The organism is Acinetobacter sp. YH16038 (genome assembly GCF_013417275.1).
Lineage (GTDB): Bacteria > Pseudomonadota > Gammaproteobacteria > Pseudomonadales > Moraxellaceae > Acinetobacter.
Genome location: NZ_VPEG01000026.1, coordinates 1 through 50783 on the forward strand (window position 1 = coordinate 1; position 50783 = coordinate 50783).

At 41.8% G+C, this 50783-nt stretch carries 41 protein-coding genes; 22 read left to right on the forward strand and 19 right to left on the reverse strand.

Annotation, left to right across the window (positions count from 1 at the left end):
• Positions 1–139, reverse strand: a 139-nt coding sequence (locus tag FTV34_RS12000; protein WP_145755836.1) for a transposase, incomplete at its 3' end; no start/stop codon positions are given.
• A gap of 177 nt (positions 140–316) precedes the next feature.
• Between FTV34_RS12000 and FTV34_RS12005 the strand changes: the two genes are divergently transcribed.
• The 3 genes from FTV34_RS12005 (at position 317) to FTV34_RS12015 (ending at position 3721) form a co-directional block, all read left to right on the forward strand.
• Positions 317–1558 (forward strand): MFS transporter, encoded by a 1242-nt coding sequence (locus tag FTV34_RS12005; protein WP_180070352.1) that lies wholly within the window; start codon positions 317–319, stop codon positions 1556–1558.
• Between the two features lie 136 nt (positions 1559–1694).
• Positions 1695–2882: a porin gene (locus FTV34_RS12010; RefSeq protein WP_180070313.1), complete on the forward strand. Its 1188-nt coding sequence runs from the start codon at positions 1695–1697 to the stop codon at positions 2880–2882.
• 137 nt (positions 2883–3019) lie between these two features.
• Positions 3020–3721 carry an HAD family hydrolase gene (locus FTV34_RS12015; RefSeq protein ID WP_180070315.1) on the forward strand — a complete coding sequence of 234 codons (702 nt, stop codon included), beginning with the start codon at positions 3020–3022 and terminating at the stop codon, positions 3719–3721.
• Here FTV34_RS12015 and FTV34_RS12020 read toward each other — a convergent pair.
• Positions 3718–4395, reverse strand: a complete 678-nt coding sequence (locus FTV34_RS12020; RefSeq protein WP_180070317.1) for a DUF421 domain-containing protein — start codon at positions 4393–4395, stop codon at positions 3718–3720. The genes FTV34_RS12015 and FTV34_RS12020 overlap by 4 nt on opposite strands.
• Positions 4396–4874: 479 nt before the next feature.
• Between FTV34_RS12020 and FTV34_RS12025 the strand changes: the two genes are divergently transcribed.
• The 5 genes from FTV34_RS12025 to FTV34_RS12045 all read left to right on the forward strand — a co-directional run bounded on the left by FTV34_RS12025 (position 4875) and on the right by FTV34_RS12045 (position 9321).
• Positions 4875–5561: a carbonic anhydrase gene (locus FTV34_RS12025; protein ID WP_180070354.1), complete on the forward strand. Its 687-nt coding sequence runs from the start codon at positions 4875–4877 to the stop codon at positions 5559–5561.
• A gap of 143 nt (positions 5562–5704) precedes the next feature.
• On the forward strand, positions 5705–6748 hold the full coding sequence (locus FTV34_RS12030; protein WP_180070356.1) for a molecular chaperone DnaJ: 1044 nt from the start codon (positions 5705–5707) through the stop codon (positions 6746–6748).
• A 224-nt stretch (positions 6749–6972) separates the two neighbouring features.
• Positions 6973–8154: a toll/interleukin-1 receptor domain-containing protein gene (locus FTV34_RS12035; protein WP_180070319.1), complete on the forward strand. Its 1182-nt coding sequence runs from the start codon at positions 6973–6975 to the stop codon at positions 8152–8154.
• Positions 8139–8720 carry a hypothetical protein gene (locus FTV34_RS12040; protein WP_180070321.1) on the forward strand — a complete coding sequence of 194 codons (582 nt, stop codon included), beginning with the start codon at positions 8139–8141 and terminating at the stop codon, positions 8718–8720. The genes FTV34_RS12035 and FTV34_RS12040 overlap by 16 nt, the downstream gene beginning before the upstream one ends.
• Positions 8710–9321: a TIR domain-containing protein gene (locus FTV34_RS12045; protein ID WP_180070323.1), complete on the forward strand. Its 612-nt coding sequence runs from the start codon at positions 8710–8712 to the stop codon at positions 9319–9321. Before FTV34_RS12040 ends, FTV34_RS12045 begins: the two co-directional genes overlap by 11 nt.
• A gap of 28 nt (positions 9322–9349) precedes the next feature.
• Here FTV34_RS12045 and FTV34_RS12050 read toward each other — a convergent pair whose 3' ends face one another.
• Together FTV34_RS12050 and FTV34_RS12055 are read right to left on the reverse strand one after the other, a co-directional pair.
• Positions 9350–9916 carry a toll/interleukin-1 receptor domain-containing protein gene (locus FTV34_RS12050; RefSeq protein ID WP_180070325.1) on the reverse strand — a complete coding sequence of 189 codons (567 nt, stop codon included), beginning with the start codon at positions 9914–9916 and terminating at the stop codon, positions 9350–9352.
• 59 nt (positions 9917–9975) lie between these two features.
• Positions 9976–12870 carry a valine--tRNA ligase gene (locus FTV34_RS12055; RefSeq protein ID WP_180070327.1) on the reverse strand — a complete coding sequence of 965 codons (2895 nt, stop codon included), beginning with the start codon at positions 12868–12870 and terminating at the stop codon, positions 9976–9978.
• A 174-nt stretch (positions 12871–13044) separates the two neighbouring features.
• Here FTV34_RS12055 and FTV34_RS12060 point away from each other — a divergent pair, with 174 nt between their 5' ends.
• From FTV34_RS12060 to FTV34_RS12070, 3 genes are all read left to right on the forward strand, one after another.
• Positions 13045–13740, forward strand: coding sequence for a hypothetical protein (locus FTV34_RS12060; RefSeq protein WP_159122836.1), 696 nt, complete (start codon positions 13045–13047; stop codon positions 13738–13740).
• Positions 13740–14546 (forward strand): SDR family oxidoreductase, encoded by an 807-nt coding sequence (locus tag FTV34_RS12065; protein ID WP_159122835.1) that lies wholly within the window; start codon positions 13740–13742, stop codon positions 14544–14546. Before FTV34_RS12060 ends, FTV34_RS12065 begins: the two co-directional genes overlap by 1 nt.
• A 266-nt stretch (positions 14547–14812) precedes the next feature.
• On the forward strand, positions 14813–16087 hold the full coding sequence (locus FTV34_RS12070) for a glutaminase (RefSeq protein WP_180070329.1): 1275 nt from the start codon (positions 14813–14815) through the stop codon (positions 16085–16087).
• Between the two features lie 219 nt (positions 16088–16306).
• Here FTV34_RS12070 and FTV34_RS12075 read toward each other — a convergent pair whose 3' ends face one another.
• Together FTV34_RS12075 and metH are read right to left on the reverse strand one after the other, a co-directional pair.
• A complete protein-coding gene (locus tag FTV34_RS12075) occupies positions 16307–17278 on the reverse strand; it encodes an IS481 family transposase (protein ID WP_159122833.1) in 972 nt (323 codons plus the stop codon).
• A 167-nt stretch (positions 17279–17445) separates the two neighbouring features.
• Positions 17446–21132, reverse strand: coding sequence for a methionine synthase (gene metH / locus FTV34_RS12080; RefSeq protein WP_180070331.1), 3687 nt, complete (start codon positions 21130–21132; stop codon positions 17446–17448).
• Positions 21133–21648: 516 nt separating this feature from the next.
• Here metH and FTV34_RS12085 point away from each other — a divergent pair.
• Complete coding sequence (locus tag FTV34_RS12085) at positions 21649–23268, forward strand: inorganic phosphate transporter (protein ID WP_180070333.1); 1620 nt, start codon at positions 21649–21651, stop codon at positions 23266–23268.
• A 525-nt stretch (positions 23269–23793) separates the two neighbouring features.
• On the opposite strand, the gene FTV34_RS12090 is transcribed toward FTV34_RS12085, so the two are convergent.
• The 3 genes from FTV34_RS12090 to FTV34_RS12100 all read right to left on the reverse strand — a co-directional run bounded on the left by FTV34_RS12090 (position 23794) and on the right by FTV34_RS12100 (position 27177).
• Complete coding sequence (locus FTV34_RS12090) at positions 23794–25338, reverse strand: hypothetical protein (protein ID WP_180070335.1); 1545 nt, start codon at positions 25336–25338, stop codon at positions 23794–23796.
• 167 nt (positions 25339–25505) lie between these two features.
• Positions 25506–26450 (reverse strand): ABC transporter substrate-binding protein, encoded by a 945-nt coding sequence (locus FTV34_RS12095; protein ID WP_180070337.1) that lies wholly within the window; start codon positions 26448–26450, stop codon positions 25506–25508.
• A gap of 109 nt (positions 26451–26559) precedes the next feature.
• Positions 26560–27177 (reverse strand): rhomboid family intramembrane serine protease, encoded by a 618-nt coding sequence (locus tag FTV34_RS12100; protein WP_004783040.1) that lies wholly within the window; start codon positions 27175–27177, stop codon positions 26560–26562.
• 158 nt (positions 27178–27335) lie between these two features.
• Here FTV34_RS12100 and nfuA point away from each other — a divergent pair, with 158 nt between their 5' ends.
• Both nfuA and FTV34_RS12110 read left to right on the forward strand, forming a co-directional pair.
• Entirely contained in the window at positions 27336–27974 is a 639-nt protein-coding gene (nfuA, locus tag FTV34_RS12105) for a Fe-S biogenesis protein NfuA (RefSeq protein ID WP_004783039.1), read from the forward strand.
• Between the two features lie 176 nt (positions 27975–28150).
• Entirely contained in the window at positions 28151–30220 is a 2070-nt protein-coding gene (locus FTV34_RS12110; protein WP_180070339.1) for a TonB-dependent receptor, read from the forward strand.
• A gap of 38 nt (positions 30221–30258) precedes the next feature.
• On the opposite strand, the gene FTV34_RS12115 is transcribed toward FTV34_RS12110, so the two are convergent.
• Positions 30259–31266: a hypothetical protein gene (locus FTV34_RS12115; protein WP_180070340.1), complete on the reverse strand. Its 1008-nt coding sequence runs from the start codon at positions 31264–31266 to the stop codon at positions 30259–30261.
• A 14-nt stretch (positions 31267–31280) separates the two neighbouring features.
• Entirely contained in the window at positions 31281–32318 is a 1038-nt protein-coding gene (locus tag FTV34_RS12120; protein ID WP_180033964.1) for an alpha/beta fold hydrolase, read from the reverse strand.
• A 308-nt stretch (positions 32319–32626) separates the two neighbouring features.
• Here FTV34_RS12120 and FTV34_RS12125 point away from each other — a divergent pair, with 308 nt between their 5' ends.
• The gene (locus FTV34_RS12125; RefSeq protein ID WP_004783034.1) at positions 32627–33241 is read left to right on the forward strand and encodes a carbonic anhydrase; all 615 of its coding nucleotides are present in this window, start codon (positions 32627–32629) and stop codon (positions 33239–33241) included.
• Between the two features lie 34 nt (positions 33242–33275).
• Here the strand turns inward: FTV34_RS12125 and FTV34_RS12130 are convergent, their stop codons facing one another.
• Complete coding sequence (locus tag FTV34_RS12130) at positions 33276–33905, reverse strand: arylesterase (RefSeq protein WP_179992124.1); 630 nt, start codon at positions 33903–33905, stop codon at positions 33276–33278.
• An 11-nt stretch (positions 33906–33916) separates the two neighbouring features.
• Between FTV34_RS12130 and FTV34_RS12135 the strand changes: the two genes are divergently transcribed.
• Together FTV34_RS12135 and FTV34_RS12140 are read left to right on the forward strand one after the other, a co-directional pair.
• A complete protein-coding gene (locus FTV34_RS12135) occupies positions 33917–34642 on the forward strand; it encodes an ABC transporter ATP-binding protein (protein ID WP_180070342.1) in 726 nt (241 codons plus the stop codon).
• Position 34643: 1 nt separating this feature from the next.
• Complete coding sequence (locus tag FTV34_RS12140) at positions 34644–37139, forward strand: ABC transporter permease (protein ID WP_180070344.1); 2496 nt, start codon at positions 34644–34646, stop codon at positions 37137–37139.
• 3 nt (positions 37140–37142) lie between these two features.
• On the opposite strand, the gene FTV34_RS12145 is transcribed toward FTV34_RS12140, so the two are convergent.
• A complete protein-coding gene (locus FTV34_RS12145; protein ID WP_180053149.1) occupies positions 37143–37973 on the reverse strand; it encodes a rhomboid family intramembrane serine protease in 831 nt (276 codons plus the stop codon).
• Positions 37974–38050: 77 nt separating this feature from the next.
• On the opposite strand from FTV34_RS12145, the gene mtgA reads away from it, so the two are divergent.
• Both mtgA and ppk1 read left to right on the forward strand, forming a co-directional pair.
• Positions 38051–38725: a monofunctional biosynthetic peptidoglycan transglycosylase gene (gene mtgA, locus FTV34_RS12150; RefSeq protein ID WP_180016784.1), complete on the forward strand. Its 675-nt coding sequence runs from the start codon at positions 38051–38053 to the stop codon at positions 38723–38725.
• A gap of 111 nt (positions 38726–38836) precedes the next feature.
• Entirely contained in the window at positions 38837–40918 is a 2082-nt protein-coding gene (gene ppk1 / locus FTV34_RS12155) for a polyphosphate kinase 1 (protein WP_125279201.1), read from the forward strand.
• 48 nt (positions 40919–40966) lie between these two features.
• On the opposite strand, the gene FTV34_RS12160 is transcribed toward ppk1, so the two are convergent.
• The 5 genes from FTV34_RS12160 to rubA form a co-directional block, all read right to left on the reverse strand.
• Positions 40967–41563 (reverse strand): response regulator transcription factor, encoded by a 597-nt coding sequence (locus FTV34_RS12160; RefSeq protein ID WP_180070346.1) that lies wholly within the window; start codon positions 41561–41563, stop codon positions 40967–40969.
• 230 nt (positions 41564–41793) lie between these two features.
• Positions 41794–42702, reverse strand: a complete 909-nt coding sequence (gene oxyR / locus FTV34_RS12165) for a LysR family transcriptional regulator OxyR (protein ID WP_180010752.1) — start codon at positions 42700–42702, stop codon at positions 41794–41796.
• Between the two features lie 13 nt (positions 42703–42715).
• Positions 42716–43654 carry an esterase EstB gene (gene estB, locus FTV34_RS12170; protein ID WP_218945715.1) on the reverse strand — a complete coding sequence of 313 codons (939 nt, stop codon included), beginning with the start codon at positions 43652–43654 and terminating at the stop codon, positions 42716–42718.
• 57 nt (positions 43655–43711) lie between these two features.
• Positions 43712–44890, reverse strand: a complete 1179-nt coding sequence (gene rubB / locus FTV34_RS12175) for a rubredoxin reductase RubB (protein WP_175967056.1) — start codon at positions 44888–44890, stop codon at positions 43712–43714.
• An 88-nt stretch (positions 44891–44978) separates the two neighbouring features.
• Positions 44979–45143 (reverse strand): rubredoxin RubA, encoded by a 165-nt coding sequence (rubA, locus tag FTV34_RS12180; protein WP_004783011.1) that lies wholly within the window; start codon positions 45141–45143, stop codon positions 44979–44981.
• A gap of 478 nt (positions 45144–45621) precedes the next feature.
• Here rubA and FTV34_RS12185 point away from each other — a divergent pair, with 478 nt between their 5' ends.
• Positions 45622–46164, forward strand: coding sequence for an adenine phosphoribosyltransferase (locus tag FTV34_RS12185; protein WP_004783009.1), 543 nt, complete (start codon positions 45622–45624; stop codon positions 46162–46164).
• 39 nt (positions 46165–46203) lie between these two features.
• Here FTV34_RS12185 and FTV34_RS12190 read toward each other — a convergent pair whose 3' ends face one another.
• The gene (locus FTV34_RS12190; protein WP_034704192.1) at positions 46204–46698 is read right to left on the reverse strand and encodes a YqiA/YcfP family alpha/beta fold hydrolase; all 495 of its coding nucleotides are present in this window, start codon (positions 46696–46698) and stop codon (positions 46204–46206) included.
• 387 nt (positions 46699–47085) lie between these two features.
• Between FTV34_RS12190 and lysS the strand changes: the two genes are divergently transcribed.
• Positions 47086–48612, forward strand: a complete 1527-nt coding sequence (lysS, locus tag FTV34_RS12195) for a lysine--tRNA ligase (RefSeq protein WP_180070348.1) — start codon at positions 47086–47088, stop codon at positions 48610–48612.
• Between the two features lie 271 nt (positions 48613–48883).
• A complete protein-coding gene (locus FTV34_RS12200; protein ID WP_180070350.1) occupies positions 48884–50335 on the forward strand; it encodes a capsule assembly Wzi family protein in 1452 nt (483 codons plus the stop codon).
• Positions 50336–50783: the final 448 nt, after the last annotated feature.

Genomic DNA, 50783 nt, shown 5'->3' on the forward strand with positions numbered 1-50783 from the left:
GCCACGGACAGCCTGTTCTAATTCTATAGAGAATAGCTTCAATAAAATTGCGTAAATTTGAGTTGTGGTGAATGGATAAATTACGCAGAATAACTTTCAACTTTTGCCAGTGTTGATCTGTCAGCATGGTACGAGGCATAGCGAATAGTAAAATTGGGTTTGGCGATTTGATTTTACTACTTCGCTATTTTTTTAAGCTAAAAGTGTCAACACACCCTATATTATTCCTTCGTGGTAATTTTTTCACTGGCAAAATATCCATGCCAGATAATGTTTTCTGGAATGTTTGATCAGCCAAGGACTTTTAATGCCGGCCATGCGCAACCTCTATGTTTTGCTATTTTCCTTATACTGGGCGCAAGGTTTACCGGTGGGGTTTATGACGCATGCACTTCCAGTAATTTTGCGTGCTCAAGGTGTATCTTTGACGCATATTGGTGGATTTGGCCTGCTGATGCTGCCATGGTCGATTAAAATCTTCTGGGCACCTTTAGTTGATCGCCATGGATCAAAAGCTAGAGGTCATTATCGAAGCTGGATTATCCCTTTGCAATGGCTTTCTGTTGCTGTACTGATTGGACTGTCTTACTTGCCGATCCAAGCCTTAAATCAGCCGCTGTATCTGCTGATCTTTTTTATCACGTTGTTAGTGATGAATGGGATTGGCGCTACGCAGGATATTGCTACAGATGGACTGGCAGTCAATATTCTAAAAAATGAACAACAGCACTGGGGTAATACCTTTCAGGTGATTGGTTCCCGCTTGGGCTTTATTGTTGGAGGCGGGGCAATCCTGTGGTTACTCGACTTTTTGCATTGGCAGATGACCTTTTTACTGCTGGCAGTTCTGGTCTTTCTGAATACTTTACCGGTGTTATGGTTTAAAGAACCAGATCATCAAAAGATGATTTCTTCATCATCCGAGAAATTACCTGCTCGGACTAGAATCAAAGCTTATTTTCAATATTTTTTAGCTGATTCTACCTTGGCGACATGGCTGCTGGTTTTACTGACCTTTAAAGTGGCAGATGGTCTGTCTGGGCCTTTATTAAAACCTTTGATGGTCGATTTGGGACTGAGTTTTAGCCAGATTGGTATTTATGTCACCATGCTCGGCGCTTTTGCAGCGTTGATTGGCGCAGGGCTAGCAGGCTGGTGTTTGAAATACTGGTCGCGCAGCTGGAGTTTAATGATTTTCTCTATTCTGAAAATACTCAGTCTAATCGCTTATGCCTGGCTGGCTGCACAGTATGAAGCCCGAAACAAAGTGGCAAACTGGATCATTTATCTTATTAATGCTGTTGAAGATATGGTATCGGCCATGCTCCTAGTGGTTATGCTGACCTTGGTGATGCAATACAGTCGCAAGCATCTGGCAGGGACTGATTTCACCTTTCAGGTCGCCTTGATGGCTACTATAAGCGGGGGACTTTATAGCCTGAGCGGGCTATTAGGGGACGCTTTGGGTTACCAAAACTATCTAAATTTGATCGTAATTATTGCGATTTTTTGCCTAATTCCTATTTTCCGATGGATGAAAATAGCGAGAAATATTTAAAATCCCTTATGAATAAATAGGTTAATTAACTCCCCACCTAAAGTATTAAAAAGAATATGTAAATATTTTTTTAATAATTTTGTAATATAGGCGTCGTGTGTATTATTTGTAACAAAATAAGTTAAAGGATTTTTTAATGAAAACTAAGTTAGCAACAGCAATCGCACTCAGCCTTTTAGCGGGGACTACATTTGCAGCACCAACTTTCTATGGTGAAATCGATCTTTCTCTAGATCATGTACAAGCAGATAATAAAAATGGCGTAGAAGATCGTCATATTACTGACTTGAACTCTAATAACTCATTCTTGGGTTTAAAAGGGGATGAAAAATTAACTGACCGTTTAAGCGCGTTATACCAAGCTGAATTCACATTCTATAGTGATGAAGGTTCAAACAGCAGCAATGACGTATTCGTACCGCGTAATATTCTCATTGGTTTAAAAGATGAGAAATTAGGTGCGTTAAAAGTCGGTAAGATTGATACGCCTGTAAAGCAACTTTCATCTGTAGTAGATACCTTCAATAACTATGTAGCTAACAATGCCGATGTCGCAGGTATCATGGCTGGTGAAAACCGTATTGATAATGTACTTGTTTATGAAACACCAGCTTTCCAAGTAGGTGAAGGCAAGATCGAAGCTAAACTTCAATTAGCGACCGGTGAAGGTAATGACACTATTAAAGCAACTAAAGGTGGTTCAACTGTTGCTGGTCGTGGCCTAGGTGATTCCTGGTCTTCTTCTGTAGTCTATTCAGACAAAACTTTTGTTGCTGGTTTAGGTTATGACAAAGCAATTCCATCTCGTTTATTGGCACGTGGTTTCCTGAACGCTGACTCAAGAGATGTAGGTGTGCGTTCTAATTTTACAACTGAGTTAAATACGCTTCGTGCTATTGGTCGTGTAAATTTAGATAATGGTTTGTCAATCCGTGGTTTGTACCAAGTTTCTGAAGTTGAAAATGCAAATGCAAGTACACCTATTAACGTAGTATTAGATGCAGATACACCGGATGAAAGAACTGTAAATGTTGCCCCTGCCTTTGCTCGTAATATTGACGATGCGCAAGCTTGGTTGGTAGGTGCGGAATATAACTTTCCAAATGCTAAAAATTGGACAGTGAAGGGGCAGTATAGCTATAGCGATGTAACGTTTGATGATGCTACTTCTGACTTTGAAGCTAAGCAAATCCTTGCTGGTGTTGACTATGCTTTCTCTAAACAAGTCAAAGTGTACGGTACAGCAGGCTACCTGACGATTGAACAAGGTTCCGATGAAGATAATCAGTTCCTTTTAGGTACAGGTTTCGAATACAAGTTCTAATTTTAGAACAAAATAAAAGCGATGCTTCGGCATCGCTTTTTTTATTCCTGAAACAACAAAACTTAGCAATTTTAGGTCTAATCCTGAAAGTTCCCAGCTGTTACCATGACAGAAAACCTTCTATTCCTTTTTTAATTATGACCATTCAAGCAGTTCTATTCGATCTCGACAATACCTTGACGCACCGTGACCTGACGACACAGGCCTATAGCCGTTATCTGGCAGAATATTATACTTCGGCACTAGCACAGGTTGAACTTGAGAAAATTATCGAGATTGTACGACGCATTGATAATGGCGGTTATCCGAAAAAGGAATTGCTCACCCATGGCAGTATTGGCGCTTCAGCTGCATATGCATTGTTGCAGGAATTATCCTGGTTAACTCCACCAGATCTAGACGAGCTGGCGCAATTCTGGTTTAGTCAGTTTGGACGTTTCGCCGTAGAGATGCCGCAAGCAGGGCAAGTATTAAAACAGCTTAAAACTGAAGGTTATCGCTTGGCCATTGTATCCAATGGCGGACATGAGACCCGATTAAATACCATTCGCGGTTTAGGTATTGCAGAGTATTTTGATGAGATTGTCAGTTCAGGATTGGTCGGCTTTAATAAACCGCAACCGGAAATTTTCCAGATTACCGCAGAGCGTTTAGGCGTGCAGCCAGAGAAGTGTCTATATATTGGTGATCATCCTGTCAATGATATTCAAGGCGCAACAGCCGTAGGTATGCATGCTTTGTGGATGCAAGGTTTCCATCCGGATGCCGGACATATTCAATATAAGATTCAGCAATTACCAGAAATCTTTGATCATTTGCAGCGGCTTAAGCAGCTTTAAGTAATCCGGTGGCTATCCATGGCTTTTGCCCATTGGTGAGAATGACAGCGTGGACAAGTCTGTTCCGCTTCTTTTAAATGCTGGACTTGACCGCAATAAATACAGGCATAAAGCTCTTCTGGTCTGACTTCTTTGACAATGCAGCAGGATTTAGGGAAAAGCGGGAGCCCATGCCGAACATCATCTGGATGGAAATACAAAATGCTGAATTTACCGTCAGTTTCCAGTAAACCCAAGCGCACCTGACCCAAGTGTTCAATGCCTTGCTGACGCATCTCCGCAAAGAATTCATCATGCGACATTTTACCTTTTTTAATTTCTTCAACGACCAGTACGCCATCTTCCACGATATAAATCGGTTTACCTTCCAGCAGGTCTTCGAACCATTGATATTTCATCATGAGCCAAGTAGTTAGGCGATACATGACAATAATGACCGACATCACCAAAACTGCCTGAATCAGGGGAATATCTTCAGTAAACATCGGATCGCCGGCAATAGAACCTAAGGCAAGAATGATGGTGACTTCAAAGATCGAAAGTTGTCGTACCCCACGTTTACCTGTCAGCCGCAGAAACAGGATAATCATCGCGTACATGACTACGCAGCGTAGCAAAATCTCTGTGGCAAATTCCCAGGTCGTATCATTTATAAATATGGTGGCCCAGTCCATTGTTATTATTTCCAGAACACTCTTTGTTTCGAGTCTAGCAATCTCAGCTGTTAATTTGCTGCTGTAATTGTGTAAGTTTTTGAATAAAAATAAATTATGTTTTTTGAATATGATCGCTGTGAATAAAAGATATAGCGATTTTGAGAAAATAAGATAGATATTTCATGTAAATATTGATTGATTATTCAACAGATTAAATTTGAACCAGTTCATATTTTACTCTGTATGACTTTTAATCAGTATAAATAATATCCTGCTGAAATATATCAAGATAAAATCTGAGTAATTTCCTAGGAATAATGAGAACTATTTAATGATTTGTAATCAAATAACGTGATACTTATAAATTTCTGTATGTTGTGGCCTGAAAAATATAGCGATTAGGTCAAGCTAAAATTCTGTTTTTTAAATTAAAAATATTGATTTTGACTTCCAAGAAAGGATGTATTGTGAAAAAGATATTCACGCTTTTAACGGTTATGGGCTTAAGTACAGCGGTATTTGCAGATGCAGACTGGAACTATGATCAGCCTGAACAATGGTCGACTCTAAACCAGAAATATTCAGCCTGTAATGGATTGAACCAGTCACCAATCAATATCGAGCGAACAGTCAAAGCCGAACTGGAACCGCTCAAGTTTAGCTATAACACTATGATTCACACAATTGAAAATAAAGGTCATACCGTTCAGGTAGACTTTGCTCAAGGCGGAGAATTACAGCTGGATGGTGAAACTTTTATGCTGAAACAGTTTCATCTGCATAGCCCAAGTGAAAACCTGATTAAAGGCAAGAGCTATCCTCTAGAGATTCATTTTGTCCATGCCAATGCTCAAGGGGAACTTGCTGTAGTGGCGATGATGTTTGAGCAGGGTACAGAAAATCCGATGCTTAAACGTATGTGGAATCGCTTGCCGAAAAAGCAAGGTGAAAAAGTCGTCTTGAAGAAACCGCAACCTGTAAATGAGATGTTGCCTAAGAATCTGGATTATTACCGCTTTAGTGGTTCGCTGACCACACCACCATGTTCCGAAGGTGTGCGCTGGTTAATTCTGAAAGAGATCCAGCAGGCCTCAAAGCAACAGATTTCAGAATTTTCCAAGTTAATGGGTCATCCAAATAACCGTCCGGTACAGCCCTTAAATGGCCGTGTGGTACTGGAATAATAAACAGCAGCATGGAAAAAGCAGACACAGTTCTGCTTTTTTTAATTCTGATACAAATTTCAATAGCCTAAGGTGAAAAGAACTTTGTGGCGAATGCTGAAAGAATTAATATAGATAAGATTTCCTTGGGTCTTTCTGCTGCCATGCTCTTTGACTTAAAAACCATGATCCAGCCATTCACAGCGCTTTCGCCACAGCAGAAGAAGCTGGATCGTCTGATTGATAAAATCGAACAGCAGAAGCTGGAGTTAAAACAATGGCAACAGGCTGAAGAAGACCTACAGCAATATACGCATAAAACTTTCATGCCGGTCTATCATGAATTACATGGTGTGCTGTTTGAGCAGCTCGAACAGCTCTGGAAGCACTTGCAGGAAACAGATTTTACCAAGGTCGAGTTGGTAGTACTGGATGAAAAGATTCAATACCTGGCAGATTATCTGCAAGATTCTCAGGCGATGTCAGCGCAAGAAGCCAATAAGGTCAATGAAATCTTCATCTATTATCAGCAACGCGCTGAACATGCTCAATTCAGAAAAAGCCAAAAAAAGACCAATGAACTGGAAAGGTTTTTTAAGAATGAAAATGTCCCAGATCCGGCTGATGCTGAGGGATTTGAAGAATGGGCTTCTGATCATTTTCAGCAAATCCGCGAGCAGGCCAAACTAAAACGCCAGCAGGAAAAGCAGAAACAGGCAGCCGCAATGGCAGAGCAGTCAGTGAAATCTGTATATTTAAAGATTGCTGCAGCGATTCATCCGGATCGTGAAGCGAATGATGTAAAAAAGATTAAAAAAACTGAATTGTTGCAGCGTGCCAATGAGGCCTATGCAGAACAAGATTTGTTTGCCTTACTAAAAATGCAGCTTCAGATTGAGCAAGATCGAGATCCTTCGCAAAAGAGTTTAAGTGCAGAGCAAGTCAAGCTGTATCAACTGGCTTTGGATGCGCAGAGCCAGAAGTTACAAGAGCAGATTGATGCATTGATCAATCGATTGGTCTGGTCATCAAAAACCAGAATTGCAGTCAAAAAGGCAAAAGGTAAGGTTCAAATTGCTGATCTGTATAAACAGATTGATGAAGATACTTCCACTATCAAGCAGCAGATTAAAGTCGAAAAAGAACGCCTGATGTATATCAAAAAGGTGAAAGGATTAGAGATGTTTTTAAGGCATGGGATGCTTTAAGGTTTTTCTTCCTCTCCCTATGCGAGAGGGCTAGGGTGAGGGTTTTAAGCAACAGCTGAAAGCAGAAAAGCAACGACTGAGCTTTATGGGGAAAGAGAGTGGGTTGGAGATGCTGTTGGAGCATGGAGTTTTATAAAAAAATTAAAAATAATAGATATTTAGCCTTGAATTATAACTTTTTGAACAGATATATTTGATCAAATATTAAAAATCAAGAGGCTGCTTTGAAGCACTATTATCAACTAATATTTATGGGGGCAATTGATCATCAATTATTCCCAAAAGTTAAAGATGTTTTTTTTGAAAGAATTGATGAATTAGGAATTGATAAGTCATTCTTTAAAATTCTTGATAGATATAATTTTGAAGAATATACAGATGCAAATCCCGCTTTTTGTATTTATATGGGACAAAGAACTGACACCGGCTTTTTAGATGAAGCCATTGTTAATAAATTGGTAAAGGATGCAACTTTATTACTGCCATTGATTGATGAGGATTTATCTGAATTTAATAATTTAGTACCTAAATCAATTCAAAAATATAATGGATTGAGTATTTTAAGATTGACAACGGATTTGGCTATTGTAAAAGTTGTGAGTAATGCTTTAGAGGCTTTTAATCTACTTAAAGCAAAGCGCCGTGCATTTGTAAGTTATAAGCGTAGTGATTCATCAGGTGTTGCGATTCAGCTATATGAATATCTTGAACAACATAACTTCGATGTATTCTTAGATACTCATTCGATTCGTAAATCTGAGTCATTCCAAGAAGAATTATTGCAGAGAATGATTGATAGCGATGTGGTTGTATTACTAAGTACAGAAAATTACTTAGAAAGTGAATGGACACAGAAAGAGTTAAGTGAAGCAAATCTTGCATCTATTGGTTTAGTTCAAATTGTATGGCCCGAGTATACTGTAATACAGGGAGCGCAACTCTCAGAAATATTCAAATTAGAAGCATCAGACTTCATAAACAATGATTTTCGTGATGTTAATGCGAAGTTAAATGAAGATAGTCTTTTAAAAATTGTCCAATTTACTGAAGCCTTGAGAGCCCGTACTTTGGCTTCACGTCAAGATAAGCTTATTTCTACATTCATGCATTATGCTGAAAAATCAAAGGTAACAGCAACGCTTTCAAGCCATAAGTTCATTGAGCTTGAAAAAGATGGTGAAAAATCGGTAGTCGTTCCTGCTATTGGTATACCAAATGCACTTAATTATGAACAATCACAAACTTTGATTAAGTCTATTTATGAAGAAGGTTTAGATAAAATTTATATTCTATATGATGAAATTCATATTCGAGATATTTGGGTGCGACATTTAAGTTGGTTAAATGAGCATTTGCCAGTAAAAACCAAAGAAATTGGTAAGGTGTCAGAATGGCTAGCAATTTAAAAAAAATATTTTTATCGGCAAGTATTCCCTTAGCTGATAGAGACCTTAAGTATTTTGATACTGCGGATAACACAGCAATACGTGATGCCGTGATTGCTCTAGCTAGAATTGCTTTACCGAAAGCCGAGTTGGTGTGGGGAGGTCATCCCTCTATAACTCCATTGATTAAATTGGTTTTAGAAAAGCAAAAGCTGAAAGTTGAAGACCATGTTACGCTTTATCAATCTAATTTTTTTCCACCTGAAAATGAATACGTAGGAAAAATTATTCGTACAGAGGCCTTACAGGATAAAGCTTCTAGTCTGCAATTAATGCGTGAAGAAATGATTATTAAAAATAATTTCTGTGCAGCTATTTTTATAGGCGGAATGGAAGGGGTTGAAGATGAGTATAAATTATTCAAAGAAGCTCACCCTGACGTACCAGTATTTCCGATTGCATCAACAGGTGCAGCTTCACGCATTTTATATTTTCAAAATAAATTTGAAAATGAAAGATTATTAACAGATTTTTGTTATTTACCATTATTTGATGAATTATTTGAGGGGATTTTAGATGGGAAATAAAATTTTTATTTCGTATAAGTATGCTGATTCAAGTGTCCAAACTTTAAACTCAACACCATATTGGGAACAAACAACACCACGTCATTATGTTGATATTATTCAGCAGAAGCTTCTTCCTAAATATGGTCATATTAATAAGGGTGAAAATGACAATGAGTCGCTAGAAACATTCAAAGAATCTACAATATATTCAAAATTAGCAGATAAGATTTTTGATAGTTCTATTACAATTATTCTTATTTCTCCAAATATGAAAACCTTTAATCCTGCTGAAAAAGATCAATGGATTCCATGGGAAATTTCCTATTCGTTAAGAACTAAGTGTAGAAATGGAAATTATAGTAAGCCTAATGCATTATTAGCGGTAGTTTTGCCTGATACATGGGGAAATTATAGTTATGCTGATAATTATAACTTCGGATTTGATATTATTCGCTTAAATAAAAATAATATTAAACCAAGCTATTTATGGGGAAATGATTCTAGCTATATTGTTACATGTACTTGGACACAATTTTTAAGCCAATTCGATACTTGGATTGAGAAAGCACTTAACAACCGAAGTAATGTAGATAAATATAATTTAAGAGTTAATGTCTAATTAAAAAATACTATATGGGTAGTATCAATTACCCATATAGCATATGAACATTTTCTTTAAAATAATTTTGAAAAAATTCATTTGATATTCGAGAATTTTTCCAATCATTAAAGGTGTAAGCCTTTTCAATAACAGGATATAATCCTAAATATTCTTGACCAATATAAGTATCTTCAGTTTTATTTTTAATAGGCAAAATTCCGATTTTTTTCGGTTTAAAACCATCAAAATAACCTAGTTCCCACGGCATCCATTTTGAAGTTGTCGCATTATTTGAATCCACATATACTAAAAATTTTGATTGTCTCATTCGAGTGCGTAGCACATCAGCAGTTTTAGTATTGACATTAGCTCGATCAAGCTGCGGATCATCTACCCAATCGATATATACGCTATAGCCACTTTCCTCTATGAATTTTTTAATACCTAAAATTAATGTTTGATCTTTAGACGAATGTGAGAGAAAAATATCAAAATTATTTTGTTTATTTTGTTGTTTGATAGACTCATTAAAATAGCTTTCCATACTTATATTAAAACGAGATGTCTCATTTTCAGCATAGGCTTTCATTTCACTAAATGTAAAAAAACGCATAAAAAATCCCCTCAATAATGAAGGGATTTTAGCTTATTTTTTAAACATTTGGCAATAAATTAAAGCGCTGCAATTTGCTCCATATTCGCTTTAATCTTCGCTAATTGGTCAGCAAACTCAGCAAGTTTTACTTTCTCGCCTTCAACCACAGCGGCAGGTGCTTTTGCCACAAAACCTTCATTCGAAAGTTTAGTTGCAATTTGGTCATGCTGTTTTTGCACCTTGTCTAAGTCTTTTTGTAGACGACCCAATTCCGCTTTCGGGTCAATTAAGCCCTTCATTGGAACAAATACAGACACATGACCGACTACAGATGAAGAAGACAATGGTGGTTGTTCAACATCCGCGAGGAAAGTAATGCTTTCAACTTTAGCCAAGGCTTTAAACAATGGTTCAATACGAGCAATCTGCGCTTTTTCTGCATCAGTGGTGTTTTGAAGAAGAACAGGCAACAAACGCGCATTCCCTAGGCCCATTTCACCACGGATGTTACGTACCGCACCAATCAAACCTTGCAGCCATTGCATATCTGCTTCAGCTTGTTCATTCACTAATGCTTGGTCAGCAACAGGGTACTGTGCGAGCATAATCGTTTCGCCAGAAATGTTGAGTTTCGGCGCGAGTGTTTGCCAGATTTCTTCTGTTAAGTAAGGCATCAACGGATGTGCCAAACGTAAAGAGGCTTCCATTACAGAAAGAAGCACACGACGCACTTCAGCTTTACGTTCAACCGATACGTTTTCGTCATTCAGAACCGGTTTCGTCAGCTCGACATACCAGTCACAGTATTCATTCCAAATGAACTCGTAAATCGCTTGTGCAGCCAAGTCTAAACGATAGGTCGCAAAGGCTTGTTGAACCGCAGCTTCCGCTTTTTGTAGACGGCTGACAATCCACTGCTCAGGCAATTCCCAAAGGTCTTGACGAACGTCTTGACCAATCACTTGCTCTTCGCAGTTCATCATCACGAAACGGGTTGCGTTCCAGATTTTGTTGGCGAAGTTACGGTAACCTTCAACACGTTTCATGTCGAACTTAATGTCACGACCTGTGTTGGCAAGCGCACAGAAGGTGAAACGAACTGCATCTGTACCGTAAGATTGAATCCCTTCAGGGAATTCTTTACGGGTCGATTTTTCAATCTTCGCTGCTTGTTTCGGGTTCATCAAACCTGTGGTACGTTTTTGTACTAAAGTTTCAAGATCAACACCGTCAATCAAATCTAATGGGTCAAGCACGTTACCCTTAGATTTAGACATCTTCTGACCTTCGCCATCACGTACTAGACCATGTACATACACAGTTTTGAATGGTACTTGTGGTGTGCCATCTTCATTTTTCATGAAGTGCATCGTAAGCATGATCATACGGGCAACCCAGAAGAAAATGATGTCGAAACCAGTGACAAGAACATCAGTCGGGTGGAAAGTATTCAAGAAATAGTTTTCTTTATCTTTCGCTTCGTCGCCAGTCCAGCCTAAAGTTGAGAATGTCCACAAACCAGAAGAGAACCAGGTATCCAGTACATCTTCGTCCTGTTTCAATTCAACTTCAGGTGCAATACCGTGTTTCGCACGAACTTCTTCTTCGTTACGACCGACAAATACATTGCCTTCAGCATCGTACCAGGCCGGAATACGGTGACCCCACCATAATTGACGTGAAATACACCAGTCCTGAATGTTATTCATCCATGACATGTACATGTTGCTGTACTGCTCAGGAACGAACTTGATACGGCCATCTTTAACCGCTTCAATTGCAGGTTCAGCCAGTGGCGCAATTTTTACATACCATTGGTCTGTCAGTAATGGCTCAACGATCACACCTGAGCGGTCACCGCGAGGTGGTTTTAGTGTGTAAGGTTGGATTTGGTCTAACCAGCCTTCAGCTTCTGCTTGCTCAACCAGTTTTTTACGTGCTTCAAAACGCTCTAAACCAATGTAGTCTGCAGGCGCAGGGATGGTTTTAGAAATCTGTTCGCCCGCTTTCGCGATGTATTCAAACTCAGCCAGAACTTCGGCATTTTTGTTGAAGATGTTGATCAGTGCCAGACCACAGCGTTTACCCACTTCATAGTCATTGAAGTCGTGCGCAGGGGTGATTTTCACGCATCCTGTACCGAATTCTTTGTCTACATATTCGTCTTTAACGATTGGAACAGCACGGCCTGTGATTGGCAGGATAATGTTCTTGCCAACAAGCGCTGCATAGCGTTCATCATCAAGCGCAACCGCAACAGCGGTATCGCCAAGCAATGTTTCAGGACGTGTTGTCGCCACAACAATGTGATCTTTGCCGTCATGGGTACGAAGTGACTTATCTTCAAAGAAATATTTGAAGTGCCAAAGTGAACCTGCTTCTTCTTTATCAGACTCAACTTCTAAGTCAGAAAGGGCAGTTTGTAGTTTAGGGTCCCAGTTTACAAGGCGTTTACCACGGTAAATTAAGCCTTCTTCATGCAGTTTCACGAATACTTCTTTAACCGCGTTGGATAAACCTTCATCCATGGTGAAGCGTTCACGTGACCAGTCTACTGAAGAACCCAAACGACGGATTTGACGGGTAATGTTACCGCCAGACTGTTCTTTCCATTCCCAGACTTTTTCGATGAACTTTTCACGGCCCAGATCATGACGACTTACGCCTTGAGCACCTAACTGACGCTCAACAACCATCTGAGTTGCGATCCCCGCATGGTCAGTACCTGGCTGCCATAAGGTATTTTTGCCTGACATACGATTATAACGAGTCAAGGCATCCATGATGGCATTGTTAAAACCATGACCCATGTGCAAGCTACCAGTGACGTTTGGCGGCGGAATCATGATACAGAATGATTCACCTTTTTGAGACGGCTTGAAGTAACCGCGCTCTTCCCAGGTTTGGTACCATTTTTTCTCGATCTCGGTCGGATCGTAGGTCGTAGCAATATTTTGCGCTGAATCAGTCATAGTCTAAACAGATCAAAAGTGGATAAAAAATTGCATCTATTGTAGCAAAAAAATCAAGGTATGCGGCAGCTTAACCAAAAGCAAACTTTCGCCAATTGGCAGTTGCCTGAACTCAACGTATGATAGATTGATAAAACGCGACTCATCGCAGACGATTAAAAAAAGGATAACAAGATGAGCTATAGCATTTCTCTCAAGATTCACCCCGATACCCATCAACGCTTTAAAGACCTGCATTCCCGATTTAATGCTGGCGAACAGGAAAGTCTGGCCAAATTGCTCGGTGAAAATCTGGCCGATATTGCCTGTGAAATTATTGACCAGATTTTTGGTCGTGTGGTGCAGCTCTCTAGCTCCCCAGATCAGGAATCCGAAAAAGTCATTCAACAGATTTTAGAAACGACTCGCAAATATATGCCATGGTCGGTTTCTTTCTTTGGTAATGATCGGCTGATTCCTATGGTGAACTATCTGTACAAGATGACCCATGAAAATGAAGATGGATACTTTGTTCGCTATCCGGTAGAGCGCATGCTGATCATGGAACTGCTGGGCTGCGTGGAGCAGATGAAAAGTGGCAATAACCAGTATGTCTCACCGGCATTGAAAGCTTTTATTCAGGTGGTGGATCAGGGTGTGACGCATCTGGTGCGTGAACCAAAAAAGATGCTGAAATTTAATGTGGTGGTGGATAAAACATTGAATGGTGTGATTCACCTGACCACACAACTGGGTTATAAACGTTTTGATAAACTCGGTAGCCTCTATGATGCGGATACCATGAGTTATTATTTTGAGCAGTTGCTGGCATTTCTGGAAGATGAAATGCCGCCAGGAACACATTCATATAAAGAGGGTGACAGGATTTAATGGCAAAACTAGAAAATTTACAGGGAAAAGTAGTCTGGATTACCGGAGCATCTTCAGGAATTGGTAAGGCACTGGCTGAAGAATGTGCTGCCCAAGGTGCACAGATAGTATTGACTGCACGACGTTTGGAAGAACTGGAAAAAGTCCGTTCAGGACTGGTGAATCCTGATCAACACATCTCAGTCGTGGCCGATATTACTGATGAAAGTCAGGTACGCACGGCTTATGAACAGGTGCTAAGTGAGAAAGGCCGCATTGACTGGCTGATCAATAATGCCGGACTCAGTCAGCGTGCCCTGATTCAGGAAACCACCATGCAGACTGAACGCGCCATTATGGAAGTCGATTATTTCTCTCAGGTGTTTTTCACCAAAACAGTTTTACCGACATTTTTAAAACAGAAATCTGGCCGGATTGCTTTTATTTCCAGTGTGGCCGGCCTGCTTGGAACTCAATATCGGGCGTCTTATTCAGCAGCCAAAGGCGCGATTCATATGTGGGCGAATAGCCTGCGCGCTGAAATGGCAGATCAGGGTATTCAGGTATCCGTGATTTTTCCAGGCTTTATTAAAACTAATGTGTCTTTTAATGCCTTAAATGGGGAAGGCAAACCTCAGGCCAAGCAGGATGAAGCGATTGAAAATGGCCTGGAACCGGCTGATTTTGCCCGTCAGACTGTAGAAGCGTTGAAACGTGGTGAAGAATATATCGTGGTGGGGGGCTCTAAAGAAAAACTGGGTGTTCTAGTGTCACGTCTATCGCCAAAAGTATTGTATAAGATGATTCGCAAAACTAAGGTGAAATAATCTGTTTGCAAGATCAAGCTGGTTGTCATCGGTTACAGGTTTATTGCTTGATAGAAATAGACCTGTAATCTGAAAATCATATGCTCATCTTTATGATTTATCTATTTTAAGATTTCTTATCTTGTTCAATTAAGTCATCTATTTTCTTTATCTCTTTTACCCATATCCCATTTTCACAACATAAAACTGCATAAAAGTAGCAAAACCGCCTTCAGTATTCAGTTTTAATAAAAATGATATAAAAGATTGAGATGGGAGCATTTGCCATGAAAACGCCAGTACCGGATTATTTGAATCATGTGCTTTCTGCTTGCCATGATAATAAAAAAGGCGCACTGGCGGATTATATTCCTGAACTCGCGTCGGTTAATCCTGACAAGCTCGGACTTGCACTATCGACCGTAGATGGAACCCTCTATTCTGCCGGGGATGATGACGTTGAATTTACCATGCAGTCTCTTTCCAAGCCTTTTGCCTATGCGCTGGCAATCAAGGAGCTAGGACTAAAACAGGTACTGGAAAAAGTGGGTGTGGAACCTTCGGGAGAGGCCTTTAACCAGATTTCGTTGGAAAAAGAACGCAATATTCCCAAAAACCCGATGATTAATTCTGGCGCGATTACCACACATTCTCTGATTCCTGCCAAGAAAACGGTATCACGTGCTGAACAGTTACGCCGTTTTCTTAGTGGACTGGCAGGACGGGAATTGTCCTTTGATGAGCAAGTTTATAATTCGGAAATTAAAACAGCTTTTCGGAATATGTCGATTGGCTACATGTTACGTACTGTTGGGGTGCTGGACGAAGATCCTAAAGAAATCGTGCATGGCTATATCAAGCAGTGTGCGATTAAGGTCACCGTCAAAGATCTAGCCGTGATCACCAGTATATTGGCCAATGGTGGTGTGCATCCTAAGACGGGTAAGCGCATGCTGGATCGGGCCTTAGTCCGACAATTACTCAGTGTCATGCTGACCTGCGGTATGTACGATGCTGCTGGAGACTGGCTGACCACAGTCGGTATTCCGGCCAAAAGTGGCGTGGCAGGTGGCATTATTGGAGTGCTGCCAGGGCAAGTGGGAATTGCGGTATTTTCCCCAAAAATTGATGAGCATGGTAATAGTGTGCGTGGTGTCAGAATCTTTGAAAATCTGTCACACGATATGGGATTGCATCTCATGGAAGGTACGCCGTCAGCACAAACCATTCTGCAAAGCCGTTATACGGTGGGCAAAAAGAATAACGTCGTGGTTTATGAATTGCGTGGCGTGTTGCAATTTACCGAGTCTGAAATGCTGCTACGCATCTTGCAGGATGAACCTGAAGGTAAAAGTACCATTATCCTCGATTTGACTAATCTCACTTTGATGCATGATGTCGGTGCCCGAATGCTGTTTGAAGGTGTAGATCGTTTAAAACAGGATGGACATAAAGTACTAGTCGTAGATTCAGAAGGTTTGCTGGATAAGGACCAGTTGAAGGGTAGAAAAAGGGTGGTGGTGACGGAGGAGTTGGAGAAGTTTTTGGAAAAGTATAAATAACCTCTCCCTTGCGTAGCAGTGCTGCTCATCTCCTAAAAGGAGAGGGAATATCTATTCTTAACTTGCTGAAGCAAATAAACATATGTTACTCCTTATCCCTGAGCGAGTTTAAAGCACTGCTTTAAAGGAAGCGCAAGAGAGGATTGGAGTAAGAATATAAATAAAAAGCCCCGAACAATTTCGAGGCTTTTTTACATCATATAATCTTATTTGTGTGATTCATAGAGATCGTTTCAATTTAGCGATCTCTAAATCCATCTTGTAATTGGCATGTTGAATCCGTTCATTTGAGGGGCTGTATTGCTTCTGGACTTCATCTGAGAAAGGAGTTTCTTCACATAATTCAAAGTACCTTTCCATCGGTGTTTTACCTTTCAAAGCTGAATGTGGTCTCATCCAGTTATAGTAATGCTGCCATTCTGCCAGTTTGTTCTGGATATCCTCTGAATCGATATCTACAGTAGCGTAGAACTCAGATTTATCAGTCTTTTGTGAGCGCTCTACCTTGCCATTCAGATGAGGTGAACCTGGTTTATTTGGCCTAAATTTGATTCCATGCTGCATCATTTTTTTCTGTACTTTTTCAGCAAAGAATTCTCGTCCACGATCGGTCTGTATTCGCTGTATGGGAAAAGGCATTTCTTCAATTACGCAGTCTAAAAAGTCGAGAGTATTCGCTGCTATTCGGCGTTTATATATCCTTAAAACGCGATATCGTGTGCAGTCATCGATAGATGTGTACTGATATAGTCCAGGACCCAGTTTACAGGTATCCATTTGAATTCTATCGCCTGGTAATGGGCGTTCATAACGAATGAAATCTACTTTACGACGGAATTTTTTAATCGGTTTGACTTGATGGGTGGATAGTACTTTATGGATAGTCGCTAAGGACAACGAGACTCCGTGCAGCCTCATTAATTCTGTTTGCAAACGTCGAGCACCAAGATTTCTAGCCGAGCGCATTTCTAATATTAAAGCTTCTAGCTCAGCATTGATTTTAGTATTTGGCGATTTTAAGGGACGTTTACTCTGACTACTTAATCCATCAATACCTTGTTCAGAATATCGTTTCCACCACTTGCGTAACGTTGGTCTAGAAATGCCACATCTCCGACAAACCAGGCCAGCATTATTGGTCTCTTCAAATAATTTAACCCATACGAGTATTTGTTGAATTTCTCTGTTCATAGACACCCATTATATTGAAATGATGTCTATGAATCACACAGATGATGCTCAGGCATGGCTCAATCATGGAAAAAATCTTTTTTGGTTGGCTTCCGGAATGAAAAAAGGTCGAATATAAAAAATCCCCTCAATTGAGGGGATTTTTTCTACTCAAAACTAGAAGTTTCTTAAACTACTGAATCATCCAAATTCGGAGCTAACCAACGTTTCGCTTCATCCAGTGTCCATCCTTTACGCTTCGCATAATCTTCCAGTTGATCACCAGAGATTTTGCCCACGTTAAAGTATTCAGTTTGCGGGTTTGCATAATAGAAACCGCTCACTGATGAAGGTGGCCACATTGCAAAGCTAGAAGTTAGGTAAGTACCCATCTTCTCAGTCGTACCTAACCAGTCAAAGAGTGGCGCTTTTTCAGAATGTTCAGGACAAGCAGGGTAGCCCGGCGCAGGACGGATGCCGACATACTTCTCTTTGATCAATTCATCATTGTCTAGAGTTTCGTCAGCCTGATAGCCCCAGAACTCTTTACGGATGCGCTGGTGCAGATGCTCTGCAAAGGCTTCCGCAAAACGGTCACCCAAGGCTTGAACCATAATCGCATTATAGTCATCACCTTTGGCTTTATATTCCTGAGACAGCTCTTCCGCACCGAAGATTGAAACGGTAAAGCCACCCAGATAATCCTGAGCCACATCTTTAGGCGCAATAAAGTCAGCCAATGAGTAGTTCGCTTTACCGGTCACTTTGTCAGACTGCTGACGCAAGTGCTCGAAAGTATGCGTTACATTGCCAGCTTCATCAGTCACTGCAACCGTATCTGAACCGGTACGATTTGCAGGGTAGATGCTGAACGTTGCACGCGCATCGAAACGTTTATTTTCGATGATGTCTTTTAACATCGCTTGTGCTTGTGCATACAGGTCACGTGCTGCTTCACCGACCACTTCATCTTCAAGGATTTTCGGGAATTTGCCCGCAAGACTCCAAGAAATGAAGAACGGCGTCCAGTCAAAGTATTCCACCAGGGTTTCTAAAGGATAGTTGGTGAAAGTTTGTGAACCGATGAAGTTTGGTTTAAATGGTGCATTCTTGTCGAAGTCAATTTTGAAACCATTTTCAACCGATTCAGCATAAGACAGCTTCGCAGCTTTTGGCTGTTTGTTGGCAAGACGGGTACGGATTTTTTCATAATCCGCTGCATAGTCTGCTGCCAGTTTTGGCTTCATTTCCGCAGATAGCAATTGAGTCGCTACACCGACGGCACGAGAGGCATCAGCTGTGTAGTACACGCCATCATTCTGGTATTGCGGGGCAATTTTCACCGCAGTATGCGCTTTAGAAGTCGTTGCACCACCAATCATCAATGGAATATTAAAGCCTTTACGCTGCATTTCTTTGGCAACGAAAACCATTTCATCTAGAGACGGTGTGATCAGACCAGATAGGCCGATGATATCAACTTTTTCGTCAATCGCAGTTTGCAGAATCTTTTCACATGGCACCATGACACCAAGATCGACCACGTCATAACCGTTACAGCCCAGTACTACGCCTACGATATTCTTACCGATGTCATGTACGTCGCCTTTTACGGTCGCCATCAGGATTTTACCTTTGGCTTCACCTTGGGTTTTTTCCGCTTCAATGTACGGGTTCAGCCATGCCACAGCTTGTTTCATCACACGTGCAGATTTCACCACCTGTGGCAGGAACATCTTACCGGCACCGAACAGGTCACCGACTACGTTCATACCGGCCATTAATGGGCCTTCGATTACGTCGAGTGGACGAACAGCTTTCAGGCGAGCTTCTTCAGTATCCTGGTCGATGTAAGTGGTAATACCTTTAACCAGTGCATATTCAAGACGCTTTTCAACGCTTTCATTACGCCATTCAAGGTTTTCTTCCGCTTTTTGTGCACCACCTTGACCACGGTATTTTTCAGCTATTTCCAGCAATTTTTCAGTTGCTTCATTACCGCTTTCACCCTGATTACGGTTCAGAATTACATCTTCAACCGCATCTTTCAGGTCTTTGTCGATGTCATCGTAAATTGCTAGCTGACCAGCATTCACAATACCCATGGTTAAACCTTGCTGAATACCGTAGTACAGGAATACCGCATGGATCGCTTCACGTACCGGCTCATTACCACGGAATGAGAACGATACGTTGGAGATACCACCAGAAATCATCGCATTTGGCAGGTTCTGTTTAATCCAGCCAGTGGCTTCGATGAAATCTACAGCATAATTGTTGTGTTCTTCGATACCGGTTGCAACAGCGAATACGTTCGGGTCAAAGATAATGTCTTCAGACGGGAAGCCAACTTCATTCACCAGCACGTCATAAGAACGCTTACAGATTTGTTTTTTACGTTCAGCTGTATCTGCCTGACCATTCTCATCGAATGCCATCACAATCACCGCTGCACCGTACTGACGGCAGAGGCGGGCACGTTCTACAAACTCGTCATAACCTTCTTTCAGGGAAATCGAGTTAACAACCGCTTTACCTTGCACGCATTTCAGACCAGCTTCAATGATTTCCCATTTTGATGAGTCAATCATGATTGGCACACGAGAAATATCAGGTTCAGATGCCACCAGATTCAGGAAGTGTACCATCGCACCTTCTGAATCGAGCATGCCTTCATCCATGTTGATGTCGATGATCTGTGCACCGGCTTCAACCTGTTGACGGGCAACATCTAGTGCTTCAGCGAAGTTTTCTTCTTTGATCAGACGCAGGAATTTTTTCGAACCGGTGACGTTGGTACGTTCACCGACGTTCACGAACAATGAATCTTTGGTGATGTTAAATGGCTCTAAACCACTGAGGCGACATGCTGGTTCAATTTCAGGGACCTGACGCGGAGCAATACCCTCAACTGCTTGAGCAATCGCGCGGATGTGATCGGGAGTGGTACCACAACAACCACCGGTGATGTTGATTAGACCACTTTCAGCAAATTCTTTAATGAAAGCTGCAGTTTCTTCCGGCGTTTCATCATAACCACCGAAGGCATTTGGCAAGCCGGCATTAGGATGCGCAGACACAAAAGTATCCGCCACATCAGACACAGTTTTTACGTGTGGACGCATTGCATCTGCACCCAGTGCACAGTTGAAACCAATCGAGATTGGTTCTGCATGACGCATTGAGTTCCAGAACGCTTCCGCAGTTTGACCAGTCAAGGTACGGCCAGACGCATCAGTAATCGTACCTGAGATCATGATTGGCAATTCAGTGCCCAGTTCTTTAAACACTTCTTTCACTGCAAAGATGGCAGCTTTGGCGTTTAAAGTATCGAATACGGTTTCGATCAGGATGATATCAACACCACCTTCAATCAAGGCCTTGGTTGATTCGATGTAATTCACTTTCAATTCGTCAAAAGTGATATTACGGAAAGCAGGGTCATTTACATTTGGTGAAATCGACGTAGTACGTGATGTCGGCCCAATCACACCTGCCACAAAACGTGGTTTTTCAGGCGTTGAGTATTTTGCACAGGCTTCTTTGGCAAGACGCGCCGCTTCACGGTTGATCTCAGGAACCAGATCTTCCATGTGATAGTCAGACATTGAAACACGGGTGCCGTTAAAGGTATTGGTTTCAATAATATCGGCACCGGCTTCAAGATACGCTTCGTGAATGCCTTGAATAATCTGTGGCTGAGTCAGCACAAGTAAGTCGTTATTGCCTTTAAGGTCGTATGCCCAATCAGCAAAACGCTCACCACGATAATCGGCTTCTTCCAATTTATGGCGTTGGATCATGGTACCCATCGCACCATCGATAATTAAAATTCTCTTGGCAAGAAGTTCTTTTAGGGTGGCAAGTGTGGACATTCAAACTTTCTCAGTAAGCATCAAAAACGGCAATAATCTTAACAGATTAGTGCGCAGTTTTCTGTAGTGCTTATACAGAATGCTGGATATGCTTGATATGAAAATTTGATAAAGAAACTCAAGCCGGTATAGGAAGCTGAAAACAGATGGAAATCTGGAAATTAAAGTTTCTGATAAAAGTGTACGACTGGAAAATAAAATGTAAGCAGCTTTCATCAGAGTGTCATATTACAAAGCTAATCTTTAGCCAAATATGACAGGCTCGGAAATATGACAGCCGGGTAGGAATGATCAGATATATTGCAAAACATGAATAAAGCCGGGTGATTCAAACGTTTTATTTTTAATAAATATTTGATTATATTTATATATTTTTAAAATTTAGAGCATGTGGTTACAGGATAAACGGCAACGAGAAAGTCTAAAAAACTGGTTTATATGACAGCACTTTGTCATATAATTGTCACAATTTAACTGAACAATATGGGGATTCTTGAATCCTCTATTCCTGCTTGCATGAATTCTAATCAAACTCCCTTAGGTTCAGCACAACAGTCGCCTTCTGATAAGCCGGCCAATGTTCATGTGCCCACACCGAAATTTTTTATGCCGGTGTTTCTGACTCTAATTATCTCCACGCTGATCTATATCGGCTTCCAATTGACTTCAGATTTAGCTCATGTCCCACCGATCGGTCTGTATTCAATGATTCTTTTAGGCACGGCGTTATTCATTGCGCTGGGCTTTGAATTCGTCAACGGTTTCCACGACACGGCCAATGCGGTTGCGACCGTGATTTATACCAATGCATTGTCTGCACCGGTTGCAGTCATGTGGGCAGGTTTTTGTAATTTCCTTGGGGTAATGGTGGCCAGTGGTGCTGTTGCATACGGAATCATTGCATTATTGCCTGTCGAGCTGATTATGAATGTCGGCACAGGTGCCGGTTTCGCTATGGTTTTTGCCATGCTGATTGCCGCGATTCTCTGGAATTTGGGTACCTGGTTCCTTGGCATTCCCGCTTCCAGTTCACATACCCTGATCGGTTCGATTCTGGGGGTAGGTATCATGAACTACCTGTTGAATTCAGGTGGTGGTGCTTCTGGTGTGGATATGGAACAGGTGCTGAAAGTTGGTAAAGCATTGCTGTTTTCACCTTTGATCGGTTTTGCTTTTGCTGGAGTGCTATTCCTGCTGGTGAAAAAGATCTTCAGAAAGCAACTTGAACTGTTTAAGCCACCTGAAGGCAATAAGCCACCACCACCGCTGATTCGTGCCATTCTGATCTTTACCTGTACAGGTGTGAGCTTCGCGCATGGTTCAAATGACGGTCAAAAAGGTATGGGTCTGATCATGCTGATCCTGATCGGTTGTGTACCTTTGGCATATTCATTAAACAAAAATCTGGATGCAGCACATATCCAGTCTTTTGGTCAGTTGTCTGCGCAAACGGCTGATGCGATTTATCCGCAGCATGAAGATATTCCGGACGAAAAAGCACGTGCCATCATCACGACCTACATTCAAACCAAAGAATTGAATGCTGAGGTTGTTCCTGCACTGGCAAGCCTGACAGATCATTTGGGTGATAAAGTCGGTAGCTACAGCAATATTAAAGATGTCCCAGAAACACAAGTTTCAGAATTCCGTAACGACATGTACCTGAGCACCACAGCATTTAAACGTCTGGACAAAGCAGAAGCTTTACCGGCAATGAGCGAGGCTCAGGAAAAAACCGTTGATGAGTATCGAGACAACTTGGATTCATTCCTGCAATACATTCCGACCTGGGTGAAAGTGGCAACAGCCTTGGCATTGGGTTTAGGTACCATGGTGGGTTGGAAACGAATTGTCGTAACTGTCGGTGAGCGGATCGGTAAAGAGCACATGACTTATGGTCAGGGGATGTCTGCCGAACTGGTAGCCATGTCTACGATCGCTGCTGCTGATGGCTTTGGTATGCCAGTATCTACCACTCATGTCCTGAACTCTGCAGTTGCAGGTACCATGGTGGCGAACAAGTCGGGCCTAAACTTTAAAATGGTCAAATCAATTCTGTCTGCCTGGGTATTTACACTGCCAGCAACGATCTGTTTATCAGGTGGTTTGTACTGGATTCTTCTGAAAGTTTTCTAAGAAGATTCGATGTAAAAAACGCTGCTTAGGCAGCGTTTTTTTATGGGTGATTTTTATATTTCCTTGTGGAAGATAGGAGTACTCCTCTTCTGCAAGAGATGAGGGATTTAAATAAAAGATGACCCCTCCCTAACCCTCACTTGCGCTGCGCTTTAAAAGCAGTGCTTTAAAGCTTGCTCAGGAGAGGGAATTTCCATTTGGAAGTTATAGATAAATCACATGATAATCCCTCTCCCTATGGGACGAGTAGCGCCACTGCGCAAGGGGGAATTATTGAAACATCTCTCTAACCCTCACTTGCGCTGTACTTTTAAAGCAATGCTTTAAAGCTTGCTCAGGAGAGGGAATCTTCTTGAAGATCCAAAAGAAGTATTAATTTCACAAAGAAAACACCCTCTCCCTACGGGATGAGTAACATTGCTACGCAAGGGGGTGAGGGTAAAGTAAAAATACTTTTTCACTAACCCATATTTGAGTATTACCTTAAAACTTGCTCTGGAGAGAGATCTATCTATTTAAGAAGAATTACTTCTTCAACTTCTTACCCAATAATCCCTTTGGTAATTTATCCGTTGCAAAACCATACAGCGCAGCAAAAGGCAGAGCAGTACGTGCCAGATAAGCCACACGCCATAAACCGCCATGATTTGCGCCTGACATCATCAACTCAAGTGGATGGTTGAGTTGTATATCAGGATTGGCCACAGATTCAGGATTACGTAGGTCGTGAATCCACAATGCCGCCATAATCGCATTGGTGGTTTCAGGAGCGAATGCTTCTACATCAAATAGGCTGGCACCGTTAAATGCAGCTTTCAGCAGTGGATTCTTGGTCACAGAATAAGTCGTTGTTGAAGGAGCGATATTGATGCTCACTTGCTGCCCGTTAGCACGTGCCAATGTTGCACGCCATTGCTGGATGCGTTTAGCCAGTGCATAGTTCGGACCTTGCTCAATGACCAGACAGTCACAAACACCATAAGACTTATCGCCAACCTTAAACAGATCCTGCTTATTTTTCTGGAAAAAATGCTTGCGTGAAATCAGTGAAATGCCTTTGGTTAAAGTACTTTCCAATTTCGACAACTGCTGGTATTTGCTTTGTGAAGCCTGAACGACTTCTTCTGGAACTGCATATACATCCGTCGGGGTGCACATATACATCAGGCTGGTATTGGCTTTCTGCTTGCTGACATATTTCATAATGGCATCCATCGCCATGGAAACACGTACGTGCTTTTCACCGTCCAGATAAGCAATCGCCGCGAGATCCAGATCCTGTTTGAACTGAATCAGCCATTGGGCAATTTCAGGAATCTGAGTGAGCAGGTTAGCCCCCAGTTTTTCTTTTAAAATGTCCAGTGAAGTATCAGCAGGAAGCGCTTCAACTGATGGTGCATATAAAGTGGCGTTGCCTTGACTTACTGTATCTAAAATCTTGCCCCAGACACGAGTATTCGGCAGGTCAATCGCGACAATATTGGCTTTCCATTTCGACAACCAGGTTAGTGGACCTGCTTCAGAAGCGGCACCAAATAGAACAGTGGTACGATCGGATAGGTCAAACCATTCCGGATGAGCAATACATTCACGTAGCGCATTGGCATGACTTGGCTCGACAATACCACGCTCTTCCCATGATTGGATCTGATCCAGTAATGCTTGTCCTTGCAGTTTTTTGCCATGATAAGGCACATACCATTCTGGGGCTTTTTCAGACTGGCCTTTCAGTTGAAAAGTATTCAGGTTCTGCGCAGGCAAGGACATCACATCTTTTAGTAGATGCTTCTGGCCATCACGGTAAAACTCAAAACTGGCATGTGCAGTTTCTAGACCTTGCTTGGCAATACTTAGTGCTGCACCTGCGGAGCGTAATCCATCTTCAACCAGATGTTTAAAGTGTACTGGATATTGCTTACGCCAGTTCTTTTCCTGCTGTGCTGCAGTAGCATGTACAGGATCAACTGCGCCTAAGGCTTCAGAAATAATATTACGGCCGATTTTCGATGTGCTTGGTTTTTGTTGTGAAGCAGAAATGGGAAATTGAAGACCGTCTAGGGAAGTGGACATGCAAAATATCTCGCAACTTACAGCAATTAATATACAGATGTATACATTATCGCTGCTAAGTTGCTTCCTGGGTTGGCATTAAATTCCAGTCTTGGGTCTTAATTTATTACGAGATGTTTCAAATAAAAAGGAAGCTTGAAGCTTCCTTTTTAGTAATGGGTTAAAAATTAATTCGCTGTACCTTTAATGAGTTCTTCCAGCATGAAAGCGGTATTGTCCAAACCCGCACCAGTGATGTACCAGGCATCAGCATTCACATAGATCACTTTTTTCTCTGCCAAGGCTTTGGCATTTTTTAGGGCAGGGTGTTTCTGAATATTATCCTGAGCGGTATATTTCTGGGTATTCACCGCACCACGATCCAGGACAATGATGTAATCCGGATTCTTCTCAACGGCTGCTGTAATACGCTGAACATTTTTCTCCGCTGCTTTCAATGCTTCCGGAGAGCCGGCTTCTGGACGGGGTGCATTAGACTGTTCAGATGGATCCAAGACTGGTTTAAAACCTGCTAATTCATAAACAAAGCCAAAACGGTCATTTTCTGCATGTGGCATAAAGTTTTCACCAACCGCAAACAACATCAGTGCAGTTTTGTCTTCAGTTTGCTTTTTAAGCTGTTGCTGCAGCGTTGCAATTTTACCGAGCTTTTCAGTAGCAATTTTCTCTTTACCAAATGCACGAGCCAAGACATGGGTACGTTCCGTCAGATCGACAATATATTGGCTAGTATCTGGAGAAAGGTCTAAAGTCGGAGCAATACCTTTAACAGCCTCGGCTTTAGAAGCCGAACGGCCACCGACAATAATCAGGTCGGGTTTAGCAGCTTTTAGTACATTGAGATCCGGTTCAAACAGAGAACCAGCTTTGGTGAATTTGTCCTGCTGGTATTTGCTTAAGTTGCCTGCAAAGCTTGCAGAAGGCACCAGCTGAGCTTCAAGCCCTAGTGTATTCAAGATATCCAGTGCCGAAAGGTCATATACTGCGATCTTTTTCGGGTTTTTTTTGAGTTGAATATTTTGGTCTTTATAGTCGAAAGTGACCTGTGCAGAAACTGTAAAGGAAGTCGTCAGTCCTAATATTGTGGCAAATGCTAAAGTCTTAAATTTCATGTTTATTCCTCTAAATTCGCGACAAGATTAGCATAATTGGTAGAAATGAAAATCATTTTCATATGTGAATGATTAAGGGATATTTGCTATCCCTTAATCATTCAAAACTTTAGAAGGGGATTTGAGTCAATTTATTCAGGAAATGCGGAATAAGTCGTGGCTCCAGAATAATCGTCATCACCACACCATAAGCTGCACCCCAAAGATGGGCACTGTGATTAATATTGCTGTTGCCACGTTTGCCCGACCAAATGCTATACGCTACATATAAAACAGCAAAAATAATCGCAGGTACGGGAATAAAGAACACGAAAATCAGTTTCCATGGCTCAAACAGAATGTAAGCGAACAGAACGGCTGATACTGCACCCGAAGCACCCAGACTGGCCCAGCGTGCATCATTTTTATGTTTCAGATAACTTGGCAGAATCGCTGCAACCAGACCACCGAGATAAAACAGGATAAAGCCCAGATCATATAAATACTGCCGATAAAAACTTTCAATAATGCTGCCGAAAAAGAACAGCGTGATCATATTGAACAGTAAATGCGTGCCATCTGCATGAATAAAACCATGGGTAATGAAACGGTCATATTGACCACGTTGCATGGCAGGCGGCCAGAAAATCAGACGATTCATTACCGTTTCTTTTGAAAAAGCAATAAAAGAAACAATACAGGTGATCAGAATAATAGTGACAGTATGATTAAAAGGTAAATCAAGCATATAAGTAATTCTGGTTCTATCTATTTGACAATGATCATGCCATTAAAACAAATCTAAAGTGCGACTTTTATAATAAATCCGACAATTTTGGTTGATTTTTTATAATTACCCCGCATCTTCAGTTAAAATAGCAGCTTCAGCTTGAGGAAATTATTGTTATGTCGACTGAGAACAGCAACACTCCGGTTGCAGAAGAAATTCCAAATCTTTTGATTACACCGACAGCACAAGAGTATTTAAAGGATCTATTGGACAAACAGAATACACCAGGTATTGGCGTACGTGTGTTTGTAGAAAATCCGGGTACACCGCGCGCTGAATGTTGCATGGCTTATAGTGCACCTGATGAGGTTGTACCTACAGACTATAAGCAGGAATATCCAGATTTTCCGGCCTATATTGACTCTCCGTCAATTCCATACTTGCTAGATGCAGTTATTGACTACAATAAAGACCGTTTTGGTGGTCAGCTGACTTTCCGTGCACCAAACTCTAAAGTGCCACGCGTCGGTCCTGATGCCTCTGTAGAAGAGCGTATTACCTATGTGCTTCAGTCAGAAATTAACCCGGGTCTGGCAGGTCACGGTGGTAACTGTGCACTGGTTGAAGTGGTTGAAGATCCTGAGCATGGCTTAACTGCAGTTCTTAAGTTTGGTGGTGGTTGCCAGGGCTGTTCAGCAATTGATGTGACTTTAAAACAAGGCGTTGAAACAACCTTGAAACAGCATATTCCTGAATTGGCACGTGTGGTTGACCAAACTGACCATACCCAAGCTGAAGGTGCTTATTTCAAATAAGTCTCTAATAAAATTAGCTTGTAAGAAATACCTCGAATGCTCGGGGTATTTTTTTATCTAGATTTAATAATGATAATAATTATCAATACTAATTGTATTTATAGTTACATTTGATACAATGCGTCACAATTCCAGCAATATTTCTTCATAAATCAACTTTTGGGGCACCTTCGAATATGAGTAAGCCGTTTATGAAATCGACTTTGGCCTTTGCAGTGCTTTCAGCATTAGCTGTTTCAGTACAAGCACAAGACCAGGTAACTGAAGAACAAAAAGCAACATTACAGACTGAAACTACTAAATTGCAGACCATTGTGGTAACCACAGCGGGCGGTTTTGAACAAAATATTGCAGATGCACCCGCTTCTATTTCAGTCATTACCGCGGAAGAATTACAAAAAAAATCATATACAGATGTAATTGATGCTGTAAAAAATATGCCAGGCGTCTCTGTGCAAGGTGGCGGCAATAATAAAGAGATTACAATCCGAGGTATGGGTGCAACCTATACGAAATACCTTGTTGATGGCAGACCAATTAGCGCCGGTAGGGCAGTGAATGGTAATGGTACAGACGGTGGGAAAATTGGTGCATATTTACCACCAATTAACATGATTGAACGTATCGAAGTCGTACGTGGTCCAATGTCATCACTTTATGGTTCAGATGCTATGGGTGGTGTAATTAATATTATTACTAAAAAAGCGTCTGCTAGTAATTGGTATGGAAGTATTTCTCCTGAATATACGAAGTCTGATAATGATTATGCAAATGATAGTTATGGCGTCAGCATGTATGTCACAGGCCCATTAATTCAAGATAAATTATCTTTAAGTATAGATGGTAACTTCCAGGGGAATGACGAAAGTGACTTTGTCGGTGGAGAAGGGCAAAAATCTGGTTCAAGTGAGTCTGAGAAGAAAGTGAGAAAGCTCGGTACTGAACTGGTTTGGAATGTCGATGAACATAACGATATTGGTTTGAGATATGATTTTACAGGGCAGCAGTACACTACAACACTGGGTAAAAGTGTGGATGTTGCCACTCAAGCCTCTATCAATGAAAATGAGAAAAATCTATATACCTTAACGCATAAAGCACGTTACGATAATTTTACCCTTGATTCATACTATCAAGATGAAACAACTAAAAAAGTTTATAGTGGTGTCGTTGCTGACGAAAAAAATGAAGAATTAAAAGTCTTTAATACACAAGGCTCATTCTTTTTGGGTAACCATGCATTAACAGTGGGTGGTCAATATCAAAAAGAAAAAATTACTGATACCACAAATGGTCTAGCCGATATTACTGGGGTCACTTCACTCGACCGTTGGTTATTTGCTTTATATGCAGAAAATGAGTGGAGCATTACCGATGATTTCGCTTTAACTGTGGGCGCCCGCTACAATAAAGATGAATACTTTGGTGGTGAAATTACACCGCGTGTCTATGGTGTTTATCATTTAACTGATGCTTTAACTTTGAAAGGTGGTGTAAGTACAGGCTATAAACAACCAACGATTAGCCAAATTTCAGAAGGTTTTGGTAGCAGAACAGGAAAAGGCAGTGCTGTCATCATTGGTAACCCTGATTTGTCTCCAGAAAAAAGTACGAGCTATGAATTCGGATTTAACTATTCGGCTCCTGAACTTGGTTTAACAAGCAGTTTAATGGTCTTTAAATCTGATTTTAAAGATAAAATTGTTGAAGATCGTTTATGTGACACGCCAGGAACAACAAATAGTTCTCCTGTAGAAGAATGGAAATGTTCGGCAAATGGCAAGCCATATCGATTTGTTAGCCAAATGAAAAACGTTTCCGATGCAGAAATGAAAGGTGCTGAATTCACATTAGACTATGATGTACTGGATAATCTTCACGCGAGTACAAGTTATACTTATACAAAAACTGAGCAAAAAAGTGGCGAATTTAAAGGCCAGCCTTTAAATAAAATGCCAAAACATATGCTGAATGTCGGTCTGGATTATGATGTTTCAGATACCTGGACGACCTGGATGGACTATAATTACCGTGGCAAAACCAGTGATTATTTAAGCCGTACTTCTATGGATAATGGGACACCGGGATATGGTACTTTTGATGCCGGTGCAGTCTTTAAAGCGACAGATAACTTAAGGTTGACCGCTGGTATTTATAACATTGCAAATAAAGAAATTACCAATGGCGATTATGACATTGTACTTGATGGTCGTAGATACACCGTGGGTATGAATATCAAATTCTAATTCATAGATATGAAAAAGCCGCTTTTTAGCGGCTTTTTTTAGTCTTCAATCTTTAAAATTTTTAAGGTATTTTCAGTATAATAGAATTTTGCCAGATAGGCACGGGCACGTTCACGCAAATAGCCCTGATGAATCATCTGCTGAATTATCGGTGTCAGCAATTCATTCAATTCATGTTGAATCAATGCTTCATCAATATTTAGATCACGCAATAACTGGTCAAAGGTATGTTCCTGATTGCGTACATACCAGGTATAAATCCCGTCATGCAGTTGCTGCTGCATATATTCTGTCTGGCGCATATGATCCCAGATCTCGTGCCCTAAACTCACCGTCTGGTTCAGATCCTGGGTTTCAATATAGTTCTTGAGTACGGAAAGCGGCATGTCTTTAATCTTATGCCAAAGATTGGCCTGAAAATGGTACAGCTTGTCATCATCAAAGTGCTGGTTCAGGACATGTTCACTCATCTGGCTAAGTTTTAAAATATTTTTTTGCAAATAACGGGCGACCGTGTTGTCCAGACTGGTATCAGTGACATTTTCCAGAACAGATTTTCCCATTTTCATAAAACGGGAAACGCCCGGCACACTCTTGGCTATTACAGAATTGTCCAGATAATCCTGAATTGAATGTTGGATCAGTTGCGTAATCATGGCTGAAAAAGCAGGATTATTCACCACCGCTTTGATCAGGCGCTGACGATGACCACTTTTGCTGGCCACATATTGTGCAATTTTATCTATGGTCAGTACCGGAATGACATCTGCAATTTTGGTTGTATCATTGGCTGGATGAACCAATGCGAACCGGATATGTTCGGCAATCTGCTCAATCAGAAAAGAACTGGCAGCAGTATCCAGAATCTGCTTTTGTAGTAGCTGATTGATCAGTTCACAGCTCCACAGATCTTTAAGCGACTGCTTGCGCAACCAGAGATAAAACTCATGAAACTCGCTTTGAATGGTTTCAGATTGAGAAAATACCTGATCAAGAAAATCAAGTTGAGCATCAATCAACTGCTCAATCATCGGGTGTTTCTGCATAACTTCTCTGAAACTTAATTGAAAGGAATGAGTTTATCAGCTAGTGGATTTTTTAGGGTCTGTGTCTTGGCCAGGAAAGGCAAATAATGTTGGGCAACCTGTTTTTCTGCTTCCAGAATCGGCATATGACCAACATTATTTAAAATCACCGGAGTTTCAGCACGTTTCAATAAAGAATATAGCTCTTTCACCACTTCGACATTAATAATTCGATCCTGTTTTCCCCATAAAATTAAAGTCGGGGCTTCCACTGTACGGGTCAGACGGGCAAAGGTATCAGGCGTATACAGCCGGTTGAGCATTACCACCTGATCAATCGATTTGCTGGTTTGTTCCGAACGGGCAATCAACAGTTTTTCCTGCGCATGTCTTAACTGGTAAGGCATCGCTGGTGGATTCTGCATCAGCTGTTTGGAGACATCTTCCAGATCGCCCGGTTTACTGACAATCAGATCTTTGAGCGCATGTGGGTCTTTGGTATAAGGCGTATTGCCCATTTTATAGATGCCGGCACTATTTACTAGAAACAGGCTTTGGGTATCGAAAGGGTATTGGGATGCATAAACTGTCGCAATTGAGCCGCCCAAAGAATGACCGGCCACATGCAGATTCTTTTCAATCTTCAGGGTTTCGACAAAAGCACGTAATTGCGAAGTGACATTGGGTACAGACAAGTCAAAATCTGCTGGAATCCGGGTATCGCCATTGCTCGGCAAATCCGGAATGATGACATGATAATACGGAGTCAAAAACTGGGCGACACGATTCCAATTGTCGCGTGTGCCTGCTAGGCCATGAATCAGGATAATCGAGGGTTTGTTTTTTGCACCGCCTTCGCTATAACTCCAAGTCACATCCCCGACTTTCAAGGTTTTGGATTGTAGACCCGCCTGGATGCGTTGCTGGCTCAGGTAAAGCTGTAAAACTTCGGCAGATTTGGCTTTCGGTGGCGTAAACAGATATTGGCTATGGCTCAGGCTAGATAGGCTAAGACCCAGAGCGACTAAAGTGGAATAGATAATTTTTGAGCGCAATTTTATTATTTTCTTCATTAGCACTGTCCCCTGAAAAAACTGAGCAAAAACGCTCAAAATACTTCCGTGTTATCGATTTGCAATTTATAGATGAATCAAATCGTAATCTTTCACTTATTTTAAAGCATTCCTTAATATTGTACATCTGTTAATTATTAGCTTGAGCAGAAAAACTGCTCAAAAAACGTGATGAATTTCACAGAAAAATTCCCAGAACAAGAAATCATCAAAGCGCTAAAAATTTTACAGCTAATTTTTTTTGCAAGTGACATTCAAAAAATCTAGCAGTAAGATATTCCCACTAAAAACATCGATGGTAAAAAAGAATGCTCACAGCTCAGGAAGCTATAGATCGTCTTAAAAAGGGTAACCAGCGCTTTGTCAATGGTGAAACGCAGCATTTAAAATTATTATCGCATCAGCAACGTGCTGAAATGGCAGAAAGTCAGGAACCATTTGCTATTGTTTTAGGATGTTCAGATTCACGTGTACCTGCAGAAATGGTCTTTGACCAGGGTCTGGGTGATCTGTTTGTCATTCGGGTAGCAGGTAATATTGTTGCACCGTCTCAGGTCGGCAGTGTCGAGTTCGCAGCAGAAAGCTTTGGCTGTCCGATTGTGATTGTCTTGGGTCATACGCATTGTGGCGCTATTCATTCAACAATTGAAGCATTAACCAATCCGGCAACACCGCCATCTGCAAATCTAATGTCAATCGTGAACCGTGTACGTCCATCAGTTGAAATTCTAATGCAGACTGAACTGAAAGATGACCTGAATAAACTATCTAAACATGCAGTCCGTTCCAATGTATTTGCTTCAGTAAATCAATTACGTCATGGTTCTGCAGTTCTAGAAAGCCTGATTGCTAAAGGTAAGTTACAGGTGATTGGTGCAGAATATTCACTTGAAACCGGTGAAGTAACTTTCTTTGACTTCTAAGAAAATTTTAAGATTTAATTCAGTTAAAGGCGCCTTAGAGGGCGCCTTTAATATAAGGATAAGCATTATTTAATAAAATAGTCTGGGCTTTGGTGTTGGGATGAATCTGATCCTGTTGCATCAGACTTTTATTACCAGCGACGCCTTGCATAAAAAAGGGTAGTAGTTTGACCTTATACTGCTGACTGACCACCTTATAGTTATTTTCAAAAGCCTTACTATATGCCTGGCCATAATTTGGTGGCATTTTCATTCCAAAAACAACCACATTCGCCTTGGCTTTCTGACTTTGTTGTACCAGAGCTGCTAAATTTTTTTGAATCATTTGGGGTGGCTGTCCACGCAGGCCATCATTCCCGCCAAGCTCAATCACCACAATATCTGGACGGTGAGTCTGTAGCAGTTTCGGCAGCCTTGCCAAGGCACCGCTAGTGGTTTCACCGCTCACACTTGCATTGACCACTTTATGCTGTTTCGGATAGTGTTGGTCCAAACGCTTTTGTAATAAATGTACCCAACCTTGCTGTGGTTGCATGCCATAACCAGCACTTATACTGTCACCCACAATCATAATGGTCTTTGCCGACAGACTAAAAGGAATCAGGCATAGTCCAAAGAATACCAGGCAAGGCAATACACGATTTTTCTGATTTAGATCTTTCATATAGGACACGTATGATTCAAAGCAGCAACGATTCGACCATCATGCCACAAGCGATTATTTCTGCCCAGAAATTGACACAAAAGATACAACTTTCACAAAAACAACTGACTATTTTTGAAGATCTTTCGCTGGAAATTTTGACTGGAGAACAGGTCGCCATTACCGGGCGTTCCGGTTCAGGAAAGTCGACTTTATTGGGCATTTTGGCCACTTTGGATCAGGCCAGTTCCGGGCAGTTAACGGTTTGTGGGGAGCTGGTATCGAGCTTGAATGAAGAGCAACGTGCTTTAGTCCGGCTAAAAAATATTGGCTTTGTATTTCAGTCTTTCCAGCTTTTGCCTCATCTTACGGCACTTGAAAATGTCATGCTGCCTTTACGTTTACAGCCAGATTTTAAATATAGCCATGCCGAACAAAAGGCGCTGGCATTGCTACAAAAAGTCGGATTAGAGCGTCAGGCTCAGCAAACACCAAAAGTACTGTCGGGTGGGGAGCAGCAACGTGTCGCCATTGCCCGCGCATTGGTCAGTGAACCCAAAATCATTTTTGCTGATGAACCGACAGGTAATCTGGATGGGGAAACCGCTCAGGAAATTGAACAGCTGCTCTTTCAGTTAAATCGCGAATTAGGCACCACGCTGGTTCTGGTTACCCATGATCCTGATCTGGCCCGACAATGCCAGCGTCATTTTGAACTGGTCAATGGTCAGCTGATTGAACATGCGAGTGGAGGCTGATATGCAGCATCTGTTTCGTCCTTTACTCAGACAAAGTTTTAATACGACAGGGATTTATCTGTTGATTATTGCTTTGACCTTAGCCATTAGCGCCACAACGGCGCTCAAGTTCAGTAATGAACAGATTCAGAACGCCGTTGCTTTACAGGCAGCTGAAATGCTGGCGGGAGATTTGGTACTTTCTGATAATGAGCCGCTAGCTCAGGAATGGCGTGATCAGGCCAGGCAGCTCGATTTACAGCAATCTGAAGTCACATTTTTCAGTACGATGGCTTATACCAATGATCAGTTTGTCATGGTCAATGTTAAGGCTATTGATCAGGCTTTTCCTTTACGAGGAGAGCTACGGGTTCAGCCTGCAGCAGATAAAATCCAAGCGGGGGAAATCTGGCTGAGTTCACGGGCCATGGATCTGCTCAAGGTCAAACTGGGTGATGAACTGAATATCGCCGATGCCAAATTTAAGGTTACTGCAAAAATTGAGCAGGATTCTAATCAGGAGCTGGGTTTTTCTGGCTTTTCGCCGACTGTGATTATTGCTCAGTCAGAAGTGGCGCGCACCAATGCGATTCAGGTCGGTAGCCGGATTGATTACCGCTTACTAATGGCGGGTCATCCAGCCGATACCCGGCAATATGAAACCTGGTTCAAGCAGAAGATAAAATCTGAAAATGGGACTTCAGATGAAGCAGATGCTGAGGTTGAGGGACAAGAACTGGAACAGCAGGGCAGTCTACGCTTGCGTAATGCCAGCGAAGGCAATACCCGTTTAATGAAACCAATTGCCAATCTGGATACTTTTCTGCAACTGGCGAATATTCTCACCATTTTATTATGCGGGATTGCCATTGCTTTAACCGCACAACGTTATGTACAGCAGAACCAGGATCATATTGCCCTGATGCGTTGTATTGGCGCGACCAAAAATCAGATTCTGGCCGCTTATCTGGCTTTGCTGGGTTTAGTGCTTTTAATCGCCATGTTGATTGGTAGCGTGATAGGTGTTGCATTGGGTTATGGCTTGCTGCAGCTCATGCTACAGCTGATTCCAAACTTGCAGCTTGAGTTCTCTGCTACGGCGATGCTGCTGGGGCCCTTGCCAATTGCCATGCTGACCAGTGCAGTGGTGTTACTGGGCTTTGTCATGCCCAGTCTGTTTCAACTCTTAAATACTCCTCCGATTCGGGTCATTCGTCAGCAGGAAAAATCCGTCCATTCGATGTTGTGGATGTTACTGACCGGAACCTTAAGTCTGATTATTTTCAGTGTGATTTTAACGGAAAATATCGTGCTGACAGCTTGGGTGATTGGGGCCATTATTCTGCTTTGTGCTGTTCTGTATTTTACGGTCTGGAGTATTTTAAAACTGCTGCGTAATCTGAAATTCAATCTGTCTGCCTATGTACGGACACCGTATCAGACCGCTTTACAGATTACTGCCTTAGCTTTAGGACTCAGTTTGATTAGTGTGCTGGCTGTACTGCGTACAGATTTACTTGATCGATGGCAGCAACAGTTGCCGGAAGGGACACCCAACCAGTTTGTTTATGGTCTGCCGCCTTTTGATATGCCTGACTTAAAAGCTCAGTTAGAACAGAATGGCTGGAAAAGCACGCCGCTTTATCCCAATATTCGCGGGCGTCTGGTAGCGAAAAATGATCATCCTTTTGCTGCTGAACTGGTCAAAAAGAGTAATACCTTAAGACGTGAACTGAATCTGACCCAGTCGGATCGCTATCCTCAGGATAATGTGATTGTTCAGGGGGAGGCAGGATTGAAACAGCCGGGTGAGGTTTCGGTCGAAGCCAATACTGCACAAGAGCTGGGCATCAAACTGGGAGATAAGCTCAACTTTAGCCTGCCTGAAGGCATACTCGAAGCCAAAGTGGTGAATCTCAGAACGGTAGAGTGGGAGAGTTTTAGTCCAAACTTCTTCTTTATCTTTGCACCAAATACTATGGATGCCAATGCGGGCAGTTATCTGGGCAGCTTCTATGTACCGGAAACAGACAAAGATAAACTGGTGAATCTGGTTCAGCGTTTTTCGAATACGGTATTTATTGATGTCAGCCTGATTCTGGAAGAAATCAAACGAATTGTGAATGTGCTGGTACAGATCATTACCATTCTGGCTGTGCTGGTCAGTGTATCCGGTTTTCTGGTACTGATGGCCTGTCTAAACCTGCTCATGGATGAACGTAAACGTGAAGTGGCTTTGCTCCGGTCTTTTGGTAGTTCCAAACAGAAGCTGAAAACCATGATGAGTCTGGAAATCGGTTTTATCGGACTATTCGCCGGTATTGTTTCATGTCTGTTTGCAGAAGTGATCAGCGCCATTGCCAGCTATAAGATGGATCTGATCATCCAGCCTCATTGGGAAATCTGGATTATCCTGCCTGTGTTTATGACTGTATTATGTACCCTGATCGGGCGTTATCGTCTGAGTTATCTTTCCGAAATTCCACCTTTACAAAGCCTGCGTGAGATGAATCAATAAGATTCATTTCGCAGGTTGATCGGCCAACTGCTGTTGTAGCATTTGTAAAATCTCTTGCCAGAGTGGGCGGATCGGTTCAAGCAAAGCCAGATTATATTGATACAGCACGATACAGGCAGCGACGCCGAGCAGTAAGGCAACCAGACTGACCAAACGGCCACGCTGCATTTTCTGACCAAGATACCAGAGCGCTGTTAGTCCGGCCCCCATGATCATGCCGCCAATATGTGCGGCATTGTTAATTCCGCTGATCATAAAGCCCATCGCCAGGTTAAGGCCCATGATCATTACGAGCGTTTTTTTATCCAGAATAAAAGGCTGACGGGGCAACATTGGCAGTAAAGATAGAACAGTCAGGGAGGCACCGAGACCCATGACTGCACCCGAAGCACCCGCACTAACACCCGGCAATAAGCCAGGATTGGCTACACCGCCTTCGATTAAGGCATAACTGTCCTGGATACTCATATAGCCACTGAGCAAACTACCCATCAGGCCGGCACAAATATAAAGACCTGTAAAATAGATCCGGCCAAAAATTTGTTCAGCGACACTACCAAAAATATACAGTGCCCACATATTCAACATCAGGTGAATTAAGCCAAAATGAAAAAACATGCTACTAAACAGGCGTATGGGTTCCGCTAAATACGTTAAAGGTGCATAATCTGCTCCCCAGCGAATGGCATCTGGAGAACTTGGCTGTGTGATGTCCATTCCATTCAGAACCTGCCAGCCAAACAGGCCGACATTGATACAGATCAGGAGTGCGGTCATCCACCAGAGCTGCATTTCCAGTTTGCGATGTGTTGTTGGGGGAGAATATTCAGGCATGCTATTTTTTTGCTGTGATTGTATATTTCGAATAAGCTTAACACGAAAAATTGAATTTTCAGGAGTAACGCACTGACATGAAAGCCTTTCTGACTCGCACCCTTCTCGTGATTGTCAGTGTGATTCTACTTGTTCAACTGTGGATTTTTGCAAGTTTAGCCTGGTGGCGAACCAATCCGGTGAATACCACCATGATGATGCGGATCGATTATTGGACTGAACCCTCCAAGCCCATTCAACATCAGTGGCGCCCTTATGATGAAATCAGTACCAATCTCAAGCAGGCGGTAGTGACGGCAGAAGATGGAAAATTCATGCACCATCATGGCTTTGACTGGGATGGTATTCAGACTGCACTCAGCCGTAACAAGAATGAAGGCCGTGTTGTGGCAGGAGGGTCAACCATTTCCCAGCAGCTGGCTAAAAACCTGTTCCTCGTCAACAAGCGTTCATTCCTGCGTAAAGGTCAGGAAGCTGTCGCGACCTGGATGATGGAACGCATGTGGTCTAAAGAGCGTATTCTGGAAGTGTATTTAAATTCGATTGAGTTTGGAGACAATATCTATGGAGCAGAAGCGGCAGCCAAACATTATTTTGGTAAGACTGCAGAGCGCCTGACTCGTGATCAGGCCATCTTCCTGGCAGCGATTCTCACCAATCCAAAATATTTTGAAGATCATCGTAATGCATCAGCCCTAAAAGCACGTAAACGTATGATTCAGCGTTATATGCGCTATGCTGAAATCCCTTAAATAAAAATATCAAGATAAAGCCCAAATATTTGGGCTTTTTTTATGAAAATGTCATTAATTTGAAGCATACTAAAAGCAATAAGCAAGACTTGAAAATAGCGTAGGTTTGATATGAATACGGCAGCCAGTACGACTTCGGCACCAACCGAATATACTTATAATGATCGTTACATTAATCGTGAACTGTCTATTCTGGATTTCCATTTGCGAGTGCTGGAACAGGCGGTTGATCCTCTGCATCCTTTGCTGGAACGCATGAATTTTCTACTGATCTTTTCACGTAATTTAGATGAGTTTTTTGAAATTCGTGTGGCTGGCGTCATGGAACAACTGGATTTGGGCAATGAAAGCCGCAGTCCAGATGGTTTGACGCCAAAACAAGTATTAGAGCAGATTGCCGAAACTGCACATGCCGCCATTGAACGTCAGTACCGTATTTTAAATGAAGAGATTTTGCCTAAACTGCGTGAGGAAGATATCTGCTTCTTGCGCCGTGGAGAGCTAACACCGGCACAATCGGCCTGGGTGAAAAAATATTTTCAGGAACAGGTTGCTCCAGTTCTTACGCCTATTAGCCTTGATCCGGCACATCCATTCCCACGTCTGGTGAATAAATCCCTGAATTTTATTGTGACGCTCGAAGGGAAAGATGCCTTTGGCCGTCAGATTGATCTTGCGGTTGTTCCTGCGCCACGTTCATTGCCACGTGTTGTGCGTTTACCGGATGAACTGACTGATGGTAAAGAACATCATGTGATGTTATCCGCCATCATTCATGAACATGTGTCTGACCTGTTCCCGGGCATGACCGCGACTGGCTGCTATCAGTTCCGTGTTACCCGGAATGCCGATCTGGCCTTAAATGAAGATGTTGAAGACCTGGCCAAAGCCTTAAAAGGCGAGCTAAGTTCGCGCCGTTTTGGTCGTGCAGTCCGTCTGGAAGTGACTGAAAATTGTCCGCAGCATATTTATGAATATCTGCTGGAAGAATTTGATCTGGATGAAGAACAGCTCTATAAAGTGGCAGGACCGGTTAATCTGGCGCGGTTACTGTCCAACTTCAAACGTCCACATCTACGTTATGATTCACATACGCCAATTCTGCCTAAAGTACTGAAGAAATCTGAAAATGTTTTCAGTGCCATGCAGAAGCAGGATATTTTGCTACATCATCCATTTGAATCTTTTGCACCAGTGATTACGCTGTTACGTGAAGCAGCACGTGACCCTCAGGTACTGGCAATCAAGCAGACATTGTATCGTAGTGGTCCAGATTCCGAGATCGTGCAGGTGCTGGCAGAGGCGGCCCGTAATGGTAAGGAAGTTACTGCGGTCATTGAGCTGCGTGCTCGTTTTGATGAGGAATCCAATATTGCAGTTGCTAATGTATTGCAAGAGGCGGGGGCTGTCGTGGTCTATGGCATTGTCGGCTATAAAACTCATGCCAAAATGATTCTGGTGGTACGCCGAGAAAATAACAAGCTGGTGCGTTATGTACATCTGGGAACCGGGAACTATCATGCCGGCAATGCGCGAATTTATACCGACTATGGTCTCTTAACCACGGACAAAGATCTATGTGAAGATGTGCATCGTATCTTCCAGGAATTGACTGGAATGGGGAAAATGGCCAAGCTGAAAAAGCTGCTCCATGCGCCATTTACCTTGCATGCCCAGCTCATCAACTATATTGATAATGAAATTGCCAATGCTAAAGCGGGCAAGAAAGCCCAGATTATCGTGAAGGTCAATGCTTTAACTGAACTGCAACTGATCAACAAACTTTATGAAGCTTCTCAAGCAGGTGTACAGATTGATCTGATTATCCGCTCGATTTGTTGTCTACGTCCAGGCTTGCCGGGACTTTCAGAGAATATTCGGGTACGTTCAATCGTCGGCCGTTTCCTGGAACATACGCGCGTATTTTATTTTAGTAATAATGGTAATTCCCGCATTTATTGCTCAAGCGCAGACTGGATGGATCGCAACCTGTTTAATCGTGTAGAAGCCTGTTTCCCGATCGAAGATGAAGTATTAAAGAAACGTATTTACCAGCAAGGTTTATTAAATTACCTGAAAGACAATCAACAGGCCTGGTTGTTACAGGGAGATGGAACCTGGGTGCGTGCTCAAGTCGCTGAAGGTGAACAACCGCATAATGCACAGCGTACCTTGTTAGAAACCTTTAAATAACTCTATGCAAACTAAAAAGGCTGATAATTCAGCCTTTTTTATATTTTGTTAATTTTGAGAATGGATAAATGGATTCGCGAGTTTTTGATAGATTTTGCGAATAGCAGCATAAATCTGGTAATCGTGCAGACTTAATCTGTTTTGAATTTCGGCCAAAGTCAGGTCTTGGCTGAAATACTTTAAAATCTGTACTTCAGTCTGATTTAAAAAATGTATTTTTGTTTCCTGACTCACTAAATAACGGGCTAATTCAGGATGTAGGTAGGCACCACCTCGTAGGATGATTTTCAGGCCTGCTACTACTTTTGAAACAGGATGCGATGCAATCAGATATCGATCCACGCCAGATGACAAGAGTAAATTAATCATTTCAGCTGAATCATCAGCTAAAACTGCAATCAGATGAGGAATCTGGATTCGTGCTTGAATTACATTAAAATTCTTAAGCTGTACTTTCTCATGAATCTCATATAACACGAGATTGGGAAGATACTGTTCAATATGGGATTGAGCAGACAGATGATCGGTATAGGACAGCATATCCGGTTGATAACCGAGCTGTAGCAATGCAAGATCAAGATTGGAAGAGAGCGGGGGTGGATAAGGTTGCACCAATAATACGGGTGCAGGCAAAAATGAGGCCAAAGAAATCTTATCCTGAGAGTAATTAATATACAGATGTATTTTGGCTTAAATTATTATCAATGCCAATCCCCAGAAATAGGGATTTAATTTTTATATATTATAAATAGTTAAAGTTTAAAAATTGGTTTTGAATCATTTTAATTGACTGAATTTATAAAAATTAAATTTATCAGAAGACGTAGGCAATAAAAAAGGAGCAATCTAAGTGCTCCTTTTTTCTTAGGGCTTAATTAAGTTGCATCATGGGCAGTAATTTTTTGCAAAATTTGTAATAACACATCAAATTCGCTTTGTAACGGTGTGCTCTTACGAGTGACCAGCGCCAGAGTACGGCTTGGTGCAGCATTGATTGGATTGATGCGCAGATCCGGATTGGCTTTGATCATATTGGTATGCAGCGCGATTTCAGGCAACAAGGTAAAACCAAGATCAGCAGACACCATTTCGATCAACGTCGGTAATGAACTTGCTTTCAGGCGATGATCATTTTTACGCTCACCAATCGGGCAGGCACTCAATGCATGATCACGCAAGCAATGGCCTTCTTCAAGCAGCATCAGGCGAGACAGATCCAGATCTTCCAGAGACTTGGCTTGAGCCGCATTCTGGTCAGATTTGTGATGTACCAGATACAGATTCTCTTTGGCAATTTCAGCAACTTTCAGGCTACGGGTATCGAAAGGCAGCGCTAGCACCACCATATCCAGATTACCATGCTCCAGTTTCTCTACAATTTTCTCACTTTGAGCTTCATGTAAATGTAGCTGAATTTTCGGTAGCTGCTGATGCACTTCATCCAGAAATTGCGACAGGATGAAAGGGGCAATGGTTGGAATAACGCCAAGATGCAGATCACCGGTTAATGGTTCACTCATTTCACGACTTAAACGCATTAAGTCCTGAGCATCAGCCAGTAGAACACGGGCACGTGCAACCACTTGTTCACCAAGCGGCGTTAAACGTACATTCTGGCGATCGCGTTCAACAAGAACGCCACCGAGTAAACGCTCCAGCTCCATAATACCGCCAGACAAAGTTGACTGGGTAACAAATGAGCGGCGAGCAGCTTCTGTAAAATGCAGCGTCTCAGACAGTGTTACGAGGTATGACAGCTGTCTTAGGGATGGTAATGCAGCCATAGTGTCCTAATGTTTATGATTTAAAATGATCAGCAAATAATTCGCTAAGATATGGAATAAAATGCGGAGGGATATCATGCCCCATTCCATCAATTAATTCAAATTTAGCCCCTGAAATTGCTTTTGCAACAGCCTTACCATGACTAGGAGGCAGCAATCTGTCACGAGCACCATGAACCACCAGGGTCTCTTGTTGGATTTGCTTGTCCAGTTGCAGCAATGAACCCGTACATAATATTGCTAAAAACTGTTGAAGTACACCCGCTGGATGGTAACTTCGCTTATATAACTTACGGGCGGTCTGAATCGCTTCCAGATGATTCACATAACCCGGCGAGCCAATAATATTAAACAGCTTCAAGCTATGATCGACAATGCCATCTTCATCTGTGGAAGCGGGTTTGTCAATTAAACTAAAGAGTTGCTTTGGAAAAGGCGGAGGTAACAGTGGCTGGTTATTACTGGTAAACAGTAAACCCATTTTTTTAACTTTGTCAGGATAACGTGCGGCCAGAATCTGGGCAATCATGCCGCCCATAGAGGCACCGAGCACATAGACCTGACCCAGTCCCATTTTTTCAATCAGAAGATGTACATCATCTGCCATATCGTACAGCGTATAAGGCGCGCCCTGATTGCCTAAACCCAGTACAAAACGGCTCATCATTTTTAAAGTGTTTAAGCGAGGCCCTTTATGGTGAATTTTGGAAGATAAACCAATATCCCGGTTGTCAAAACGCACCAGATGATAGCCCTGATCAATGAGGGATTTACAGAAGAAGTCCGGCCAGTACAGCATCTGTGCCCCAAGTCCCATAATCAGCAGAATGGTCGGGTGTTCAGGATTTCCTCCGACTTCCACGTGCAATTCGATGCCATTGCCAAGATCGGCCTTGGTTTCACGCATGAAAGCGGTATACGGAGAATGATTGAACTGCAGGGCACTATGCATGATGTATTTCCTGATTAAAGGACATTTCGCTTAAAAAATGTCCTTTGTATTAAACATCTAAACTGTAGCTGGAATCAAGTCAGGAACCTGCTTGGTCAATGCCAGGCGTTGTTTGGCAGCAGTGGCACCGAGCAGGACAAAACCACGTAAAGTACCGCTGGCATCAAAGGCTTTGGCCAGCATACCGTCATCAAACTCTTCATTTTCCCAAGTTACTTCGACATCTACCGGAGCGGGAAGGACAGTCAATGGCGCAGCTGGTGTTTTTACAGCAACTGGCATTGCTGGATAATGGACTGCAGTATGTTCGCCATTCAATGTTTTAGACAGGGCACGAGCCTGCTGCATGATTGGCATGACATATGGCAAAAGCATTCCATTTACTTCCGCACAGTCGCCTACTGCATAAATATCCGGTTGATTGGTTTCTAGTTTTGTATTGGTCAGAATCCCGCGACTGGTATGGATATCGGCTTCTTTTGCCACAGAAATATTCGGTTGTAAGCCTACAGCAGAGAGCACCACATCAGCCACTACCGACTGGCCATTGGCAAGTGTTACCAGATAATCACCATTTTCAACTTTAGAGACTTTTTCGACTGTTGTCCCCAGTACAAAATGAATGCCCGTCTCTTCAAGATTTTGCTGGAAAGCATCTGCGACATGAGCTGGTAATAAGCGACCTAAAGGCTGGGGTGCCAGATCAATCACGGTGACCTGATGATTAGTATGCTGCAGGTCATTGGCAAATTCACAACCGATCAAGCCTGCGCCTAAAATCACCACGCGTTTATCCTCACGTGCTGCCAGATTATGACGGAAAGCTTTATAATCAGTCAGGTTATTGACCATATGAATATCGTCGCTGGCATCACCGGCAATGGCTAGGCGTACTGGATTGGCACCTACAGCTAGCACCAGTTTAGAATAATCCTGTGTGCTTTCCTGACCGTCTTTTTCTAAAGTTAGCTGATGTTGTTCAGGATGAATCACTTTGACCCAGGTGTTTTTTTCGATGCGCATTTTCAGCTGTGCTGACATTTTTTCTGCATCACCCAAAGGGATGTGTTCTGGCGCTTTGTTTCCTGCTAAAGCATTAGAAAGCGTAGGTTTTGCATAATTAGTCGCATCATCAGCACAAATCATGACAAGTTCATGGTCTGGGTTGAGTTTGCGAAACTCACGGGCAACAGCATAACCCGCCATGCCCGAACCAATGATGACGATAGGATGCATACGATTCTCCATGCTTTTTTAAATTAGTTTTTTTCAGGTATAAAGGACATAAAAAAGACCATTCAATATGGTCTTTAAAAGAACATGATTAGATTTCAATCATTTCAAAATCGACTTTAGAAACACCACAATCCGGACAAGTCCAGTCATCAGGAATATCTTCCCATTTGGTTCCAGGAACGATTCCGTCCTGAGGCCAACCTTCTGCCTCGTCATAAATCCATCCACAAACGATGCATTGATATTTTTTCATATAACTCTCCAAAACTGACCAACTGTAGCTGTCAGCTTAAAATCCACAAATGGCAAGACCCTAAAGAATATGACTTTTAATAGTAAACATATTTGGCTAAATTTTTACGCAGTTCTATTCATAAAGTAAAGCGAATAAAAGTTTAATCAGTGAAATTAACAGCAGAAAGGTCAGTCACTAGATATTTCATTACTAGAAATATATTTAAGGTGAGGCAAAGAGTTGTATTTTTAGTTTTATAAAACACGTTTCTGGCTTAGATTTTAAGTTGTAGACCAAAGTCGGGCAGAAAAAATGATTAAAATCAGTTAACTTAGACTCAGCAAAGTCTTTATTAAATATTTTTTAAAATAAATTTATATATTTAAATCAATTGGTTATTATTATTTTCTGCTTTAATATTGCACAGTCGTTGTTGTTACACATTGTTAATTTAGTTTAAAATTCACCTATTCCTTTCCTTGTTTAAAGATCTCCCATGAGCAATTTGTCTACTTCTCTGTGGTCTCACATTCGTACTGTCCAGAATTTCCCAAAACCAGGCATTTGTTTCTTTGATTTGACTCCATTATTCATGAATAATCTGGGTCCATTAACTGATGCTTTGATTGCCAGCATTCCTGAAGAAAAGCTTGCTGAAGTAGACAGCTTTGTGGCAGTGGAAGCACGTGGTTTTGTGCTGGCAAGCCTGTTGGCGCAGCGTACTGGCAAAGGCTTATTACTGGTTCGTAAAGCAGGTAAATTGCCACCTCCAGTCGTAGGTGTAGGTTATAGCCTTGAATATGGTCTGGACCGTCTGGAAATGTCTGCAGAAGTTCAGGGACAAAAAGTGATTATTGTGGATGATGTACTGGCAACTGGTGGTACATTGAAAGCAGTTCATGAATTGGCTGAGAAATGTCAGCATCAGGTTCTAGGTGCGAGCATCTTCCTTGATCTGCCAGATTTACACGGTGAATTAGGCTTGGACATCTGGTCAGTACTTGACGATAAATCCCAGCCTGAAGCTGCAGTTGCTTAAGTCTGAATGATCAAAAAAGCCCCAACTATTGGGGCTTTTTTATTGCCGGATAAAATGATATTCAATTTCCTGAATCAGGTCGTTAATCTGTTCGGGATGTTCCAGACGATGATGACCACCTTCAATGGCATGAATTTGCATATAATCTTCAAGCTGTGCCTGTGCTGCATGCATATCCAGAATTTCATCACCTAATTCCAGATAGGCCATTTGCGGAATATCATGCTGTAAATCACTGTCACAAATCGCAGGATAATCATCGCGGAAATTTGGTTGCAAGCTAGGATTCGCGATCACACAAGGGATTTGATGAGCTTGTGACATTTTTAGCGCCCAATAACCGCCCAGACTGTGTCCGACCAGAATATCCGGTTTAATGGTTTCAACCATTTCGTGGTAGAAATCGGCTACCGACTGGTAGCTCAGATTGCGATAATCCACATCTATACAATATTTATGCATTGCATCAATTGCATGAAATTTCGTGGACTGTTTTGACGAATCCAAGCCATGAAAAAACAATATTTTAGACATATTTTTACTCATTTTTATCGGACATGGCAAAGTCGTGGTCAGGGTGTTAAAACACCACCTTCTAATATGGTCATTATTGTAAAACGTCTATTTCGAGGAAGCAGTTAGCTATTGGTCTAAGCTGATATGGGATATAAAGGCAGAATTTGTGCAGAGGATTGAGGTCTTGGACTTTCATCTAACAAAAGTTGGGCAATATTCTAAAAAAACCAATCATAAAATTCGAAACTGAAAATAATGAAAATCATTTGTTTTTAAAAATTTCATATATCCAGAAATTTTTCTCAAGAAAAGCCACGTGTGGGAAGTGTTTACGCTACGATTTGATGCAGATTTCTGCTATTCTATGCAACTTCTATTTTTTAACTAATCTTATCCGAGGCAGTGATGACGCAAAATAACGCTCAATCGACTTCTGAACAAATCATTTCCGAAAACGATTTAATTGCACAGCGTCATGCCAAGTTAAAGCAGATTCAAGACCACGCAAAAGAAACTGGTGTTAGCCCATGGCCAAACACATTTAAACGTGAACATTATGCGCAAGACTTACAAGACCAGTTTGCTGATAAATCTAAAGAAGAAATTGAAGCTGGCGAACACGTTCATGTAAAAGTAGCAGGTCGTGTGATGTTGAACCGCGGTTCATTCATCGTGATTCAGGATATGACCGGTCGTATTCAGCTTTATGTTCCACGTAAAGAACTTGAGCCAGAAGTACTTGCAATGATCAAAGGCCTGGATCTGGGCGATATCATTGCGGTTGAAGGTTATATCGGTCGTTCTGGTAAAGGTGACCTGTATGTTCATATCGAGCATTTTGAATTACTGACTAAATCATTACGTCCACTTCCAGACAAGTTCCACGGTTTAACTGATACTGAAGTGAAGTATCGTAAACGTTATCTTGATCTGATCGTGAATGAAGAAACCCGTAAAACTTTTGAAGTTCGTGCCAAAGTTGTTGCCGGTATTCGTAGCTTCCTGAACGACAAACGTTTTATGGAAGTTGAAACCCCGATGATGCACGTAATTCCTGGTGGAGCATCTGCGCGTCCATTTGAAACGCATCATAATGCACTGGATATGCCGTTGTTCCTGCGTATTGCACCTGAGCTTTATTTGAAACGTCTGGTTGTGGGTGGTTTCGAGCGCGTATTCGAAATTAACCGTAACTTCCGTAATGAAGGTGTTTCTACTCGTCATAACCCTGAATTCACTATGATCGAATTCTACCAGGCGTATGCAGATTACAAAGACCTGATGGAATTGACAGAGCAAATGCTGGAAAAACTGGCAATTGATATTCTGGGTACCACTGATGTGCCTTATGGCGATGAAGTCTTTAGCTTCAAAGGACCATTTAAAAAGATCTCAATGTTTGACGCCATTCTTGAGCACAATCCACAGTTCACTCCAGAAAATGTCAATGACCGTGAGTTCCTGGCGAAATTCATTCAGGAAGAACTGAAAGAACAGGTAAAACCAGGTTTTGGTCTGGGTAAACTGCAAACCATCGTATTTGAAGAAACGGTAGAAACTCAACTACGTCAGCCTACATTCGTGACTGAATATCCAGCGGAAACTTCTCCACTAGCTCGCCGTAATGATCAAAATCCGCATATTACAGACCGTTTTGAATTCTTTATCGGTGGTCGTGAACTGGCAAATGGCTTCTCAGAATTAAATGACCCGATTGATCAAGCTGAACGCTTCCAGGCACAGGTTGCTGAGAAAGATGCGGGTGATGATGAAGCAATGCACTATGATGCTGACTTCATTGAAGCTCTGGAATATGGTCTGCCTCCTACAGCAGGTGAAGGGATCGGTATTGACCGTCTGGTGATGATCTTTGCGAATGCACCAAGTATCCGTGATGTAATCTTATTCCCGCATATGCGTCATAAACACTAATGACTTATTCGAAAAAAGGCAGTTTTTAAAACTGCCTTTTTTATGTGTTCAGTATTTATTTTAAATAAAATTAAAACCCAGCATTATTTCATTCTATTTTTTACATTTGTAATTTCATTTTTGTATTTCTTTCTCATTTCTCGAAGCGATTTATTATTTTGAAAGTCAATTAAATCTAGGGTTTCATATTATACTGATACAGTTTCGCCATTGAATATTGTTTTTGAAATATCTATGGTTAGGCAAAAATAAACTTGAGAATATTGATCCCATGTTTCTAAAAAAACCATTATTAAGTGTACTTCTTACGACACTTTCACTTCCTGTTTTTGCTCAAGGGCTGGTTCTGAATGATGCAAATCTTCGTACTGACTTGAACTGGTTAAACCAGCAAGGGGTGATCCAGATCAGTACCTCGACCTGGCCGCTCAGTGGTGATGAAATTCAACGTGCTCTATCCAATGCACAAGTGAGTAACAAAGTACAACAACGTGTTATTGATTCAGTTCTGGCAAAATTAACAGCAGACAATCAGCAGCTCAAAGTAGGCTTATTTGCGGAAAGTGATCCAAAAGATATTCCTCAAGCCTTTGGCGATCAGCAAAAGGCACAATTTCAGGCAGCTTTAGAGTTTAATGCAGGCGGCAAAAACTGGGATGCCAAACTCCGGGTTAATGCCGAAAAAGATCGACAAATTGAGAATGATCAGGATGTGAATCTGGAAGGATCTTATCTAGCAGGGAAACTCTGGAATCAATGGCTGATTGCCGGCCAAATTCCGACCTATTGGGGTCCAGGACATGATGGCAGCTTGATTCGTGGCGATGCTAGCCGCCCAGTATATGGCTTTATGGCACAGCGTGCAGAACAAACAGCTTTTGAAACTAAATGGCTGTCCTGGATTGGACCGTGGCAATATCAGGCTTTTGCAGGCCAATTGGATGATTATACTGCCGTTCCAGATGCCAAACTTATTGGCCTTCGTGTAACAGCACAACCTTTATCTTACCTGGAGCTAGGTGCTTCTCGTGCGATTCAATGGGGTGGGGAAGGACGTCCTGAAAGCTTAAGTTCATTATGGGATGCTTTTGTCGGGAATAAAGATAATGGTGGTACGGGTGAACCTGACCCATCAAACCAGATTGCGGGTTTCGATGCACGCCTGAACCTGTTTCCTTTGACACAGGTACCTATGGGCTTCTATGGGCAATATGTAGGTGAAGATGAAGCGGGTGGTCTGCCTGCGAAGAAAATGTATCTGGCTGGAATAGACTATTCTTCGACTGTAAGAAATATGCCATATCAACTTTATACAGAATGGGCAGATACACGTACTAACGGCAAGGTGCGAGGTATTTCTTATAACCATACCAATTATACTGATGGTTTTTATCAGCATGGTTATCCGCTGGCACATGCTTTAGGTGGTGATGCACAGATGGTTTCAGTAGGTGGTGATATCCGTTTTGACCCGATGAACCGTTTATCTGGGCGGGTATTGTTTGCTGAAGTGAATCAGTCTGAACGTGCAAGTTTAAATAATGCTGCTTTTGCTTTTGATGATGAAATTAAAGCACTAGATGTCACCTGGTCGCATTATATTCGTCCAGAAATGCCACTTAAAATTAATGCCTGGATAAGTGACTCAGATGTAAATGGTCAGGATGGCGGTGCCTCTATTGGAATTGAAATTCCATTAGAAAAAGGCTTGTTCAAATATTAATATTCAAGACACAACAAAATCCTGCTCATCTGGCAGGATTTTTTTATATTTTCAAAAATTACAGACAAAAAAAACGCAATGATTGGGGTTGTCATTGCGTAGAAAAAGGAAGTTTCTTTCAAAACTAAATCAAGATTAACTGTGGAGAGAGTTAAATTTGATTCCTTACTGTATGTAAATATATTAGGACTCATTCTCATGCGAGTCATCAGTATTCATGTTAATAGATGTTAAATAAGGTTAAAACTATGAAGAATCTGTGTGGAAACTTGTCTTATTTTTGCGCATTTTGGCCTTAAATAAAAAAAGCCCTTTATGAAGTAATGCCAGTCAGTTAAGCAAATATTAGTAAAATGTAGTAAAAATGAGTGTATGTAAATACGCTCATTTTTTTATGACTTTATCTGAAAATTTAGATTGCACCCTTCAACATTCTTTACCTTCACTT

What these genes read in the sequence shown, in the direction of transcription:
- FTV34_RS12090 (WP_180070335.1), bottom strand. Translation starts at nt 25,338, where the DNA reads ATGTCCACTTCCCTAGACGGTCTTCAATTTCCCATTTCTGCTTCACAA.
- FTV34_RS12045 (WP_180070323.1), top strand. Translation starts at nt 8,710, where the DNA reads ATGGGAAATAAAATTTTTATTTCGTATAAGTATGCTGATTCAAGTGTC.
- lysS (WP_180070348.1), top strand. Translation starts at nt 47,086, where the DNA reads ATGACGCAAAATAACGCTCAATCGACTTCTGAACAAATCATTTCCGAA.
- FTV34_RS12110 (WP_180070339.1), top strand. Translation starts at nt 28,151, where the DNA reads ATGAGTAAGCCGTTTATGAAATCGACTTTGGCCTTTGCAGTGCTTTCA.
- rubA (WP_004783011.1), bottom strand. Translation starts at nt 45,143, where the DNA reads ATGAAAAAATATCAATGCATCGTTTGTGGATGGATTTATGACGAGGCA.
- FTV34_RS12070 (WP_180070329.1), top strand. Translation starts at nt 14,813, where the DNA reads ATGAAAACGCCAGTACCGGATTATTTGAATCATGTGCTTTCTGCTTGC.
- FTV34_RS12050 (WP_180070325.1), bottom strand. Translation starts at nt 9,916, where the DNA reads ATGCGTTTTTTTACATTTAGTGAAATGAAAGCCTATGCTGAAAATGAG.
- FTV34_RS12200 (WP_180070350.1), top strand. Translation starts at nt 48,884, where the DNA reads ATGTTTCTAAAAAAACCATTATTAAGTGTACTTCTTACGACACTTTCA.
- rubB (WP_175967056.1), bottom strand. Translation starts at nt 44,890, where the DNA reads ATGCATCCTATCGTCATCATTGGTTCGGGCATGGCGGGTTATGCTGTT.
- FTV34_RS12025 (WP_180070354.1), top strand. Translation starts at nt 4,875, where the DNA reads ATGGGCTTAAGTACAGCGGTATTTGCAGATGCAGACTGGAACTATGAT.
- nfuA (WP_004783039.1), top strand. Translation starts at nt 27,336, where the DNA reads ATGTCGACTGAGAACAGCAACACTCCGGTTGCAGAAGAAATTCCAAAT.
- FTV34_RS12055 (WP_180070327.1), bottom strand. Translation starts at nt 12,870, where the DNA reads ATGACTGATTCAGCGCAAAATATTGCTACGACCTACGATCCGACCGAG.
- FTV34_RS12065 (WP_159122835.1), top strand. Translation starts at nt 13,740, where the DNA reads ATGGCAAAACTAGAAAATTTACAGGGAAAAGTAGTCTGGATTACCGGA.
- FTV34_RS12095 (WP_180070337.1), bottom strand. Translation starts at nt 26,450, where the DNA reads ATGAAATTTAAGACTTTAGCATTTGCCACAATATTAGGACTGACGACT.
- FTV34_RS12010 (WP_180070313.1), top strand. Translation starts at nt 1,695, where the DNA reads ATGAAAACTAAGTTAGCAACAGCAATCGCACTCAGCCTTTTAGCGGGG.
- FTV34_RS12130 (WP_179992124.1), bottom strand. Translation starts at nt 33,905, where the DNA reads ATGAAAGATCTAAATCAGAAAAATCGTGTATTGCCTTGCCTGGTATTC.
- estB (WP_218945715.1), bottom strand. Translation starts at nt 43,654, where the DNA reads ATGCATAGTGCCCTGCAGTTCAATCATTCTCCGTATACCGCTTTCATG.
- FTV34_RS12015 (WP_180070315.1), top strand. Translation starts at nt 3,020, where the DNA reads ATGACCATTCAAGCAGTTCTATTCGATCTCGACAATACCTTGACGCAC.
- FTV34_RS12140 (WP_180070344.1), top strand. Translation starts at nt 34,644, where the DNA reads ATGCAGCATCTGTTTCGTCCTTTACTCAGACAAAGTTTTAATACGACA.
- FTV34_RS12145 (WP_180053149.1), bottom strand. Translation starts at nt 37,973, where the DNA reads ATGCCTGAATATTCTCCCCCAACAACACATCGCAAACTGGAAATGCAG.
- FTV34_RS12100 (WP_004783040.1), bottom strand. Translation starts at nt 27,177, where the DNA reads ATGCTTGATTTACCTTTTAATCATACTGTCACTATTATTCTGATCACC.
- FTV34_RS12040 (WP_180070321.1), top strand. Translation starts at nt 8,139, where the DNA reads ATGGCTAGCAATTTAAAAAAAATATTTTTATCGGCAAGTATTCCCTTA.
- FTV34_RS12135 (WP_180070342.1), top strand. Translation starts at nt 33,917, where the DNA reads ATGATTCAAAGCAGCAACGATTCGACCATCATGCCACAAGCGATTATT.
- FTV34_RS12030 (WP_180070356.1), top strand. Translation starts at nt 5,705, where the DNA reads ATGCTCTTTGACTTAAAAACCATGATCCAGCCATTCACAGCGCTTTCG.
- FTV34_RS12125 (WP_004783034.1), top strand. Translation starts at nt 32,627, where the DNA reads ATGCTCACAGCTCAGGAAGCTATAGATCGTCTTAAAAAGGGTAACCAG.
- FTV34_RS12190 (WP_034704192.1), bottom strand. Translation starts at nt 46,698, where the DNA reads ATGTCTAAAATATTGTTTTTTCATGGCTTGGATTCGTCAAAACAGTCC.
- FTV34_RS12115 (WP_180070340.1), bottom strand. Translation starts at nt 31,266, where the DNA reads ATGCAGAAACACCCGATGATTGAGCAGTTGATTGATGCTCAACTTGAT.
- FTV34_RS12060 (WP_159122836.1), top strand. Translation starts at nt 13,045, where the DNA reads ATGAGCTATAGCATTTCTCTCAAGATTCACCCCGATACCCATCAACGC.
- ppk1 (WP_125279201.1), top strand. Translation starts at nt 38,837, where the DNA reads ATGAATACGGCAGCCAGTACGACTTCGGCACCAACCGAATATACTTAT.
- FTV34_RS12120 (WP_180033964.1), bottom strand. Translation starts at nt 32,318, where the DNA reads ATGAAGAAAATAATAAAATTGCGCTCAAAAATTATCTATTCCACTTTA.
- FTV34_RS12075 (WP_159122833.1), bottom strand. Translation starts at nt 17,278, where the DNA reads ATGAACAGAGAAATTCAACAAATACTCGTATGGGTTAAATTATTTGAA.
- mtgA (WP_180016784.1), top strand. Translation starts at nt 38,051, where the DNA reads ATGAAAGCCTTTCTGACTCGCACCCTTCTCGTGATTGTCAGTGTGATT.
- metH (WP_180070331.1), bottom strand. Translation starts at nt 21,132, where the DNA reads ATGTCCACACTTGCCACCCTAAAAGAACTTCTTGCCAAGAGAATTTTA.
- FTV34_RS12185 (WP_004783009.1), top strand. Translation starts at nt 45,622, where the DNA reads ATGAGCAATTTGTCTACTTCTCTGTGGTCTCACATTCGTACTGTCCAG.
- FTV34_RS12085 (WP_180070333.1), top strand. Translation starts at nt 21,649, where the DNA reads ATGAATTCTAATCAAACTCCCTTAGGTTCAGCACAACAGTCGCCTTCT.
- oxyR (WP_180010752.1), bottom strand. Translation starts at nt 42,702, where the DNA reads ATGGCTGCATTACCATCCCTAAGACAGCTGTCATACCTCGTAACACTG.
- FTV34_RS12005 (WP_180070352.1), top strand. Translation starts at nt 317, where the DNA reads ATGCGCAACCTCTATGTTTTGCTATTTTCCTTATACTGGGCGCAAGGT.
- FTV34_RS12020 (WP_180070317.1), bottom strand. Translation starts at nt 4,395, where the DNA reads ATGGACTGGGCCACCATATTTATAAATGATACGACCTGGGAATTTGCC.